We start from the raw sequence: 57671 nt of genomic DNA on the forward strand, positions 1-57671 counted from the left end.
CTATGCAATCGCCATGGGTATGATCAACCGGGCCAGCTATGAAGACCGCCAAGAAAAAGTAGGCGACACTGAATTTGAAAAAGTCCCAGTTAAGAAGATGCTCTCAGAGCCTCATATTAAAAGACTGGCCTCTGGTGTCACAGACGGAAAAGATCTCTCCAAACAGAGTCTTTCTAAACTGGATACAGATGCGGATCTAGAAGGCCATGAAAATACGACACACTTCGTTATAGTAGATAAACACGGCATGATGGTGTCTGTAACGAATACTTTAAGTGATGCCTTTGGCTCAGGGGAGTATGTCGGTGGATTTTTCCTAAACAATCAGCTGAAAAACTTCAGCAATCAGAAAAACTCACCGAACTGTCCGGAGCCCGGAAAACGTCCGTTCAGCTATACTACGCCGACAATCCTTGCGAAAGATGGCAGGCCTGTCATCGGCATTGGTGCCGCCGGTGGTCATAAGATTACATCAATGGTTTCCCAGCAGCTTGTAGATATTATAAAATTTAATAAACCTGTCCAAGACTCTGTCGAACAACCGAGGTTGTTCTTAGCCCTCAACGAAAACAAAATGTATGTTGAAGGAGGGTATACCTTCCTAGAAGACCCTCAAAAATACGGGATAGATGTTGAATATCTTGATAAGAAATCAGATTTTGGAAGTGTACAGGGGCTGGTAGTAGATTACAAGAATAGAAAAATTCATGGAGCCAGCGACCCAAGGCGTGATGGAAGCTGGGATACTAAATAAGAAAAGTGGAGCTGATAGAAAGCTCCACTTTTTTTGTCCTTTATTTTGTACCTGTGGCACCTTTAATTGCGTCGAACACTGCACGTACATACTTTTGAAATTCTTCCGTCTGTGTATGCTGGCGGCCAATTCGAGTGTTTTTCTCAAAAAATGCATTCCTTTGCACAGTACTGATTTCGAGCTGCACCCCCATGCCCCGTTTATTTTTGTTAACGATATTGTCTGGATGGATACCAGCGAGCGGGCTGCTGTCAGGCATAATCTCTGCTTGAAAGCCGGCAGAGATTAATGCCTCGTATACTTTTTCTCTAAGACTAAAATCCCTTCCGCCGACAAGTGTCATTTTTTTATAGTTTTCCTCATAGCCGTGATAGGAAAGGGTGTAAGAGTTTTGTTTACATATGTTGAGAGCGGAAGGTTCGTCGAATAAAGTGGAATCAATATGAAGATCGTAATTTCCTTTGGACTTAACACCCTCTAAACAATAAAGTGAGCAGGAGCCCAGTTCAGCTGTCTTATAAGCCAGCTCTGAACATCCCGGTTCAATCCCTCCGCCATGAATGGCAAGAATGAGAATATGTGAAGGTTGAACGATGCTGGAGATTTTGAAATCGTGCTCCTCCACATTATCTTTTTTCAATTCTGTAAAGCTGCCATATCCCATCTAATTCCTCCGCAATCTGGCAAAGCTGTCGTTATTTAAGAAAACTGCCCTGTTATTTAAGAATGCTTTCTTTTTATTTAAGAATACCGTCCTATTATTTGAGAATACCACACATTATTAATGAAACCTCTAACAAAACGCGAGAATTACCCCAGTTATTTTTATAAAAGACCATTACTCTGTGGCACGGTTAAATTCCATGTCCGTTTCACAGCACAGACTTTCCGATCAATTTTAAGGAAACTCACAGCAAATTTACAAAACTTTGAAAGTTTTTACCTGGAATTTACAAAAATATAAAGATACTTACAAAGTCATATGATAGATTTTCTTTGAAGATACATAGAGGAGAAAGGGGTTCATATTCAGGATGCTACTGATACCGATCGCACTCACCACGGCTTTATTGTTAGGCATCTTTGAGAAATGGAGGCACCAGCGGGCGGTCCATTCAATTCCCGTCCGGATTAATGTGAATGGTATTCGCGGGAAATCAACGGTGACCCGTTTAATTACCGGTGTCTTAAAAGAATCAGGTTTAAAAACGGTCGGTAAGACGACCGGGACATCAGCGAGAATGATTTATTGGAATACTTCAGAAGAAAAGCCGATCGAACGCAGGCTTGAAGGTCCGAATATCAGCGAGCAAAAAAAAGTAGTAAAAGAAGTAAGCAAGCTGAAGGCTGAGGCGCTTGTAAGTGAATGCATGGCTGTTAATCCAGATTATCAGATGACATTTCAGAAACATATGCTGCAGGCAAATGTCGGGGTTATCGTCAATGTACTCGAAGATCATCTTGATGTAATGGGGCCCACAACCGATGAAGTAGCTGAAGCTTTTACAGCCACCATTCCGTACTACGGTCATTTAATACTTACAGACTCGCCGTATACAACATTCTTTAAAAGAATTGCGAGAAAGCGTCATACAAAAGTCATTATGGCTGATAATTCAAAAGTTACCGATGAATACTTGCAAAAGTTTGATTATATGGTGTTTCCCGATAACGCATCTATTGCTCTTGCTGTCGCTGAAGCTCTGAATATCGATCAGGCGACCGCACTAAAAGGCATGCTGAAAGCTCAGCCTGACCCTGGAGCCATGCGTATCCTTCCTTTTATGGATAAACGAAATCCGTGTTTTTTTGTCAATGGCTTTGCGGCGAATGATGCTGCCTCTACATTAAATATTTGGAGACGGATCCAGACGACAAGCTACCCGCACCATGATCCCATTATCATTATGAACTGCCGAGAGGATCGAGTCGATCGAACAGAACAGTTTGCGCGAAATGTGCTGCCACATCTTGAGGCCGAGCGGCTTGTTTTAATTGGAGAGGTGACAGACCCGATCGTTTCTGCATATGAGGAAAACAAAATCCCTGCACAGTATCTGATGAATATGGAGGGCCGCTCCACCGAAGACATTTGGAAGGTACTTCAGCCATACCTGCAAGAGAAAGTTGTGTATGGAGTAGGCAACATTCATGGAGCTGCTGAACCGTTGATTGGAAAATTTCGTACTGAACAAACAACCAATAAAGAATTAGTCGTTAGTTAGGGAGGAGACCAACAATGTTCGGGTCTGATTTATATATTTCATTAGTTGTAGGGGTAATTTTAAGTTTGATTTATACAGAAAAAACGGGGATTTTGCCAGCAGGCTTGATTGTGCCCGGCTATCTAGCCCTCAGTTTTGATCAGCCAGTGTATATGCTTACCGTTTTTCTCATCAGCTTTCTGACATACTTTATCGTCCAGCACGGAATCGGGCGGATTTCAATTCTTTATGGACGACGGAAGTTTGCTGCAATGCTGACCGTAGGGATTGTAATTAAACTGCTGCTTGATCTCGTCTTCCCAATCATACCTTTTGAAATTCATGAACTGAGAGGAATAGGGGTTATTGTTCCTGGACTGATTGCAAACACGATTCAGAAGCAGGGGCTGTTTCCGACGGTAATCAGCACTTTTCTATTGAGCGGTCTGACATTTTTAATTATGTTTACGTATTTCTTATTTTAAGGTGGGCCATATGAAGAATAAATTAGACGCAAAGGAAAAGATCCTCAAACAAGTCAAATGGCATAAAAAGCGTGCATCAATCCATACTTTTTTGGCAATTCTTGTCGTAACAGCGATTATCTATCCATTAAATGAATGGCTGAAACCCGGAGCTGCAGCCGTTGAGGAAAAAGAATCCATGTTCACTGCATCCTTTGTCGGTGACATGATGTTCGGCCGCTATGTCACAGAGGTAACGAGTAAAAAATCCTACGATTACCTATTTGACAATGTGCGTCCACTGCTGGAGAACTCCGACTATGTTGCCGGTAACTTTGAGCATCCGGTTGTGACGGAGGAAAACGCGGCGCCGATTGATAAACCTTATAATTTTAAAACGGAGCCAGAGGCAGTGACCGCCTTAAAAAATGCCAACTTCACGGTCGCAAATCTGGCCAATAATAACACGCTCGACTACGGTGTTCAGGGGCTGACAGAAACAATCCAAACATTTAATGAGGCAGAAATAGGGTTTGTAGGAGCCGGCCAGTCGCTGGCGGAAGCTGAACAGATTCATTATGCCGAATACAACGGAATTACCGTAGCAACCCTTGGTTTTAATGACGTCTTAGATTCCAGTACACGGGCAAGAGAGTCAGGCGGCGGTGTGCTCGGTGCTGATCCTCAAACATTTCTGCCGCTAATCAAGGAAGCCGATGAGAATGCAGATCTCGTATTCGTCAACGTTCACTGGGGAAAAGAATATGAACATCAAGTGGAACCGAAGCAGCGCGACTATGCTCATGCCATGGCAGATGCCGGTGCGGATGCGATCTTCGGCACACATCCTCACGTCCTTTCGCCGATCGAAAAATATAACGATACGATGATTTTTTACAGTCTGGGCAACTTTATTTTCGACCAGGGCTGGACGCGAACAAAGGAATCAGCAATCGTCCAATATCATCTTCAGGAGGACGGGAGCGCTTCTTATGAAATTCACCCGGCTTTTATCGAAGAAACTCAGCCCGCTCTTTTGACAGAAAGCAACAAATATCGCAGCAAAGTGATTCAGCGAAAATTGACAAAAAACTTAAAGCCTTCCGATTGGTCGAAAGATGGCAGCCGTATCGTTATTGATGTCGATCATTCCGATGTCGTAAGTAAGGGGGAATATGCTCATGCAAAATAAAATTATCATGACCGTTCTTTCGATTATCGTCATCGGCGGCATGTTTATGTATTACCAGGTAGAAGGGGTGTCACCAGAAAACTCTATTTTCTCCCAGGATCCGGACTACGGTTTAGAGGAAGAAGGGGAAATCAATACATCAGAAGGCTATGGGGTGAGTGCCTCACATCCGCTTGCAGTTAAAGCTGGTATGGAAGTATTGGAAAAAGGAGGAACAGCTGCGGATGCTGCCGTCGCTGTTTCCTATGTTTTAGGCGTAGTTGAGCCCTATGGTTCCGGTATTGGTGGTGGTGGTGAAACACTCATATATCCGTCAGGAGGGGAGCCGATGACCTATGTTTATAATGAAAATGCTCCTCTTAGCGGTGAAGTGCCAGGCGATTACGTCGGTCTTCCCGGGTTCGTTAAAGGAATGGAAACAATCAATGAACATTACGGGAAGCTTGAAATGAGCGAGCTTATACAGCCGGCAATTGACATTGCCGAGCAGGGATTTCAAGTAGATAACAGTCTGCACAATCGGCTGACAGCTGCCCAATTTCGTATGCCTCTAGGAGAATTGCCGCACCTTTATCCTGAGGGAACAGCTGTTAACCCGGGAGTTGAGATTAAACAGGAACAGCTGGCTGAGACGATGAAAATCATACGTGATGAAGGAGCTGCAAGTTTTTATCAGAATCAGCTTGGCCAGCATTTCCTGGACGGCAACCCTGCCTATACGGAGCAGGACCTCGCCCAGTATCAGGTGAAGCAGGAGCAGCCTGTGACCGGGAGCTTTGCCGGATATGACGTTATATCAGCACCGCCTCCATTTGGCGGAATTACTCTGATTCAATCCCTGCAAATGATGGAAAATATTGAAATTGGAGCTGTTCAGAAGGATTCAGTGCAGTATATGCACCTCCTCGGTGAAGTAATAAAGCAAAGCTATGAAGACCGTTTAAGCACGATCGCTGATCCAGCATTTACACCTGTTGATCGAGCAGCTCTTACAAGCAAGCCTTATTCTGAGGAACTGGCAGCTAATATTTCCAGGGGAAATGTTACAGAAGATATGAAGATCAACGACAGTGTAGCGGATGAGGAGGACCATGACAACACTACCCATTTTGTCATTGTAGATCAAGAAGGGACAATGGTATCGACAACTAATACACTCAGTAACTTTTTCGGTTCTGGAAAATTTGTTGATGGATATTTTTTGAACAATCAGCTGTCAAACTTTAGTGAATCAGACTCATCAATCAACGCGCCGGCTCCAGGAAAAAGCCCTCGCAGTTATACTTCACCTACGATTCTTGCAAAAGACGGGCAGCCGGTAATGGGTATTGGATCGCCAGGCGGTAAGCGGATACCAATGATGTTAACAGATGTTTTAACCCGACACTTGTTATTTGGACAGCCGCTTGAGGAAGCCGTTGAGAAGCCAAGATTTTATATCGAAGAGGAAGAAATATTTATGGAACCAGCCTTCGCGGAAAGTTTATCCCCTGAGCTGAAACAGCAGCTTACGGATAAAGGCTACTTGCAGCAAGTATATGATTCTGATCAATTCTACGGATCGCTTCAGAGTCTGGTTATTGACCGCGAGAACAATAGAATGTATGGAGCTGCTGACAGCAGACGAAGCGGTGCCTGGCAAGTTAAATCATCACAATAACAATGAGGAGAGAGATATATGTTAAAGAAAATATTCACTGAGTCTCGTTCGATTCTACTGCTTATTCTCGTAATTGCTGGAATGATCACTTTCAAGCAAGTGGATACCCTGTCGGACGAAGAAAGAAGCTACATCGACAATTTCAACAGCAAACAGACAGAAACTGAAAATACACCAAATACAACAGCAGAGATTCAGCCATAAAAATGATCATCCCCGTTTCGACGGGGATTTTATTTTGTGCGAGAAATAGATTATTTCCTCGGAAATAATTTGTGGAAATTACCCGATGTCGAAAATCAGCTAATACTCCTTATCTAATCTGCATCAGATTTTCAAATTAATTGTTTAAACCTCCAAATTCATCTTTATCCTCATGAAAATTACCTGCCACGACAGCTTCCTTGAAAATCTTTCAAAAAAATTATAAAAATAGTGATCCAAAATAAAACTGCCCACGTTAGCTAGGCAAGAAACATAAAAATCTTAAGGAGAGTGAAGAAAAAATGAAAATTGCTAGAAAAGTAGTCTTAATCTTGATGGCCGTCCTATTGTTAACTCCGACGTTTGCTATGGCACAGGATCACAAAGATCCCACAGTTAATACTCCAGCCGCTGAACTGCGTGCCAGCCTTGACCAGCTGTTATCAGAGCATTTCCACTTGGCTGTAACAGCTATGATGAAAGATTATGAAGACAGTGAGGATGCGGAGCAGGCCTATACAGCACTTGACCAGAACGCCAAAGATATGACACCGGCGATTGCAAGCATTTATGGAGAAGAGGGTGCTGCTCAGTTTGAAGAAATTTTCGTAAATCATAACGATTATTCGCCAGATTTTGTAGAAGCTGAAAAAAATGATGATATGGAAATGCGTGAGCAGGCAGAAGCAGAAGTGGATGAATTCGTAGATGAGTTCAGTTCATTTTTAGAAACCGCAACTGAAGGAAATCTTCCTAAGGAAGCAGCTGCGGAAGTTCTTGAGGCACATGAAATGGACGTAATTAACACATTTGACCACTACGTAAATGAAGAATATGAAGAAGCATATGGGGCTTATCGTGAAGGTTTTCATCGCATGTTCGACATTAGTAAAGCTCTGTCTACAGCGATTACTACACAAATGCCGGACAAGTTTGAAAATACAAAAGCCGATACACCAGCAGTCGATCTTCGTTCAGATTTAAACAGCCTTGCTGCTGAACACTTTGCACTTGCAACTCTGGAAATGCAGAAAGGTTTTGACCAGGCAGCTGATTATGATTTTGTTACATGGGCAGAAGATATGAACACGAAGGATTTTAAAGCAGCGATTTCTTCCATTTATGGAGAGGAAGGCGCTGAGCAGTTTGAAAAGGTATGGCAGGAAGATCACATCTATGCACAGTCTGATCTTGTAACTGCTGTCCTTGAAGAAAATGAGGAAGCACGCAGCGATGCCGAACAGAGACTGCAAATGTTTGCTGAAGATTTCGGTGCATTCCTTGATTCTGCTACAGAAGGGAACCTTCCAGCTGACGCAGCAAAAGAAGCCATCTGGGAGCATGAATCCCAAGTAATTGATGCTTTTGATCAGTATGCAGCAGGAGATTATGACATGGCGTATGATACATTCCGCAGTGGATACGGATTTGTTTTTGGAATTGGTGAAACACTGAGCGGCGCCATTGTGACACAAATGCCGGATCAATTCGCACAAGAAGAAATGCCTGAAGAAATGCCGAAAACTGGGTTTGGAGGCACAGCTGATCAAGCCGGGACTACATGGCTTTGGGTTGCCTTTGCAGCAGCAGCTTTAGTGAGCGGCGGCCTTATGCTTAAAAAACGCGCGTAACGGAGGGAAGGGCAATGAAGTGGAAAATCTATTTTACCTTAGTAGGCTTGACTGCCCTTCTGCTTACAGCCTATAGTACCAACGTATTTGCTACATGGATGGTGGAAGACAGCGAGCAGGAAAACGAGAGGGGAGAGCTTTCTGCTAATTCAGATGAGCTGACCCCTCCATCCACTGAAAAACCATCTGACCAGCCGCTCGATAAAGAATTTACTGTATTAAATGATAAAGAAACTTTGAAGAAGTTTCAGCAGAAAAATAAGGAGGAGGGAGGACTAACTCCCTCTCAAGTGAAAATTCCCGCGATAGATGTCGATGCGCCTATTGAAAAGGTAGGCATATTAGAGAATGGACAAATGGGCGTTCCTGAGGGAACAGAAACGGTCGGCTGGTTTGAACCGGGCACGAAGCCTGGACAAACAGGAAATGCTGTCCTTGCTGGTCATGTTGACAGTAAAAAGGGTCCGGCGGTATTTTTCTATCTCGATCAGCTCGCACAAGGAGATGAAATCATCGTAACAGATGAAGAAGGGACAGAACTGATCTATACCGTTCAGAGACTGGAAAGCTATCCGGCAAACGATGCACCGATTGACGAGATTTTTGGCAGGACAGACAAGAAGAATCTTAATCTGATTACTTGCACAGGTACGTTTAACAGACAAAAAGGAACACATGAAGAAAGATTGGTCGTCTATACAGAACTTCAATCAGTGACAGAAGATGAAAACACCGAGAAAGAATTTGATATTCAGGCACCGAAAAATATAGAAGTGAGCGGCTCTTTTGTAAAATGGCATGCCGTGAGAGTAGAAGGTGTTGCAGGATATCGTGTCTATCAGTCAGGTGATGGGGAGAATTTTACTCATGTGGGCAGTATTTCTGCCCATGAACGTAAATCTTTTACAGCAGATGAAGCCAATGGCCAATCATACTATGTGACAACCGTTTACTTTGATGGGACGGAGTCTGAGCCTTCTAAAACCGTAAAATAAAAGAAAACCCCTGGAGAAAAAATTCTCCAGGGATTTTTTCTGTGCGAGCGCCGCCCGCTCACCTACAGCATCTGCTGATCCACGAGCTCACGATAGCGGTGATTCTCAGCGTAAAGTGTATGATGACTGCCTTTACCAGTAATCATTCCATCTTCAAGCATGAGCAGCTGATCGGCATCCGCTACGGTCGATAAGCGGTGGGCGATCACCAGTGTCGTTCTTCCTTCCATCAGCGTGCGCAGTGCTTCCTGTACCGCTGCTTCTGATTCAGAATCAAGGTTAGAGGTCGCTTCATCAAGCAGTAAAATCGCCGGATTTCTCAGCAGTGCACGAGCGATCGCTATCCGCTGCCGCTGACCGCCTGACAATTTGATACCGCGTTCACCGACCCATGTTTCCATACCATCTTCAAGTCTCATAACGAAGTCATAAGCATTCGCCTGCCTGAGCGCTGCTTGCACTTTGATATCGGATACTGCTTCGTTCAGTCCGTAGCAGATGTTATCTCGAATGGTTCCAGACATTACAGGGCTGTCCTGTGACACATAGCCGATCGCCCGCCGCCATCTTTCAAGTCCGATCGTCTTAAGATCAGCTTCCCCGATTGTAATCTCACCTGTTGTCGGAGGATAAAACCGCTCGATCAATGAGAAAACCGTCGTTTTTCCAGCACCGCTTGGACCGACAAGTGCTACCGTCTCGCCGGGCAGTACCGTAAAGCTGACACCCTTTAAGATGACCCGTTCAGAACCCTTATAGCTGAACGATACGTTTTGAAACCTCAGTCCATCGTTAGCGAAAGCATCCTCGCCTGACGACCGTTCAACAGGGATACGATGAATCCCCTGAATTCGCTCAGTAGCGCCCATCGCTTTTTGAAAAGCTGTAAAAAATGTCGCCATCTGGCTAAATGGCACAATAATTTGGAAAACGTAGATAATAACAGCCACAAGTGAGCCGGCACTGAGGGCTCCAGAAGCTACCCGCACACCGCCATATCCGATTAAGACGACTAAGACCACCATAATAATTGTCGTAACGAAAGGGGAAATGATCGCCTGTATTTTTGCTTCTTTCAAACCGTATGTAAACAGCCGTCCAATCCCTTGGGAGCCTTTTTCGGTCTCGGCTTCCTCGGCATTAGACGATTTTACTAAGCGGATCTCGCTAAGTACACGCCCCAGGTTTGCACTGAAAGCTGCCATCTCATCCTGAAGCCTTCTTGAAACACGATACATAATTCGTCCGAGCGGCATTAGGACGAAGAGCGCCACAGGAACAGAACTCAGCATAATCAGCGTCATCCGCCAGTCGATCGTTAAAAGAATGACGACGGCACCGATAATTGTAATGACTCCTGTTACAAACGACACGAGGTGGTTTGAGATTAAGTTCTTAACAGTGGTCGTATCCTGGGTGATCCGGCTCATCGTCTCTCCTGACTCATGCTCGTCAAAATATGAGACTGGCAGTCGAACGATATGTGACCATAGACTGCGACGAATGTATGCCACAATATGCTCACCCGTATATGCAAGAATATAGTAAGAAAAGCCGCCGGATACGGTTTGAATTAAAAAAGTAACCCCGAGGAAGATGATCAATCCGGTGCTTAATCCACCGCCTGCCAGCTGATCGACAAGATCTCTCGTAAAAAGAGGAACGATGAGGCTTGCTGCTGTCTCAAGCAGGCTGAGTATCAACGCTGCTGCAACGACCCACTTTGCCGGGAGACCAGCTTTTATATAAGAGAAAAAGTCCTTAACAGCACCCTTCTGATTATTCATCTATTGAGGCCGTCCCTTCATTCCCTTTAATTAAATCCCAGGCTGTAACAATCCCAATCGGTTCACTCTGCGGGCATCCATCTTTTGTCACGACGATCGCTTTCAGTTTCCGGCCTTCCTGATAGCTGCGCTCAAATAAGTTTTCTAAATCAAAAACCGTTGCAGTATTAGGTAAAAACTTAATCTCAGATACATTTTCGTCTTCAAGCACATCGCCAGCCATCACATTCTCTACCGATATTTGGCCCGTATCGTCCAGACGGCGAGTGAGGTAACGAAGCATCCCTGTATCTGTCAACAATCCGAGAAACTTTTCGTTCGTACGGTCATAAATGGGAAACTGTGAAACCTCCCAATCCCTGAACTTGTTGAGTACCTCACGAAGCTCTGAATCATAATAGAAGAAAATAACAGGAGATGTAGCAATATCAAGAGCTAACGGGGGTTGATCAAACGTTTGTTTAATCCTCTCAATTTCCTCTACAACTTCCTCATGGGGGTACGCAATATAATAATCCTCCCGCACTTTTTCATGAATAATCGCATTACGAAGTTTTGCGTACTGCTTCAGATGGTCGATATGCTCTTTGATCACACTGTGATCCTGTGAACGGTTCAATAACTCCACAAAATTATCGTTTTTTGGATAATTATTTAGTTCTTTTAAGTGCTGATGAATCTGATTAAAAGCCAGCTCAAAACGTTCCACCAACTCATTCATTTGTTCTGTTCACCGCCTTTATGATCTACTTCTTAGTATACCGGTTTCTGCCAAATTACACACACGATATTCACTCCTGCCAGACACTCTTTATGGTATGCTGTAAGGGCAATTTTTACATATTATGATTTGATTAAAAGGAGCTAGGTTAAACTTTACGAAAATTAAGGAATTAACCATTCTCTCTGCTCCTTATCAAATTTAGACACGTCGATGAATTTTTGTCAAAAAGTGTTGGATGCCGAGCTGCTGATAAAAGCAAAAACGACAGCTTATTTCGACATGAGGGGCGCATTGAATGAAGGAAAAGTAATCCCTCGACATGAAATCGCGGAATTACACTGCTTTCTCTATTGAGGAGAAAGATTTAGATAAAGAGAAGCTTGAAGCAGGTAGGCCACGGGACAAACGTGATAAAGGCTCGATTTAAATTACTGATCCAAGCCGCAAATTTGAGTTTCCTACAGAAACATTTGAGGACAGATTAAAGCCTGATCTACCGTTTTATATCTCGACCATAAAGGAGTGAAAGTTCCGAATGAAAAAGCTGGATCCATTAGAAGCTGCACGCCAGCTGATACATCAACGTTTTCCTCACTGTAAAGCAGCCGTTCTGGCAGGGAGTATCGTTAGAGGAGAAGCTACTCAAACTTCCGACCTTGATCTTGTCATATTTTCAGCAGATATCCCCTCATCTTACAGGGAATCTTTATTCTACGCCGGGTGGCCTGTAGAAACTTTTATTCATAATTTAACCTCCTACAAGATCTTTTTTAAACGCGACTGCGATCAGGCAACACCATCTATGCCGCGCATGATTTCGGAAGGCATCGTCCTTAAAGATTCAGGAATTATAAATTCTATCAAAAAAGAGGCGGAAGATTTAATAATGAGAGGCCCTGAAATGTGGACAGATGAGACAATAAAATTGAAACAATATTACCTTACAGATGTCCTGGATGATTTGATCGGAAGCAGGAATCGGACAGAAGAGATATTTATTGCCGGCAGGCTGGCAGAATTGGCCGCTGAATTTGTACTAAGAACTAACCGGCAGTGGACAGGGAAATCAAAATGGATGATTCGATCATTAAGTAGCTATGATCCTGGATTTACAGAACAATTTGCTGATGCTTTTGATTTATTCTTTAGAACAGGAGAGAAGGATAAGGTTATTGAAATTGTGGATCGTGTCCTGCAGCCTTATGGAGGCAGGTTGTTCGATGGTTTCTACTTAGGAAGCGATTAATTATTTGCATTAAAAAGGAACATTTTCCTTAGCGTTTTCTTACGATATTCTATCTGTTAAAAACGTTAGGGGGCAGGACTGTGAGAAGATTCTTCAGTTATTTAATTCTGACTTTGTTAATGATCGTCTTTTCGTACTACGGATTTAAGCTTACAGAGGAACAAAATTTTGGGGTTGCAGCTTCCACGAAGGCTGCAGCTATCTTTACAGTAATCTTTCCCATCGTAATAGGATTGTTGCTGCGGCTGCCAGAATTATTGTTAGAAATGAAGAAAAAGAAAGTCCGAACTTATGATTGGATAAAGTTCTCAGCCGTGGGAGTGCCGGCACTCTTAATTTCTCAAATGTACTACTTGAGCCGAGTCCTACCTTACGAAATGGCGGTGGCCAATGAATATACATCTCTTCCAGTAATTGCCGGAGTTGTATTTGGCTATGTTTTACTGGATAGTCTTACGTTAAGTCAGAAAAAGAAAACGGTCATTCGGTAAGCGACAATATTCATTGCGGGAATGAATTGTTATAATGGACGAATCATTAACTATCCAGTAAAGGAGATCCACCATGTTCAAGTCAAAGGCTTTTTACCATTTTATTTTCCTATTAGTGCTAGCTGGCTGCTCAACAGGAGGACAGGAAGGTGACTCTCCTACAGAATTAACCGTTTCAGCAGCAGCAAGTCTCCAGGACGCTTTGAAGGAGATCGGTGAAGATTTCGAAAAAGAACATCCTGATATATCCATTAAATATAACTTCGGGGGCTCGGGCTCATTACAGCAGCAGATTTCACAGGGAGCTCCCGCCGATATTTTTTTCTCAGCAGCTGAAGATAAGTATGAGCGGCTGGTGGAAGAAGAACGTATTGATGAGGCAGATGGCATCCATTTGCTTAAGAATGAAATCGTTCTCGTTCTGCCTAAAGATTCCGATCAAGATATTCAAACATTTACAGACCTGTCCAAAGCCGCACGCATTTCAATTGGAACCCCTGAATCCGTGCCTGCAGGACAATATGCAAAAGAAACCCTGAAACAGTTAAACATCTGGGATGAGGTCGAAGAGAAAATTATCTTCGCGAAGGATGTCCGCCAAGTACTTACATACGTAGAAACTGGTAATGTTGATGCCGGAATTGTTTATCAAACAGATGCCCAGTCCTCTTCTGAAGTTAAGGTTACGGCTGCAGCTGATAAAGACAGTCATGCCCCGATAATTTATCCAGTGGGATTGATTAAAGATAGTTCTCATAAAGAACAAGCCCAGATTTTTTATGAGTACCTTCAGAGCGAACAGACGATGGAAATTTTTGAAAACTACGGTTTTAAGAAGGCAGGATAAGAAAATGAGAGCTGAATTTTGGTCACCCGTACAACTCTCGCTAGAGGTCGCATCAGTATCCATTATTTTTGTCGTTATTACAGGGCTTTTATTTGGGAGACTTATGGCGAATAAAAAGTTCAGAGGAAAAGCCGTGCTTGAAACATTCTTCCTTTTACCCTTAGTACTGCCGCCGACAGTTGTCGGTTTTCTGCTCATCGTTATTTTTGGCAGGAACAGTCCGTTCGGCCGGTTCATCGAATGGCTCTTTAATCAGCCGGTCATGTTTACATGGTGGGCCGCCGTAATCGCTTCAACCGTAGTAGCCTTTCCGCTTATGTACCAATCGGCTAAAACAGGGTTTGAATCGATTGATCAGGATATAGAAAATGCGGCCCGGGTCGATGGAGCTGGAGGCATTAAATTATTTATGCTTGTCTCAGTTCCACTCGCCATTCAATCAATTATTGCCGGAGGAATTTTAAGCTTTGCGCGGGCACTCGGTGAATTTGGTGCCACCCTTATGTTTGCAGGCAATATTCCTGGGAGAACGCAAACAGCTCCCACCGCTATTTACTTAGCGATTGATTCAGGGAACATGCATATCGCATGGATTTTGGTTGCATGTATGATAGGGATTTCCTTTATCATGCTGCTGACCGTACATGTCATTCGGTCATAACTGTATAAGAGTAGGAGGGTGTCGTTTGTTTTTATTGGTGCTGACAACAAGCATTATGGTTTCTAACAGAAAGGATAGGATTAGATGGAGAATCTAATTATAGAAGCGATTCCCTCTATAAAAGGAGCAGCTACCATAAGGAAAATTAAGAAAGGGTTCTCAAGTGATGAGAAATACATTATTGATTATCGCTGTTTATTGAGAATTTTTCCTAAGAATAATATTTCTAAAAGGAAGGAAGAATTCGACACAATCCATCAGCTAAGCCAGTTTTCAGAGGCCGTTCCAAAAGCATTAGAATTTGGACTTTTAAAAGATAAAGCGTATATGCTCCTTACCTATCTTCCTGGAAAGGATGCAGAAGCGGAGTTAAAGCATCTTAATCTTAAGGATCAGTATCTCAGTGGATTTGAAGCTGGAATAGAACTGAAAAAAATGCATAAGCTTCCTGCACCATCAAAATATCCCGCATGGTCAACTGTTAAAAAGAAAAAAAGTGATCGATATCTATTTCAATTGGAAAACATAGATATTGATCGAAAACTGAAAGATAAACTTTTCACCTATATTCGTAAAAATGAACATCTAATGGAAGGAAGGCAAAATACATTTCAACATGATGATTTTCATCCTTCAAATATTTTAATAATAAATAAAAGGTTTAGAGGAATAATTGATTTTCAACGAATGGATTGGGGAGACCCTGTTCATGATCTTCAGAAGTTGGGCTTCTTTTCGAAGCAAATCAGTGAGGAATTTACGAAAGGAATTATTGATGGGTATCATAAAAATCGAAAACCAGACGAAGAATTTTGGTCATTATTTACTTTATATAGTGCCATGCACATTGTATCAGCTCTTGTTTGGGGACAGAAGGGAAGCCATGTACAAAAGGAATTATTTCGGGAACGGTCGCTCGAAGTAATGGCAGATCATGAAAACTTTAATAGTCTCATTCCTAATTGGTATCAATAAATTAATTCTGTTGACAGAAATCATCCATAGATATATAATTATTTCGAATTCGAAATATATTTAATAACATATGATTATAATTTCTCGCATATATTTTTTTGAACAATATCTCGAATTCGTGATAATTAATGAAGTCTTTTATTTTAGGAGAAGATGAAGAAGAGAGAAATGGTTTGGGAAGGGGGAGAAAAGTGAGTTTTTTTAGTAAATTATTTGGAAAACAAAAGGAGATGGATGATATGTCTAACGTAAAAACTGCTGTTATTTTTTATAGCATGGGTGGAACAAATCTTCAACTTGCTAAATGGGCGGAAGAAGCTGCCAAAGAAGCAGGGAGTGAAGTAAGGCTGTTAAAAGTAGAAGAGCTTGCCCCCCAATCTGTCATTGATGCAAATGCTGCTTGGAAGGCGACAGTAGAGGCAGCAAAAGAGATTCCGACCGCGGCTTCCGAGGATATTGAGTGGGCGGACGCCTTAATTTTCAGCATACCGACACGCTTCGGAAATCTGCCTTCACAAATGAAGCAGTTTCTCGATACACAAGGAGGACTGTGGGCAAGCGGCAAGACGGTTAACAAAGTAGTGAGTGGGATGACGTCTGCACAAAACCCGCATGGCGGCCAGGAAGCGACACTTCTTTCCCTCTATACCTCAATGATGCACTGGGGAGCGATTATAGCAGCACCCGGTTATACAGATCCCGTTTTATTTGGTGCCGGTGGTAATCCTTATGGAACGAGCGTTACCGTCGGTCAAGATGGGAAAATGATTGAAAATGTAGAAGAAGCGGTTAAACACCAGGTGAAGCGTACAGTAAGTATAGCTGAATGGGTAAAAAACGGTAATCAATAAAAAATAAAAGTCGTGAACTTCAATAGCAGAAGTTCACGACTTTTTTAACCCGTTGTAACGGTTCTTTTCTCTTCAGATGCGGAAGTCTTTGAGGAGTTTAGCAGCACGATTCCTCCAATGATCAGGGCGATCCCCGCGAATTTGAACAGATCTACCGCTTCTCCCCAAAAAATTATTCCAATTATAACACTAAGTGCAGCACCGGCACCTGACCAGATGGCATATGTCAGGCTCAACGGAATTACCCGGAGTGCCAGCGAAAGAAGATAAAACGAAAGGAGATATCCAATAACGACTCCAATCGACGGCAGTAGTACACTAAAGCCATTAGAAACCTTCAGCATGGCTGTTGCAAAAACTTCAGATATAATCGCTATACCTAATAGTACGTACCGATTCATAATAGAACACCTCTCTTTAATGACTGCCGGATGCATTTAGTAGAATAACTCCCAGAATGATCCCGGCAATACCAACTCCTTTTCGAACATTCAATTTCTCTTTAAAAAGGAGGACACCAATTACCGCAGTTAATGCTGTCCCAAGCCCGGCCCATATCGCGTAAACTGTTCCCAGTGCCAGAGTTTTTAAAGCCAAAGATAATAAATAAAATGCGATTCCGTAGCCGGCAACGACGCCAAGGCTTGCCGACAGCTTGCGAAAGCCATCTGACAGTTTTAACATTGTACTTCCGAAAACTTCCCCTATTACTGCAAACAAAAGAAATACAAAAGCCATATATATTCACCTCTTTTTGAAGACATAAAAAATGTACTTGGTGTATTCCCTGAACCTATTTCGTTTATTCAAGAAATCAAAGAAAAGGAAATCAGTTTATACGAAACTGATTTCCTTTAAGGACATGAGGACAATCGACTCCTATTTCTTTCATACCTCATTATTACGCAAGGTCAAATAGAACTTGTTTAGTTCCTCCCGATATGGCAGAACCTGATAAATTAAAATAGTAATTAGATTCCGGATCGATATAAAGGACCCTGTTAGCAGGAACAGGATCATTAAAAGTCCAGGTAATTGGACGATCAAACTGTGTATTAAAGACACCGATAGGAGGAATATCTCCAGGGTCTAATATATTCCCGGCATTTGCGGTTACATTTCCTCGAATCCAGCAATTTTCGATATTTGCATACCCAGAGATTGTCATTGTCCCATCTGAACGGCAATCTACCATGCGCTGAATTCTGATCCAGGGATTGTTCACGGTATTGACTCTGCTGTGGTACATATAGGTATTCGTTGTTCCTCTATGTGGATGAACTGGATCTGCTCTGACACTGCCTTGCACTCTAGCATTTAAAAGCTGGAATTCTATAAGTGTTGAGTCATCACCTGGAGAAGGATTTGTATTTTGAAAGGTAACGTTTCCGCTAATGATAGCTCCGTTAGTGTAATTAGTGTGAGTACTTATAGATGTTCCATTATCAAAGGTCCCAATAACGGTTACTGGTCTCGCGCTATTGGGGTAATAGGCTTCTTTAGCTGGGTTGGATTGGATAGTAATGTTTCGAGGAGTGGTAGAAGCAAAGAATTCTCCTGCACCATCTCCAAGTACGCAAGGCCCTAAACCCAGGAGTTGTAAGTGTCTTGCTGGAGGGATGATTATATTCTCGTCAAATCTAGAATCGGATGCAATAAGAATAATTAGACGAGCTTTCATACCGTTAGCCACGGCATAAGGACTTGTTGTTGCCGCATTAATGGCGTCCTGCAAAGAATTAAATGGTTTTACAGGTGTTCCATCAGCATACTTATCGTAAGGGGCATTTGAGTCTGCCCAATAAATCGTTTCTCTTCCCCAAATAAAATCGTTTAGCCCTGGTGGCCAAGTGGTTTCGGCGGGTGGTTCCACTTGGATGGATAAAAGTCATAACCTTGAGGAGACCGTACTCCATGATCGTTAGACTGGTTATTAGAATTTGATTGATAAGTTCTAACAGTCGCTGCTTTTTTACGCTGCTGGTTATTTGTTTTATGGTTCCTATTCAAATTTTCGCTTCCTTTCTTTTAATATCATTAAATAAAGGTTAAAATGCATCGTTTCATGTTATGTGGGTAAGTTGCTTTTATGTTTATGGATGATTAAAAAAAGAGCTGCCAATTTGGCAGCTCTTTATTGATTTGCTTTAGTCTACAGAGAAGGCTGACGTCATTTATTGCCCTGAGTCGATTTCTTCCTTAAGGGTATTCAAACTGTCAGAAGTAGATTGCACCCATTCCGTCATTTTCTCTACATCCGGCTCGTCTTTTTTAGCTTCATCAATCAGAGGATAGAGGCTTTCTTCTGTTTCCGCATACCGCTCAGGATATTGCTCTTCTACATCTTTTTCAATCTGGTCCCAATCTTCCTCAAGCATTTCTCCCTGTTCATTGATAGAATTGATGTCTGGTGAGTCTTGTTCTAAGTTAGTTCCTAATTCCTCAACAGATTGAATGACAGAGTCTACCCCAGCGCTTAAATCATTTTCTTCCTGCTCACCGGTATTATCCTCCGCATTCTCTTGTTCACTTGCTGGTTCTTCGGAAGAATTATCAGGACTCTCAGATGCACCGCAAGCACCTAACAAAAAGCTGAGTGCTAAAACGAAGGTTAGGGAATAAAAGTGTTTCATGAAATGCTGCCTCCTTTAAACTTGAATTCAAGGAGACAATTCCCAGTGAGCCTTCATTAAAAACGAGTCCATTGTCCCTATATGAAGCTAAAAGAAGAAGGGGAGCTATTATGGGAACTGAAAAAATGATAAACGTCCATGACAAAATGGATTCAGATATAATGAAGTAATTGATAGGCAATAATTTAAATAGAAGAAATAGCAGAATTTAACTAACTGCGGGAGAGTCCGTATCTCGATTGTAAATTTTATTTATTTATCTTTAGAACTGACATAAGATAGAGTAGAATAATATTTACTTTATAAAAAAAAGCAGGAGATAAGATGATGAAGCAGAGCTCATACAATCCTCCCCAGGTAATTATTTTTATATTTATTTCTTTAATCCTATTAGGAACCTTATTTTTGAAACTACCTTTAGCAACTGTGGAAGGGATAACTATCACTGATGCTTTATTTACAGCCACCTCAGCTATGACCGTAACAGGATTAGCGGTTGTGGATACAGGAACAGCCTTTACCCTATTTGGGCAGCTCGTCATACTGACTCTTATCCAGCTTGGCGGGATAGGAATTATGACTTTTGCCATAGTTATTTACATTGCAGTAGGCAAAAAAATCGGGCTGAGGCAGCGGCTTCTTTTAAAGCAAACATTAAACCAATCTTCTATTGGCGGAGTGGTAATTCTAGCTAAGCGGCTGCTGTTTTTCTCCATCATTATAGAGTTAATTGCTGCTGTATTTCTTGCATCCAGATGGATTCCGGAAATGGGGTGGGGACCTGGCATATATGCGAGCATATTCCATTCTATTTCAGCATTTAATAATGCTGGGTTTTCCATCTGGTCTGACAGTTTATCCACTTATGTGGTAGATCCATTTGTAAATATTATTATTTCTGTGCTATTTATATTTGGAGGAATTGGTTTTACAGTTGTTTTTGATTTGTGGAAGAGTAAAGAGTTTAAGCACATGGCGCTGCAAACTAAATTAATGGTAGTGGGAACACTCGCTTTGAATCTTTTTAGTTTTTTAACGATCTTTGTCCTGGAGTTCAATAATCCAGACACACTGGCCAGCTTAAGCAGTTTAGGTAAAGTCCAGGCCGCCTATTTTCAGGCCGTAACCCCAAGGACAGCTGGCTTTAACACATTAGATATCGGGCAGATGGAAGAGTCCAGCCTATTCTTTATGATTACGCTCATGTTTATAGGGGGAGGAAGTGCCTCAACAGCAGGGGGAATAAAATTAACGACGGCTTTAACTCTCTTATTGGCTACGTTTTCCTTTTTTAGAGGGAAGGAACATATTGTTATCTATAATAGAAGCTTAACTTACCACATTGTTTTAAAGGCGTTAGCTTTAACGATTGGAAGTGCTTGTGTAGTCATCGTTACTATTTTTATCTTGGAACTGACGGAAGATGCGCCGTTTCTCATGATCGTTTTTGAGAGTGTTTCGGCTTTTGGTACAGTTGGTCTCTCCATGGGACTGACAGGCAGCTTAACTTTAGTCGGGAAAATCACTTTAATTTTAACGATGTTGATTGGTAAATTAGGGCCATTAACTTTTGCCTTCGCTTTTGCTAAACAAAGTACAGATTCTATCAAGCATCCTAAGGAAGATATTCTTACTGGTTAAGATGGGGGAATAAAAAGCATGCCTTAACTTAAAGGTATGCTTTTTTATAAGTTCCGGCTAAATCTAAAAAGGCTTGCAAAGAAACATAGGTTTCTTTGCAAGCCGAATCTTAATTATTTGTCTGTGTTGTTACTACTTTTTTCCTCAATCATTTCTGTTTCGTCAAGATAGCGAAGAAGATCACCATATACGATGGAGTCGGATAAACCGAGTTCTTCTTCGGCTTCATCAAACCCAGGCGTACACAAGTCTGCTTCTACTTCTTCACCTGTTTCACGGTCATAGCAGGCTTCATTGACACCGACATAATCTTCATTTGCGAAGTTGCCATCGCGTGTAATGACCATTTCATCGCGTTCTTCGCTAAATAAGTCTTGTCCGAACTGTACAGGGTTTTCATCCTGTACACCGAGCATATTCATAATGGTCGGACGTAAATCAATTTGTCCTCCGAGCGTGTCATACTCTTTAGGCTCAATACCTTCTCCAATCATTAGGAGAGGGACACGCTGAAGCTGAAACTGCTCATAATCATTGATGTCTTTGTCTAAATATTCTCCCATCGCTTTTTGATGGTTTTCAGAAATTCCGAAGTGATCGCCATAAATAACAAGCACGGTATCATCGTAAAGATCAGAAGCTTTAAAGTCTTCAACGAATTGCTTTAACGCTTCGTCCTGATAACGGATCGTTTGGAAATAACGATTTAATGTACCGCTTGACGTATCTCCTTCTTCAATGAGTTTCTTTTCTTCAGGAAGTGTAAACGGGTGATGATTCGTTAATGTAATCATCTTGTTATAAAACGGCTGGTCCAATTCTTCCATCTTATCAAGAGAATCACTAAAGAAATACTCGTCTAAATAGCCCCAGCCGAAGGATTTATCCTCCGTCACATCATAATCTTCTTTATCAAAAAATTCGTCATAACCAAGGGAATCATACATAGTATTTCGGTTCCAGAATGTTCCATCATTGGCATGCATAACAGTTGAGGTATAACCATTCTCTCCAAGTACTTCAGGAGTAGCTTCATACTCATTTCCAGCATGGGTGAAAAAAGCTGCCCCACGGTTCAGCCCGTATAATGAGTTATCCAGCAAAAATTCTGAATCTGAAGTTCGTCCCTGTTTTACCTGGTGATAGAAATTTGAAAAATAGGCTCCTTCTTCTTTTAAGTCATTAAAATAAGGAGTAAGTTCTTCACCGTTTAATGTATTATCAACGACAAAGGTCTGCGTACTTTCAAGGGATAAAACAATCACATTTTTCCCTTCTGCTACTCCTGTCATTTCAGAATTCGGCTCTACCTTTTTCTCGTTAATATAGTTCAATGCCGGCACCAGTTCATTGCTGTCAGCAAAGGTCTTCTTCATTTTTGTCTGACCTTGTACCAACGTATCGTAAACATGATAATCCAGTACCCCAATATTCTTCACTAATAAATTCCGGTCAAAAGCACGAGTCAGAAGCTCTGGACGTTCAGTCTGAGCCCAAGCTAAGTTGACGATAAATAAAGGAATGGCAATCATAGCCATGATTAAGCCTTCTTTTCGTCTAGGCATAAAGCTTTGGAAACGTGACGGCTTTAAATAAAACAAGAGAAAAATCGCTGCAAAAACATCGACAAACAGCAGGAGATCAGATGCTGAGAGAATGTCTGATATGCTGCCGCCAAGTCCTGCGAGATTAGCTGCCTGACCGAGCATCGGAATCGTAATAAAATCATTATATTCCCGGTAGAATAGCACATTTGCATATAATAGGATAGAACCTATGATATAGGCGCCAAGCAGCCCTTTACGCCCGGCCAGCAAGATCCCCAGTCCAAATAAAAGGAAAATACTGCTGAGAGGATTAAAGGCAAGGATCGCCGATTGATTTATATTTTCCATATTTAAAGCAAATACTCCGCCTTGAATAAATGTCATCTTCAGCCAGAACATGGCAATAACTACTGTATAAGTTATATTCTTTTTAGAACTAAAAAAGCTTCTCAATTTATTAAACATGGCATAACCTCCAATGATATATATTTAAGTCTCTATAATGTGCCTTCAGGAGCAGCTAAAAACTATATATCGCCATATTTAACCGAAGAGATCATCATTTTATTCAATGTTAATAATTAACATATACCTTTTTAAAATAATTCTAATAGAGTAAGTTATAAAGCTGAAAATTGCAACAGATATCACATAATGTTCATAAATAGCGGTTTCAAAGGATGAGCTACTTTTTTAGGAAATGAACAGTGTGGAAATGGATTAACATTCACCTTATGACCAGCTGAACATTCAATAGTAAGTGAGCTTTTAGTAAAGGGGATTCTTTAAGTGAACACATCCATTGGATAACGACTTGTTGTCCTATTTTCAGTATTCATCAAAGCTATATTTTTAAACCTGCCTTGCGGTTGTAGATGGATATGTTCCGGAAGAGCTCAAGTTATATATGAAGAAGTGTTAGAAGGTAAAAGCATGAGGCGACCAGTTTAGTCTTTAAAGATTGAAAGGACTGCCATATCAGCAGTCCTTTCGATGTTATATGTTACTTCCAATCAACTTGAGATTCATGGCATTCAAACCAGCCGAGCCATTCGGAAAGAGCGCAGCCAGCCTGAAATCCAACTTCGCCATCCTTATAGGACCCCCCAAAAGAAGTAGAGCCCATCATTTCTTTAGATGACTGCTCTGCTGCGTTCACATAGTCTGTACCCGTAAAGCTTCCAAAGCTTAAGACAAGTACAGCGGCTAAAGCCATTGCAAATCGTACAGCTTTTTTCATATTATTCTCCCCTTTCCTCTTCAACATGTGAAAACACTTATGTAATTCTTAACGATGAACTTCCTTTCAAACCTTACCAATCTTGTTAAAAAATTTCAATCCCCAAAGCCAAAGACTTTGAGGAGGGAATTCTCAGCAGCAGGATGTACAGCAGACTGCTGGCTTGTTAACTTTTTTAGAGTTTAGCTTATATAGAGTGAACGGTTTTTTCAGTTTGGAGATTTCTATAATATCCTCTGGATTTTCCTTCAATTCCTCGATCCTTTTAGCCATGGCATAAACGTTAAACATAATTAATCCTCCTCAACTGCAGCAATGCCGTTCAGTTGTAACTTCTTCAGCATCCTGCTTCGTATAAAAAAATTCCCATTCATTGCCGTCTGGATCAGTAATCCAGAATTTATCCTGCAGGGCATAACAGCAGTTCGTATTTTTTTCTTCCCGCGTGAAAAATCCAAGCTTCTCAAGGCGATGCTTATGATGGTCTATGTCTTCCTGTTTTTCGACTTGAATTCCAAAGTGTCCCACCTGGTTTCCTGTTACATTCGGGCGCACATTCAATGTGAAATTGAGCTGTAAGTTCTTCGGTAAGTATTTCGCATAGTCGGCTTTTTGTTTTATTGGAGGTTCATCAAAGACCTTATTATAAAACTTTATTGATCGTTCAAGGTCTGCCACATTTAAGCCAATATGAATATTCATTACCATTTCTCCCTTTATCAATTTTTTTTGATTTATTAAATAAAAAAATTAATCACGACGGAACAAACAGCAAAGCTCTTCGGATAACAGATGGTTGATTTCTGAATGATTTAAGGTGTAGTAGCTCCATGTCCCTCTCGTCTCTTTCTCAATCAACTCGGCATCCATTAAAATCTTTAAATGGTAGGACAGTTTGGATTGAGGGAGTTCCAGTTTTTCAGAGAGATCACACACACATACCTCGCCATGTTCAGTAATTTCATGAAGAATATGAAGTCGTTTCTGATCAGCTAAAGCCTTAAATTTTTTTTCATATTTACTAAACGTACTTTCTAAAGATACATCAGTTAAAGGAAGTTCTTTATTCACATCATTCCCTCCTTACATCAATTTTTTTTGATGTATTAAGCATATTTCAGTCTATGCAGAAAGTCAATGTTAAATAATCAAAAAAAATTGATTAATGAATAAAAGAGATTTGTTGTTGCATATATAAGTATATGCTAATATAATGATGGTGATCGAAAGGTGAGGTGATGGAATGGAGAAAACAGTAATTGAGTTAGAAGATGCCGCTAAGTCATTAAAGCTGTTAGGAGATAAAACGCGTTTAACGATTTTAGGGCTTATCAAGGATAGTGAGTGTTGTGTTTGTGAATTTGTAGAAGTGCTGCAAATGAGCCAGCCTTCTGTGAGTCAGCACCTGAGAAAGCTTCGAGATGCAGGTCTTGTTAAGGAACAGCGGAGAGGACAGTGGATTTTTTATTCTATGAACCGTTCTCATGAAACATACCCGCTCATTCTGCACATTTTAGAACAGATACCTGATCAGCAGGAGAAATTAAGGGCATTGGAACAAGAGGGATTACGGATCCAATGTGACTAACAGGGAGTGTATTTGGATTTGGCGATTATTGCAAGTCTCATTTTTCTTTTAACATTAGTATTAGTGATCTGGCAGCCGAAAAATTTAGGAATCGGCTGGTCAGCTTGTGGGGGAGCTATACTCGCTTTACTATTTGGTGTCGTTAATTTTCAGGATGTTGCTGATGTGACGGGAATTGTCTGGAATGCCACGCTCGCTTTTATAGCGATTATTATCATCTCTTTAATTCTTGATGAAATTGGCTTTTTTGAATGGGCCGCTTTACATATGGCCCGTATTGCTAAGGGAAACGGGAAGAAAATGTTTGTGTATGTGATTCTTCTCGGAGCCGTTGTAGCAGCTTTGTTCGCAAATGATGGGGCAGCATTAATCCTGACACCGATTGTGCTTGCTATGGTAAGAAACCTCAATTTTAAAGAAACGATGATTCTGCCGTTTATAATGGCAAGCGGGTTTATTGCTGATACAGCTTCACTGCCGCTTATTGTCAGCAACTTAGTGAATATTGTATCTGCAGACTTCTTTGGGATTGGTTTTATTGAATACGCATCAAGGATGATCGTTCCGAATTTCTTCTCAATTGGAGCTAGTATTCTCGTGTTGTTCCTGTTCTTTAGGAAGAGCATTCCCGCGGACTACGATTTAAGTCAGCTTCAAGAACCGAAGAAGGCCATTCAGGATCATAAAATGTTTCGATTATCATGGGCGGTTCTTGCTGTACTGCTTATCGGCTATTTTGCAAGTGAGCCGCTTGAAATTCCAGTATCTATCATCGCTGGTATTGTGGCGATCTTCTTCTTAATAATGGCAAGAAGGAGTTCAGCTGTTGAAACTACCACAGTTGTAAAAGGTGCGCCTTGGGCCATTGTATTTTTCTCGATTGGGATGTACGTTGTTGTTTATGGTCTTCGTAATGTCGGGTTGACCGATGTGTTAGCTGGTATTATTCAATACACAGCGGATCAGGGATTATTCGCAGCCACCATTTCGATGGGCTTTATTGCGGCAATCCTGTCATCGGTCATGAATAACATGCCGACCGTTATGATTGATGCTTTAGCTATCGCTGAAACGAGTACTTCAGGCACGATACGTGAAGCTTTAATCTACGCAAATGTAATCGGATCAGATTTAGGACCAAAAATTACACCGATCGGTTCCTTAGCGACACTGCTTTGGCTGCACGTGCTTTCTACAAAAGGAGTGAAAATCTCCTGGGGTTATTACTTTAAAGTGGGAATTATTTTAACAGTGCCTACCCTATTTATTACGTTAGTCGGCCTTTACCTGTGGCTGCTGATCATCTAAATTTATTATCTACCATAAAGGAGAAATCAACATGACAAAAAAACCAGTTTTATACTTTTTATGCACAGGAAACTCTTGCCGCAGCCAAATGGCTGAAGGGTTTGGGAAGAAATATCTTGGAGATAAATATGAGGTTCGCTCTGCCGGCATTGAAGCTCACGGCTTAAACCCTAATGCGGTTAAAGCGATGAAAGAAGTGGATATTGATATTTCTGACCAGACTTCTGATATTATCGATCCGGACATTTTAAATAACGCGGCCTATGCGATCACACTTTGCGGCGATGCCAATGACAAATGTCCAATGACACCTCCGCACGTGACTCGTTTCCACTGGGGATTTGACGATCCGGCGAAAGCGGAAGGAACAGATGAAGAAAAATGGGCGGTTTTCCAGCGTGTCCGTGACCAGATTAGTGATCGAATCCAGAGCTTTGCTGAAACGGGTAAATAAAAGAGGATTCAGCCAAAACATAGGAAGTTTTGGCTGCTCTACTATTTTATATATAAGCATATAATTATTTAGTTGTGGAGGGGTAATAATGAATAAGCTTGAGATTTATGATCCGGCGATGTGCTGTTCTACAGGTGTGTGTGGACCAAGTGTTGATCCGGAATTAACACGAGTAGCCAGCGCTGTTTTTTCATTACAGAAAAAAGATTTTTCGATTGAACGATACAATCTAGCCGATGAACCTGGGAAATTCACGGAAAATCCAAAAGTAACCAACTTTCTTCGCGAAAAGGGAGCTGAAGCACTTCCTATTGTCCTGCTGGATGGGGAAATCGTGTTGGAATCTAAATATCCTTCAAATGCTCAGCTGTCCGAATGGTTTGAAATTGAAGCAGAAGAGTTAAAGAAAAAGCCTCAGCAGAACCCTGTAACTATAGATATAAGCCAGCTGAAATCATAGGATGTGAGAAATATGTATCAACCATTTAATCCAAATACCGTTGTGAAGACGAAGTTTTTATTTTTCACGGGTAAAGGAGGGGTCGGTAAGACATCAACAGCATGCGCGACCGCGATCCACTTAGCTGATCAAGGCAAAAAAGTTCTGATCGTAAGTACAGATCCAGCCTCCAACCTGCAGGATGTATTGGAAGTTGAGTTGACAAACACACCCGTATCAGTTCCAGGTGTAGAGAGTTTATTCGCTTCAAATATCGATCCGGAAGAATCAGCTGAAAAGCTTCGTGAAAAGGTAATTGGTCCTTACCGGGAACTATTGCCGGAGTCAGCTATTTTAAGTATGGAGGAGCAATTATCGGGAGCTTGTACGGTCGAGATGGCTGCGTTCGATGAATTTGCCAGCATCATTTCTGACAGTTCAATCAGCGGTCAGTATGATCATATTATTTTTGATACCGCCCCTACCGGCCATACATTAAGGCTTCTTCACCTTCCAACAGCCTGGAATGGGTTCCTGGAGGAGAGCACTCACGGGGCCTCCTGCCTTGGGCCTTTATCCGGCATGAAGGAAAAGAAGAAGCTATATGAACAGACGGTGGAAGAGCTGTCAGACTACAAGAAAACAACGTTGATTTTAGTGACTAGGCCGGAAGCCGCTTCGTTAGCAGAGGCCAACCGTTCAGCACAGGAGCTGGAAAACATCGGAGTAACCAACCAGCTTCTTATAGTGAATGGACTATTGAGATCTCATCTGCCGGAAGACGATATCTCAACCGCTTATTACAATCGTCAGCAAAAAGCACTTCGGAGTATGCCGGCTGAACTGAACCAGAAAGTCATCTATTCCCTCCCGCTCGTTTCTTATAACTTAACGGGATATGGGAGTCTTCGACATCTCTTTAAGCAATACGACTTACCCGCTCAAGCAGAAGAGAAGGTAGAGGTAAAAAGCAAGCTGCCTGAATTAGGGAATCTCGTTGAAAAGCTTTCTAACAACCCGGGCAAAGTCATTTTTACGATGGGCAAAGGCGGTGTTGGAAAAACAACGGTAGCTTCCTCGCTGGCTGTCGGCTTGGCAGAAAGAGGCCATAACGTACATTTAACGACAACAGACCCGGCTTCCCATTTAAAATATATCTTTTCTGGAGAAACGGAGAATGATCGGATAACGGTCAGCTCGATTAATCCCAAGGAAGAAGTCAACAAGTACAAAGAAGAAGTCTTGGGAAAAGCAGGCGATAGTCTCGATGAGGATGCTTTAGACTACTTGAGAGAAGATCTCGAATCCCCTTGTACAGAAGAAATCGCTGTCTTTCGTGCCTTTGCCGAACAAGTGGCCAAATGTAAGGATGAAATCGTAGTCATAGATACAGCTCCCACCGGACATACATTGCTTCTTTTGGAGTCAGCGGAGGATTATCATAAGGAACTTACGCGCTCCACCGGTGAGGTTCCGGACAGTGTGAAAGAATTGCTTCCTCGCCTGCGAAACCCTCAAGAAACCAGTGTTGTCATTGTGACATTAGCTGAAGCAACCCCAGTTCTTGAATCCTCTAGATTACAAAAGGATTTGGAAAGGGCGCGTATTAAGCCTGAGTGCTGGGTGATAAACCAAAGCCTGTATGAAGCAGGGACGAAAGATCCTGTACTGTCAGGCCGGGCAAGTACAGAAGGCAAATGGATTACGGAAGTTCAGAAGCTGACGAAAGAAGCTTATATTATTCCATGGAATATTGAAGAGAGTATTGGCTATTCAAAGCTGAAGCAGTTAACTACACATTAATTTTTGGAGGCATCATTATGGAAAAAGTAGTGATTTTAGGCACAGGACCGGCTGGTCTGACTGCTGCTGTTTATCTGGCAAGAGCGAACATGAATCCCCTGGTCATTGAAGGGCCGGAGCCTGGGGGGCAACTAACACTGACACCAGAAGTAGAAAACTTTCCCGGCTTTCCTGAAGGAATTATGGGACCTGAGCTTATGGATAATATGAGAAAGCAGGCGGAGCGGTTTGGTGCCCAGTTTAAACGAGGATGGGTAACGGATGTAAATGTGGCAAATCGGCCTTTCAAACTGTCTGTAGATGGATTGGGAGAGATCGTAACTGAATCGTTAGTCATCTCAACGGGAGCATCAGCTAAACTGCTTGAAATCCCAGGGGAGAAAGAGAACATCGGAAAAGGGGTCAGCACATGTGCGACGTGTGATGGTTTCTTTTTTAGAGGAAAAAAGGTCATCATTGTCGGTGGAGGAGACTCGGCAATGGAGGAAGCTAACTTCCTGACTAAATTTGCAAGCGAAGTGCAAGTCGTTCATCGTCGCAAGGAACTAAGAGCCTCCAAAATTATGCAGGATCGTGCTAAGAGTAATGAAAAAGTAACATGGGCTTTAAATAAAACCCCCGTTGAAATGGTATCAGACGACTTGAAAATTACCGGGCTTAAGGTAAGAGACAATGAAACAGGGGAGGAGGAGACAATTGAGACCAATGGTATATTTGTAGCCATCGGTCATAATCCCAATACAGCATTTCTTAAGGGGAAACTGGATATGGATGAAAAAGGCTATATTCTGGTAGAACCGGGAACGACGAATACAAATATTCCAGGTGTCTTTGCCTGCGGGGATGTACAGGATCAGAAATATCGACAGGCGATCACAGCGGCTGGTACCGGATGTATGGCTGCAATGGATACAGAAAGATTTCTCGAAGGTGAAGCTGTACACGACTGGAGTCAAACCCTATAACAGAGGAGGCCTCAATAAATGAAGATTACTGAGGAAGCGAAGGGAACGTTAATTAATCTATTAGGAGAACAGGGAGCAGAAAGTGTTCGACTTTTCTCAGCAGGCGGAGGCTGCTGCGGGCCGCAAATAGGTCTATCTCTAGAATCTGCTCAAGATACAGATAAAATCAAGGAAGTTAATGGCATCCAATTGGCTATCGATCCTCAAGTAGAGGATTTGGTGAAAGAGGTCACGTTAGATAAACAAGGAGAGCAGTTTGTATTATTAGGCTTAAGTAATTGCTGCTAGAGAAAAAGGAGGCTGTCTACACGGGCAGCCTCCTTTTTGCATTAATCGATTCCCACTGTTTCACTTCTTCTTTCAAGCAGCAGGACATCTCTCCACACTCCATTCATTTTCCCAAGTCGCTTACGCAAGCCGACGATCTCAAATTCAGCTTTTCTGTGCACGGCGACACTTGCCTTATTTTCGGGAAAGATGCCTGCCTGAAGCGTCCAGATATTTAACTTCTCACTTTCATCCACCAGCTTTTCGAGCAGAGCACTACCGACTCCTTGACCACTATAATCAGATGCCACGTAGACGGTGACTTCCGCTACTCCTGAATAAACACAGCGGCTCGAAGTTGAAGTTAAAGCCGCCCATCCAATGACTCTTCCTTTTCTTCGAGCCACAATGCGCCCGTCTACCATATGACTGGCGTCCCATTTACACCAAGATGGAGCTTCCTGCTCAAAGGTGGCATGGCCTGTTTGAATGCCTTCCAGGTAGATATTCCGGACTTGCGGCCAATCCTCATATTTCATTTGGTTTAAGATCATCTCGTTAACTTGAAATTTTTGTTCAAAAGCTGTCATTCTCATCGTCCCTTCATAGGCAAATTAAGACACAACTAATCTACGATTTCAATCTCAAACGCTTTGGTCATAGATCCAAGAAATTCATCTTCTTCATTCGTCCATTCTAAATAAATAACATAACTTTCCTTTCCATCTTCTTTATTTGTGCCATTGACCTCGATTTCTCTTCTTTCAAGTATATGGTCCTCTGAACTCCTTGCTCCTCCGCGTGTAAACATGTTGGAATAGGAAGCCTCCGATGGCTCTATGCCCTGAGTTTCAACTTTTATGGAATCTCCATTTTTAACTTCGGACGTATCAAGTCCACGTGTTAAATCATTACGGCTCAGATTGCCGGTCACAGCTCCCTCATCTGCACATTTATTTCTAAAACAGCTTTTTACATCTTTTGCATCAATTTCTTCACCTTCATAAGTAAAAGAAACGGCAGGTCGTGGATTAAGTTCATCGATGACCTCTTTGTCCGGGCTGTCGTCCCCAAATTGACATGCAGTTAATAGAAGAAACGAACAAAAGAAAACTATAACTTTTCCCAAGATAGAGAACCTCCAATAGTTAGCCGTAAGGAAATATTTGGTGATTTATTGTAACATGAAAACAAGAGATCAAAAACCAGTAGATGGATCTTTTCAAATAAGAAGGTGTCGGTATATCCATTGAAAATTACGCTTAATAAGAACGAACAAATTATTGTCGACAAGGAGAGAAAGATGACGTTGCATTTTTCAGAAGGGGAGTAAATACTTATTTTTTACATATTTTTTTCCTGCATCTATGATAAAATTTCCATATTATAGATATTGGGAAGAAGGCTTACGATGGAGTTTATAACTGAGAAAGTGATTTACATCGCGCTGTTTATTTTAATCATCCATACGATTGAAACATTAGCCTATGCTGTGCGGCTATCTGGAGCGAGAGTGGGGCTGATCGCCTCCGCTCTCTCTTTGTTTAACTTAATGGTAATTGTCTCAAGGATGGCCAATATGATGCAGCAGCCATTTACCGGGAGCCTTGTTGATACAGCGTCAAGTACAAATACACTAGGTTTTGTGGAAAGTCAGTATCGTCTCATAATTGGAGCATCAACTATCGGTACTCTGCTCGGAATGGTACTGCTCCCAACGTTTGTTGCCCTCTTCTCACGATCGATCATTCATTTATCAAAAAAGGGAGGTTCAGTTCCCTCCTTATTTAAAACTATTTTTTCAATGGAATATATTAAACGCGGGCTTCACCAGATGCATTGGCCTTCAAGTAAATATTTAAAAGGGATATCATTTAAGCAGATACCTAAACGTTTGTTTCTCGTCAATATGGTCGTTACTTCGATTTACACGATCGGGGTCCTGTCTGCGCTGTATGCTGCTCTTCTGGCGCCAGAGCGGGCATCGACTGCAATAATGGCCTCTGGATTAATTAATGGAATCGCCACGATATTACTAGTTATTTTTATAGACCCCAAAATCTCGGTTATGGCCGATGATGTCATTAATAAACGAGGAGATTATTTACAATTGAAAAATGTCTCCTTAATGATGGTAGCTTCACGTTTTCTTGGCACACTGCTCGCTCAGCTTTTGTTCATTCCAGGAGCGGAATACATTGCCTGGTTTACGAAATTTATCGTTTAGTAAGCAGAAAGGGAGATGTTTTCGATGAACGTCCACTATCAATGTCATACTTGCGGAACGACTTATAAAGTTAATCCGTACATTTGGAAATGTACGTGCGGGGGAGTTTTCGACCTTATAAAAGGTAATGTATCTTTTTCTGCCTCTATGGTCGATAAGAATACTCCTTCGATGTGGCGTTACAATGCAGCCATGCCAATTGATCGAACCTTTTGGAAAAACATAACGATGGGGGAAGGGAACACTCCCTTAATTCCTTTAGAAGAGAATGTTCAAGTAAAAGTAGATTACATGATGCCTACACTGTCATTTAAAGACCGCGGGGCTGCCGCACTAATTTCAAAAGCGAAAGAAATGGGGGTAGAGCATGTCATTGCCGACAGCAGCGGAAATGCCGGAACAGCGATTGCGGCTTATGCAAAGCGAGCGAATATTTCGTGTGACATTTTTCTAGGTGAAGGAACTTCTGATAAGAAAATGGCTCAAGTTAAAGCACATGGGGCCGATATTCGTGTCGTTAAAGGATCACGGGAAGATGTAGCCGAAGCAGCTAAGCGGGCCGTTGAGGAAGAAGGGAAATTCTATGCAAGTCATGTGTATAATCCCTTTTTCTATGAAGGGACAAAAACGTACGCCTATGAGATATGGGAGCAGCTGGATGAAATGCCGGATACGCTCATTATTCCAGTGGGTAATGGAACACTGCTGCTGGGCGTTTATTATGGATGCAAAGAGCTGCTGGAAAACGGGCTGATTGATAAATTGCCAAAAATTATAGCAATTCAAGCAGAGAATTGCGCACCGATTGCTAAAGCATTTACCAGTGGAGAGCAAGCGGCTCTACCAGTTGAAAATACGGGGACTCTTGCTGAAGGAATCGCCATTGCCAGACCGGCAAGAGCAGCCACTATTTTAGAAGCTGTACGTCAAACAGATGGACAATTCCTTACAGTAGATGAAGAAGAGATTGCCCATTCCCGGTCAGTATTAGCGGGAAAAGGTTTTTACGTGGAGCCGACAACAGCGGCCAATTATGCAGGATTTTTAAAGTATAATCGCAGTATGAATGAAAAAGTAATTATTCCTCTTTGCGGCGCGGGAATAAAAGTGTAAGGAGAGGCTGCTTTGAAAATTGAGCCTAAAGTGTATCAGGGAGAAAAAGTATGTTATACCCTTAGATCAGCCGTAGAATCTGATGCCAAAAGTCTCGCCAAAGTGAGGCTGGAAATCGATGGAGAAACCGAGTATCTCGATAGAGTACAAGGAGAAGGGTATATTGATGAGCAAGGTTTTAAAGACCTCATTACTAGAGACACAGAACTTGATCATCACTTGTTTTTAGTAGCGGATGTAAGTGGGAAAGTCGTCGGTTTTTCAAGATGTGAAAGCAGTAACTTAAAAAGAACGATACATAAAGTTGAATTTGGTATCGGAATTTTAAAAGAATATTGGGGAAATGGAATCGGAAAGAACATGATAAAAGAATCGATACGCTGGGTAGACTCTATCGATCTTAAGAAAATGACGCTTAGTGTACTGGAAACCAATAATAAAGCGATAGAGCTTTATAAAAATTTAGGATTTGAAATCGAAGGAAGATTGAAGAAAGACAAACGGCTTTCTGATGGTAAGTATTATGATACGATTCTAATGGCCAGGTTTGCTTCTCAGTCTATTATAAATGAAGGAAATAATAAGAAATAATGATGGTTTGCTTTTGTAATGTCATCAATCGTCCATTATTTTATAACTTACTGAAATTCTAATCTTTTTATATTTATCAAAAATGTTAGTGTGATGAATTGTTGCAAAAATGGGAAGGGGAAATCTTCCTGTTGGACAATTGAAAAACGTGAAAACTACTGATACTATTAGGAAAAAACGTCTTGATAAATGAGGGAATGATCATGCCGAGAGAATCGAAGCGGGAAAAGATTTTAGAAGCTGCCGCTAAAATTGTGAAGGAAAAAGGCAGTGATGCATTAACATTGGATGCCGTTGCCAAGTGCGCAGAAGTTAGTAAGGGTGGACTGTTATATCACTTTTCTACTAAGGAAGCGCTCGTTAAGGGGCTTGTGCAGCATATGGATGATATTTACCGGCATAATGTAGAATCTCTTGTAGAAGAGGAAGAAGATGACAACGGAAAGTGGGCCCGGTCTTTCATTAATGTAATGCATGCAAAGAGTGTGGAGAATGAAACGATCAGCGCTGGTATGCTGGCAGCTCAGGGCATTAATCCTAAGCTGCTCAAACCATTACAAGATACATATGCAGACTGGCAGAATCATATCGAGCATGATGGGATAGACCAGGTGGATGCCACCATTCTCAGGCTTGCTGTTGATGGTTTGTGGCTGTCCGAAATCTTTGGCCTCGGTCCGTTGAATCCGAGTTTAAGAAAAAAAGTGCTGGAACGACTCCAGGAGTTGACATATTCAAATGATTATTAAAAAAGTCATCGGCCGGTAAATGGCCGATGACTTTTTTATTCTCTCATTATTACGAGGCATCTCGTTTGTCTTCCTTTCCTTCGTTTGCTTCGCGATCCTGATTGACCATTTTGACAAAGGACCAGCCGAGCATCGGCAGAATAAATAATAAAGGAAAACCTCCGATAATGCTGATTGTCTGCAATGTCGTTAATCCTCCGAGGTACAGAAACGTAATCGGAAGGACAGATAGGGCTAATGCCCAGAACAAACGATTCCACCGGACGGGCTCTCCTTCGACATGTTTCTGTGTAACGGAAGCAATGACATAGGAACCAGAATCATAAGTGGTTGCAAGAAAAACAACGGCCAGCAAAGTAAAGATTGTAATAGCTGCTTTGGAGAACGGCAGCTGTGTTAAAGTGCCGACAATCGCTGCTGCGTCTCCCTGATTGTTCATGACTTCAATCACAGGATATTGTCCGGTCAATTCTAGATGCATGGAGAAATTACCGAGAATGCCAAAGAACAGAATGGTTCCCAGGCTTCCAAAAACAATCGTACCAAAAATGACCTGGCGGATCGTACGGCCTTTTGAAATACGTGCGATAAACATGCCGACAAACGGAGCATAAACAATCCACCATGCCCAGTAAAAGACAGTCCAGCCTTCAGGGAAACCTGTGCGCTCAAACGGGCCGAGATCATTAAAAGGTTCAGTCCAAAGGCTCATCGTAAAGAAGTTATCCATCATCCGTCCAAGCGCAGTTCCGGTCGCCTCCATCATAAAGGTTGTAGGACCGACAGAGAAAATAAAGATTAACAGAACAAAACCCATCCAAAGGTTTATATCACTGAGACGGCGAATGCCTTTTTGCAGACCTGAGTAAGCGCTAAACCCAAAGATCAGTGTACAAATAAATAACACCACGGTTTGTGTAGCAAGATTATCCGGAAGGCCAAACAAATTGTTTAAACCTGCAGAAATGATAGGTGCAGACAGAGCAAGTCCTGTTCCGCCTCCTCCTAAAAGTCCGAACATAAATAGTACATCTACAATTCTTCCTACCGGACCATCTGTATACTTTCCAAGCACGGGTCGACAGGCTTCACTCACTTTAAATACATCCACCTTTTTAACGAAAAACATATATCCGATCGGCAGAGCCGGGATCGCAAACATCGCCCATGCGATCGGGCCCCAATGGAAGAAGCCATAAGTGGACGCCCATTGGATTGCTTCCTTCGTGCCAGCCTCAAGTCCAAAAGGAGGGCTTTGATAATAATACGCCCACTCAATAGCGCCCCAGTAAAGTATTCCTGTTCCAATTCCGCTTGTAAACAGCATGGCGGCCCACGATGATGTTCTGAATTCAGGCTTCGTCTTCTTATCTCCCAGTTTAATATCTCCATAGCGGCTGACTCCTATAAATAGAAGAAAGAGCAGCATGATTAAACCTATAGATAAAAACAAGAACCCTACTCTTTGTGTCATGATATCGTTTACCGCTAATACAATCTCCTTACCTTCTACAGGAAAAAGAATTAATGGCACAGCCACAATCACGAGCAATGACAGTGCACCGAAAAAAGTTTTCCAGTCTATGAGATGTTTACTCAAAACACATTCCCCCTTATTAAATTCCGCTGCTTAGTAACAACATTTAAAAATGTACTATCCAGACGGTTTTTATTCAAAGTGAGGATTGGGTAGCTTAGAAGCGGATATGTAATCATATAAGAGATAAATAGATTTATAAGGCTTTTATACTAAATTTCAATAGTGATCATTTAATTTCATATATAATTGCTTGAATTTCTCTATATGTCTATCTTTATACAAGCTGGGCAGCAGCTGTTTTAAAAAGGCAGGGAGAATTTTAGAAGGAATGGTTGAATATAAACAGTCTGGTTGGTATACTTTCAATCATTGAACAAATATCTATTCAAAGGAGGATCTTTTGAATGAAACATAAAGTTTTGCTAACTTCTGCAGTTACAGGCGCAGGAGACACGATTCAAAAAAATCCAAACGTACCAGTGACACCAAAGGAAATTGCAGAATCTGCGATTGAATCTGCTAAGGCGGGAGCGACAGTTGCTCATGTGCATGCACGTGACCCTGAAACAGGAGGTATCAGCCATAATGTTGACCATTATCGTGAAATCGTTGACCGTATTCGCGAGTCTGAAACAGATGTGATCATTAATATTACTTCCGGTGGGGGAGGAGATTTTATCCCGAGCTTAAACACGCCTGCCGCCGGTGGAGATGGTACAGATATTCAAACCCCTTCAGAACGCCATGAGCCGGTAGGAGAGCTGCTCCCGGAAATGTGTACATTAGACTGCGGCAGCACAAATTTTGGAGATATGATTTACATGAGTCCGACCGACTGGCTTCGTGATCAGGCGAAAATGATTCAAGAGAGTGGTGTAAAGCCTGAGCTCGAATGTTTTGATACAGGTCATCTTCGTTTTGCTAATCAGCTTGTACAGGAAGGCTTAATTGATGGCGATCCAATGTTTCAGTTTTGTCTTGGTATTCCATGGGGAGCAGCAGCAGATGCAGAAACCATTCTTTATCTGAAGAACCGTCTGCCGGGGAATGCGCACTGGTCCGCATTTGGTATTGGTCGTATGCAGATGCCCATTGCGGCACAGACAGCGATGCTTGGTGGAAATATCCGTGTCGGCCTGGAGGACAACATTTACTTGTCTAAAGGAGTGCCGGCAACGAACGAACAGCTTGTCGACAAAGCCGTGACTATGCTTAAAGGTATGGACCTTGAGCCAATGACACCCGAGGAAGCACGCGAATTTTACAACTTAAGAAATCCACGGGGAGGAAAATAAGTATGAAAATAGCAGTAGTAGGAACAGGAGTTATCGGTAATGGCTGGATAGCCCGTATGCTTTCACAAGGCCATGATGTAATCGCGACAGATCCGGCAGAAGGTGCGGAAGGACGCATGCGTCAGGCGGTTGAACACGCGTGGCCATACGTGGAAAGCCTCGGCCTTGCAGAAGGAGCATCCAAAGACCGCTTAACCTTTACTGAAAATTTATCACTAGCGGTTAAAGAAGCAGACTTTATTCAGGAAAACGTTCCGGAAGTTGAAGAATTGAAGCAGAAAGTACTGAAGGACATCGACTATTATTCCAAACCAGATGCACTGATCGGCTCAAGTACTTCCGGCATCAAGCCGTCTGAACTGCAGGAAAACATGCAGCATCCAGAACGCTTTGTCGTTGCTCATCCATTCCATCCGGTTTATATCCTGCCGTTAGTGGAAATTGTACCAGGAAAGCAGACAAGCAGTAACAATATTGAGAAGGCAAAGACTTATTATGAAAGTATGAAGATGAGTGCTCTCCACGTACGTCATGAGATTGAAGGTCATATTGCTGATCGTCTGCTTGAGGCGATCTGGAGAGAATCTCTTCACATTGTGAACGAAGGAATTGCAACAACAGAGGAAGTGGATAAAGCATTTACTCACGGTGCAGGACTCCGTTATGCTCAATATGGGCCATTCTTAACTTTCCATCTTGCAGGGGGAGAAGGCGGGATGCGTCACATGCTGAAGCAGTTTGGTCCAGCCTTGAAAAAACCTTGGACAAAGCTTGAAGCTCCTGAGCTGACAGATGAACTTTATAATAAAGTGGTGACAGGATGCGAAGAACAGTCGAACGGAATGACAATGGCTGAGCTTGATCGAAACAGAAACGAGTTCCTCATCCGCCTTTATGATCTTGTCCAGGAATACTGGCCGCAGGAAACAGTAAAAACTCATAAGTAAGGAGGACGAAAGATGACTTATTCTTTTAATAGAACGGTCCCTTCTGAATGGGTCGATTATAACGGTCATATGAATGATGCGGAATATAATCATGCATTCAGTTTGGCAACGGACGCTTTTATTGATTACATCGGTTTGAGTGAAGAAGCACGAAAAAAGTGGAATTATACTATTTTTACTTTAGAAACCCATACATGTTATTTGCAGGAGATGAAAGAAGGAGAAGAATTTGAGGTTACTCCACAGCTTCTTGATTATGATTCTAAACGAATTCACCTTTTTTTAAAGATGAAAAATAAGCAGGGCGAAACTACGGCCACATTAGAGGAACTGCTAATGGGGATTGATCAAAAGCAAGGGCGCGGTGCACCGTTCCCTCAGGAAGTAGCTGACACCGTTACCGATTTTTATAAAACTCAGGCAAATTTAGAAATACCAAAGCAGGCAGGACGTACGATCGGAATTAGAAGGAAGTAAAAAAAGACAAACAGCTGTGGCTGTTTGTCTTTTTTAAAATATTTAAGGAGCCGCTTTACTCTGTGTCCTTTTTTGTTCTAATTGTTTCGTAAGCTTCTCTTTATATTTGGATTCAACCAATATATATAAAAAGTCACCTGCTTTAATCTCAGTTTCTCCATAAGGCGTAATGACGTGATTGTCCCTTATAATCGCATTGATGTTGGCACGGTTAGGCAGCGAAAGTTCACGAAGCTTCTGGCCGACAACAGCAGATTCTTCATTTGTTTGAAATTGAATCATCTCAGCAGCGACTTTTCCCATAGAAATTAACTCAATGGAATGGTGGGGTACATCTTTTTTCGGGCCAACAAGGTTTAACTTTTTAGCGATCCAGGAAATGCTGGAGCCTTGTACTAAGGCGGAAGTCAGAACAATAAAGAAAACGATGTTGAAAAGCGTTTGACTGTTCTCCAACCCTTCTACTATTGGGAAGGTCGCTAATACGATTGGTACTGCACCACGCAGGCCAGCCCAAGAAATAAATATCTTTTCTTTAAATGAGTATTTCATTTGAATCAATGAGATAAATACAGCGATTGGCCGTGCTAAGAGAATTAACACAAGAGATAATATAATCCCATTGATCATAATTTCTGCAGAGAAAAGCTGGTCAGGAAAGACGAGCAGCCCAAGGATAATAAACATAGCAATCTGGGCCATCCAGGCAAATCCTTCGTTAAATTGGAAAATAGAATAACGATAGGTCAGCTCCCGGTTCCCAACGACAAGAGCAGCGACATAAACGGCCAGGAAGCCGCTTCCGCCGATAAAAGCAGTGATTCCATAAGTTAGAAGAGCAAAAGCGACAGATAGGAGAGGATAGAGAGCGCTTGAGCTTAGTCTGATTCTATTAATAGAGAAAGAGGCCAGTCTTCCTAAAACAATACCTAAGATTAATCCAATTCCCATTTGCAGGAAAAAGGTAGGGATCAGCATCCAAATGGAACGGTCCGGTATTGTAATAAGCTCGATAAAGGATAAGGTCAAAAACACGGCCATAGGATCGTTTGTTCCTGATTCGGCTTCAAGGGTAGCCCCCATTTTTGCCTTAATGTTCCGTTCTTTAAGTGCTGCAAAAACTGCAGCTGCATCGGTTGAGCCGACAATAGCCCCGAGGAGCAGACCTTCAAGCAAAGTTAAATCAAAAATCAGGTATGCTGTGTATCCAATAATCCCTGAAGTAAATAAGACTCCAAGTGTAGCCAGCGATAATGAAGGGAGAGCAACTGAGCGTACCGTTGCCCATTTCGTATGAAGACCCCCTTCAAAAAGGATAATCACAAGGGCGAACACACCGATCAGCTGAGCCGTACCGGCATCATCAAAGTACACGATTCCGAGGCCATCGCTCCCAACTAGCATTCCTACAATGATAAACAGAATAAGAGCAGGGACACCCCACCGGTTCGAAAATTTTGCAGCCAGAATACCGCTAAAAAGCAAAAAAGCAGCGAGAAGTAAAAAAGCATCAGTTCCAAAAGCATTAAAAAACATAGTTGTAGTATGATTCTCCTTTGTGATTATTAATAGATTAAATTATTAAAACAGCTGCGGCGAACCGGAGAATATATTATGTGTAGCTGGATTGATAGTAAACCGCTAAGGTGAATTCTGAGTTTTCCTTAACCCGAGGGTTTTTAAAATTTTCTGATGAAAATACTTGAGTATACATAAAGGGATCAGGAAAGTGGAATAGAGGCTTGGGATCTTTCGGGAGTGGAAGAGAAACCTTTTGATTCACAAGGACAGAGTGATCAGCCAGCGTACGCACAGCTGAAAGGGTTTCATCTGTTTGTGAGCTGGACGTTAACCATTTTATTTTTTCATTAGGATAAGTGATCGAGGAAAAACAGATCAACAGCATCCCAATCATAATCACAAGTGTTCGGATATTTCTTCCCTCCCTTACATAGTCTCCATTTTCTATTATATCAATTCGAGAAGAATGAAGAAATTAAAGAGTCTTCTCTATCTGCAAATAATTTAAGCGGAAGCAACAGAAAAAGGCGTCCCCCGACGCCTTTTTTGGTGCACTTTTTCAGTGTAAGGAGGTAAATCGCGGGTAAATTTAAAGAGTCACGGGTAAGCTTTTAAAATCGCGGCTAAATCCCTAGATAGCGGCCAATTCACCAAAATCGCGGCTAAATCCCTAAAGTCGCGGCAAACAACACTTCCTCAAGCCCCCACTATCTTAGCTTTGTTCTTGCTCAATGTCTTCTGCCTCTGAAGTCTGCACAATCCGCCAGGGATGGGAATAGACGTTAAACGATTCGCCGCGGATAAACCCTACAGTCGTAATATTTAAGTCTTCTGCAAGCTCAATGGCTAAATTAGTGGGGGCCGATTTTGAGAGCACGATACCGATACCGATTTTAGCAGCCTTAAGCAGTACCTCAGATGATATTCGACCACTGAACACCAGCACTTTATTTCGTACAGGAATTTCGTTCATCAAACTGTAACCAAACAGCTTATCCAGAGCATTATGCCTTCCGATATCAGCTCGGTCTACAATCAATTCCTTCTCGTCACATAAGGCGGCATTATGGACGCCCCCGGTGTTTTTAAAGAGCTGGCTGTTGGACTGCATTTTTCTCATCAGCTGAATGCACTCTTCTGCTTCCAAAGTTGTCTTAGACATGGAAGTTTTCGCTGTCCGGGCATCATTTTGAAAATAAAACTGCCGGCTTTTCCCGCAGCACGATCCAATAAAGCGCTTGGAAAACTGCTGCTGGTCCGTTTTTATTTTGGAATGAAGCTTCACGTAAGCAGTGCCCTGCTCTTGATCAATTTCAAGGCCCGCGATCTCTTTTTTAAAAAGGATCACTCCTTCTGAGGCAAGAAAACCGATGATCAACTCATCTAGATGAGTGGGAGAGCAGACCATCGTGGCAAATTCTTCACCGTTGATATATATGGTAATGGGATATTCAATTGCGATTTCATCTTCGACTTGCTGCCATTCTCCCTTTACATATTTCGTAATGGATCGGCTTACACTCATATTTTGATCCATGGTTACACACCTAATTTCTAATCATTTTGTATCAATTGTAAGCCTGATTTTCACTAAAAAACAAGTGCCATGCATTGACAATTTCCTATTGCCAGGTTAAACGATTTCATGCTATTCTTTATTAGAATTCATAAAGTTGTAACAAGTTTGATGCGAGTCAGCGACCCTGACGCCGGTTAAACGACAAACACATGATACGGCTGTTGGGCCAATAGTAGCGAATCCTGCTATGTACTAACCGCTCATCTTTCTAGTGAAGAGAAACCCTATTTGGCATTCTCTTTTTTAGGAAGCTGTGCGGTTTTTTTATGTGTGGAGTCATGTCTCACCCTTCAAAGAGAAGCTGCCAGACTTCTATAGGAAAAGCAAAACTTGCTGTCTTCTTAAAAACTGCTTCTTTTTATGTATAAGGGTGTTAAAGGCTTCCAACAGCCAGAAAAAAAGGAAGTGGACAATGTGCAAAAAGTGAAAAACAGGTGGCTGATTGCTGCTTCAGCCGTAGGTATCCACCTGTCGATTGGCTCTGTTTATGCGTGGAGTAACTTCACGACACCATTAGTCGAGCAGTACGGCTGGTCATCAAGTCAGGTACAGTTTACGTTTAGTTTGGCCATTTTATTTCTAGGCTTATCTGCTGCGTTTCTCGGGCATTTTGTGGAAAAATACGGTCCCAGAAAAGCAGGGCTGCTTGCGGCTGCCTTTTTCGGTGTTGGTATGTTTGGAGCAGGAATCGGGGTTGATCTTAGTTCACTGCCGCTTTTGTATATATTCTACGGCGTACTTGGCGGGATCGGGCTGGGTGTTGGTTACATTGCTCCTGTTTCTACACTCGTCAAATGGTTTCCTGACCGCCGCGGCCTTGCGACAGGTCTTGCCATTATGGGCTTTGGATTTGCGGCAACGATCAGCAGTCCGATTATGAATTCACTCATTGGAACTGTCGGGATCGCGAACACTTTTTACATACTTGGAGTTTCTTATTTCGTGATCATGATAGCTTCCTCTTTGTATTTAGAAAAGCCGCCAGAAGGCTGGATGCCAAAGGGAATGAAAGAAAAGCAGGCAGCCGGAACGCAGAGTGTTAAAGAAGATTTAGCACAGCTGACCGCCAATCAGGCTGTGAAAACACCTCGTTTTTACTATTTGTGGCTCATGCTTTTTATTAATGTTACTTGCGGAATCGCTATTCTTTCGGCAGCGAAGCCGCTGGCTGAAGAAAGTATCGGGCTTTCCTCTATAGAAGCTGCCGCTCTCGTCGGAGTTTTAGGGATTTTTAACGGTCTCGGAAGAATCGGCTGGGCATCGATTTCTGATTACATGGGCAGAACGAACACGTACACGACGTTTTTTGCAATTCAAATTGTATTATTTGCTGTTCTGCCTTTAACGTCACATGTTATATTGTTTCAAGTAATGCTTGCGATCGTGTACACTTGTTATGGTGGAGGTTTTGCCTCTATACCGGCTTACATCGGCGACCTTTTCGGCACGAAACAGCTGGGAGCGATCCATGGCTACATTTTAACAGCGTGGGCTGCAGCAGGCCTCGTCGGTCCAATGTTTGCAGCCTGGATTAAAGATACAACAGGAAGTTATGGAGGAAGCTTAACGTTCTTCTCCGGCTTGTTCGCCGTTGCGTTAGTCATTACCTTCCTGATGAGAAAAGACATTAAGAAGATCCAGTCACAGAATATCGAAAAGAAAGCTACGGCATAGTTTCCAATAAGCAGGAGGAATTGCATCGTGAATAAATACGAAGCAGAATTCAGTAATCTTGTCCGTGCTTTTCGCAAGAAGCATATGGGAAAAGGACCAAGACAAATCACTACGACTTTTTGCAAAAACTGGGCGATCTGCGAGATGGAAGGAAACTTATCTCCTGTAGAAAAATTCATCGCAGAAGCCGACCAGGGAAAGCAGATGCTGAGGGCGGCACGGACGGAAATGGTTAAGGAAATGTACCGTAAACACCGTCCCGTGGAAATGGAAGAGCTCTTAGGCAGCCCGCTTGTTGATTTGTTTGTTGATATTGATATAGAAAAAGACTTCGGCATGTCGATCTTTATTTTCGATAAGAACCTCGAAGAAGAACTTAAGAAATAAGGTTAGGCACTTGGCAGCGAACCTGCTAAAGACTCAACCACCGCAAAATGAGTTCCTTAATTTGGGACAACCATTTGCGGTGGTTTTTTATATAATAGAATCAAGGAGATGAACGAAAATGGGGAAAACCAAACACCAAGGACCGATTAAAATATCAAAGAAACCGGCGCCTGAGCATTGGGTCAGTCCCGTACCATTCGGCTTAGGAAAAGTAAAGCCGAAGCATATTAGAGACACGATGAAAATCATGTGGGAAAACAAAGATAACATCAATTATGCAAAAAACATTCTGACAAAAGGTGTTTGTGACGGCTGCGCTCTTGGTGTATCAGGCCTTCAGGATCAGACACTGAAAGGACCGCACATTTGCACGACCCGCCTGAACGTCTTAAGGCTGAGTACGATGCCTGCTATGCAGGAAGACATTCTTCATGCCGATATTAATGAATTGAAAAAATACTCAAGCAAAGAGCTGCGCCAGCTGGGCAGGATTCCATACCCATTGATCCGCCGCAAAGGAGAAAATAAATTTTCCCGAATCAGCTGGGATGACGCGATGGACATGATCGCTGATAAAATAAGAAAGCTGAATCCAAAGCAGTACGGTTTTTACTTAACATCCCGCGGGATTACTAATGAATCGTACTATACAGCCGCCAAGGTATCACGTTTTCTTGGCACAAATCATGTGGACAATGCTTCACGTATCTGTCACTCGCCCTCTAAGACAGCCTTAAAACGTTCGGTTGGTATCGGAGCGAGCAGTGCCAACTATCAGGACTGGATTGGAACAGATGTCCTCGTGTTCTGGGGTTCTGTTGCCTCCAACAGTTCACCGGTATCTACGAAATATATGCTGGCTGCCAAGAAAAAAGGGACGAAGATCATCGTCATCAATCCATACAAAGAGCCGGCAATGGATAAATACTGGGTCCCGTCCAACGCCGAGTCCGCGCTGTTTGGTACAAAAATCGCTGATGACTTTTATCAGGTGAATATCGGTGGAGACATCGCGCTTATGCACGGTATTATGAAGCACTGGTTTGAGATGGAGGAAAGCAAACACGGTTCTGCGATCAATCATTCATTTGTGAAAGAGCATGTTAACAACTACGAGATCTTAAAAGCGAAAATCGACGAGCAGACGTGGGAAGAAATCGTTACATCATCCGGAGTAGAAAAAGAAAGAATCATCGAGCTGGCTGAGCTGTTAGCCAACAGTAAAAATGCCGTCTACGCATGGGCACTTGGCTTAACGATGCACTCGTTTGCAACAGATAACATATCACAGGTTGCCAATCTGGCTTTGCTTCGTGGACATTTAGGCAGAAAGCATGCAGGGCTCATGCCTTTTCGCGGCCACTCAAGCGTGCAGGGCTCCGGTGAAATGGGAGCAGATCCATTCGTACTGCCTGGCGGCGGCTGGGATCCAAAAAATATGGAGCGGATTCAGGATCTTTGGAAATTTGAACTTCCTAAATGGCAGGGCGATATTGTCGGTGTGTCATTAGAAAATGCCGCATTGCCCGATGATCATGAACGTAAAATGAAGCTCTATTATATGAGCGGCGGGAATTTCCTTGAAACAATGCCGAACCCGGATTTTATTGAACAGGCACTGTCTCAACTGGACATCCGTGTACATCAGGACATTATCTTTAACACGTCTACACTTGTGGAAGCTAAGGAAGCCGTTATCGTACTGCCGGCCAAAACCCGCTTCGAGCAGGAAGGCGGAGGAACATCTACTTCAACGGAGCGTATGGTTTACTATTCACCAGAAATCGAAGGAAACAGACAGGAAGTCGAAGAAGCCCGTGCCGAGTGGAAAATTTACATCGATCTAGCGAAGCGCGTGAAACCAGAAACCGCTCATCTTGTAGACTTCAAGAGCGGTCAGGAAATCCGCGATGAGATTGCTTTAGCCAATCCGGATTATGATGGCATTCAGCATTTGAAAAAACAAGGTGATGTCTTTCAATGGGGAGGAGCATGGCTTTGTGAAGGGGGAGTCTGTCCGACACCAGACGGCCGCGGGAACTTAATTCCAATTGATATCCCGAACCTCAACAAGCCGGAAGGAACCTTCTACATTACAACACGCCGGGGCAAACAGTTTAACTCGATGGTCTATAAGGAAACAGACCCGTTCAACGCGTTCGGCCGTTATGACGTATTAATGAATGAAGAAGACGGAATAGAACATAACATTACTGATGGTGAACATGTTGTCGTATATAATCAGCACGGTACCTTCCAGGGAAAAGCGCGGTTTGCTGATATTGCAAGAGGAAATATCGGTCTTTACTTTCCTGAAGGTAACTTCCTTATACCTAAGGGAGTCTACGACGTGCCGTCCGGGATTCCGGAATATAATGTAGCGGCAAAAGTAGAAAAAGCTGAAAGGTATAATGCGAGAAAAGATGTGAAGTATGTAGAGAAGGAAATAGAGGATTTACAGACTGTAGCAGATTAAAAAAGTATAGGAAATATTAAAAAGTCACCCATCAGCTAAAGAGTTGATGGGTGACTTTTTCTAAAACCAATAGCAGCCAAATGCTATGAATAAAATCGTGAGACTAATAATCTTCATCCAAATAGGAATATTATCATTTTCCGATTGATTCACTTCATTTTCCTTCTGCTCTACCTGTGTCTGATAGTTTGGACTGCAGCATCCCATCAGGCCGTCGGCTTCAGCTCTTCCTCAAGAGGAATATTCTGACTTAATCCCCTGCGTGCAGCAATGAAGAAGGCTGTTACGATACCTGCTGTAATAATGGCGGCAGCAATATACGATACGTTTATCGGTAAGTTTAATCCGATCGGTGCATTAAGAATATAAGTGAAAGTCGCCATCGTCATAAATGTTGCTGGAATCGCAGCGATCCAGTAATTTTTTCTTGATAGGAATAAGTACATGGCTCCTACCCATAAGGCAATAACAGCGGTTGACTGGTTTGCCCAGGAGAAATATCTCCACAGTAATGTGAAATCAACACGTGTCAGCACGAAGGAAATGACAAACAGCGGCAGGGCAATCCAAATCCGGCTGGCAATTTTCTTCTGAGAAACCTTAATATAATCAGCAATAATCATACGGGCGCTTCGGAACGCTGTGTCTCCGGAAGTAATCGGAAGGACAATAACACCAAGCACAGCAAGTGTTCCACCTACAGCACCAAGCATGGCAATAGATACTTCGCTTACAACAGCAGCAGGGCCACCATTAGCAAGTATTTCATTAAGACCTGCAGATCCGTTAAATACGCTCATAGCTGCGGCTGCCCAGATCATCGCGATAATTCCTTCTGCAATCATCATGCCGTAGAAAATGCGGCGGCCTTGTTTTTCTTTCTGAGTCGTTCTTGAGATAATGGGTGTTTGTGTTGCATGGAAACCAGATAAAGCTCCACAGGAAATCGTTAAAAACAACAGCGGGAATATTGGTGCATTATCCGGGTGCATGTTCGTTAGGCTGAGCTCTGGAATAGGAGCGCCTGTAATAACTAGAGAAGCTCCGACACCAATCGCACTGATTAAAAGCAGGGCTCCAAAAATCGGGTAGAAGCGGCCGATGATTTTATCAATGGGAAGCATAGTAGCCAGCAGGTAATAAATGAAAATCGCTGCGATAATAATCGGCAGGGACAGCCAGCTGCTCGTCATATTGTGCAGCAGATCAGCAGGTGCAGTAACAAAGACAGTCCCTACTAGTACTAGCAATAAAATTGCAAATGCGTTCACGACGTGCTTCATTACTTTTCCTAAGAACTTACCGGCAAGCTCAGGAAGGTGAGCACCACGGTTACGAATAGAAATCATACCCGTCAAATAATCATGAACGGCCCCGGCGAAGATACAGCCAAACACAATCCACAAAAAGGCGACAGGCCCATAAAGAGCTCCTAAAATTGGACCAAAAATAGGTCCGACTCCGGCGATGTTCAATAACTGAATCAATGAATTCTTCTTTTCTCCCATCGGCAGATAATCCACACCGTCACCGTGCGTATAAGCCGGTGTCTGGCGGTCTGTATTTATACCAAACGTTTTTTCAACATATTTACCGTACGTAAAATAACCTGCAATTAAAAGGGCAATACTCGCTAGAAACGTAATCACAACAGCTTCCTCCTTATAATGTCTGTAATCGCTTACAGTGATCGTAACAAAAGAGCGCTTACATTTGACGGATTATGTTTAACATGTCGAATTTTCAGACTGACATGTAAAAAAACCGCCCTCAAATTAGGAGCGGTTTTACAATTCAAGCTGTTTTCTTAATCCTTTTACATAATTGCGGCTTACTGAAAGCTTATCTTTCAAACCACGAAGCTCAAGTTGATAGGCTCCGTTAAACCAAGGAGTTAAACGATCAACATAATCGAGATTAACGAGATAGCTTTTGTGAATGCGAAAAAAGGAAAAAGCCTTCAGACGTTCTTCCACTTCTTTTAAAGTCGACTTTGTTCCATACACATGATCCTTCTCAACGATTTTCGTAAGTCTTTCTTCGCGGTAAACGTAAAGGATATCCGCCGGGTTGAGGTAATGAATCTCATCATCTCCCTCAATAGCCAGTCTGGAAGGCCGGGAAGCTGTTTCTTCGGCCGGCTGCAGTTTTTTCTCTAAGCGGGTGATCGCATCACCCAGCTGTTCTTCATCAAACGGTTTGAGTAAATAATCAACGGCTTCATGCCGAAAAGCTTCCACTGCAAAATCCGGATAGGCAGTCGCAAAGACAATTGCCGGCACTTTTTTTAATTCCTGCAAAGATTTTGCAACTTCCATGCCATTCATTTTTGGCATTTCCACATCTAAAAAAATGACATCCGGCTGGAGCTGAATGGCTTTCATAATAGCTGTTTCTCCAGAATCAGCTTCTCCAGCAATATCTATGGAATCATAAGCTTTGAGCAAAAAGATTAGCTCTTCCCGGCTAAAGCGTTCATCATCGACGATCAGTGCTTTTATCGAACCCATTTTAAGCGGATACCTCCTTTCCTTTATGAGGAATAACAAATGAAATCGTTGTGCCGTTTCCAAGCCGACTCTCAATGTGGAGCTTCGATTTTTCCCCATGCATATGCTCTAACCGTTTATTTACATTTACAAGGCCGAGTCCTGTTCCTTTTTCAGACGGGACTTCTTTATCACCAAGTGAAGCCAGGCGCTCAGAGGTAATCCCGCTGCCATTATCCTGTACAGTAATTCTTACATTCTCTCCTATATCCCGGATTTGAATTGTGATTTCACAGTTCTCATCCTGATCTTTGATTCCATGCTTAATGCAGTTCTCAACGAGAGGCTGCAGCGTGAGAGGCGCAATTTTTACAGTTAGAGCAGATTCATCCACATCGTAATGAACCTTCAGTTTATCGACAAACCTTGTTTCTTCAATCATCAAGTAGGATTTCACATGCTTTAGTTCTTCTCGAAGGGATGTCCACGTTTTTGTAGTGGCTCCCAGGTTCTGACGGAAGAAATTTGATAAGGCGATCAACAGCGAACGAGCCCGATCCGGCTCTGTGCGAGTTAACGACACGATGACATTTAACGAATTAAATAAAAAGTGGGGGTTCACTTGAGCCTGCAGTGCTTTCACTTCAGCTTCTCTTGCCAGCTCCTGCGCTTTTTCGGCTTCTGCAATTTCAAGCTGCTGTCCAAGCAGAGCGCTCAGTCCCTGGATCAGCTCTAGAAGGACGTTGGAAATTTCTTTTTCAGAGTGTACGTAAAACTTCAGAGTTCCTACAACTTCCTGTCTTTTCTTAAGCGGTGCAATGACGGCGGCACCGAGTGGACAGTCAGGATGGCTGCAATTAATGTCCTCATGCTTAGCGACGATCATTATTCCCTGCTGAATTACTTCTCTTGTAGCATGTGTCTGAATCTCTTCCCCAGCTTTATGATGATCATCAGCCTGTCCGACATGGGCAAGAATCCGTTCCTGATTCGTCATCGAAATGGCGCTTACCTGAACTTCGTTATAGATGATCTGGCACGCTTTTTGAGCTGAATCTTTCGTCAATCCTTTTCTTAAATAAGCGACCGTTGACTCAGCCAGCTTCAGCGCTTTTTGTGCCTGCAGTGCACCCGCTTTTTCTTCTTCATTTAAAACATTTCTAATAATCAGCAGAAAAAGGGCAGATCCTACACCATTGGCAATAATCATCGGCAGCCCGATATCCTGGACAAGGGCCCATGCCCGTGCAAAGGGCTGAGAGACGGCTAATATAATGCCCATCTGTACCGTTTCAGCCAAACCGCCGACGAGTAAAGCGGTCTTCAGCTTCAAAGGTTTATCTTTTTTATGGAAAAAGCCCGCAATTACACCGGCAACGACAGCGGAAAGGCCGCATGCAAATCCTGTGAAGCCTCCGAGCGAGAAGCGGTGAATGCCGGCAATAAGACCGGCACCGATACCGATTCGATAGCCGCCGAATAAGCCTGCTGTTACAATCCCAATTACTCTCGAGTTTGCGATCGCTTCACTTTCCACTAAGTCTGTCGCCCATCGTCCGAATTCCAGGGAGCTTGTATCATAAGTAATGCCTGTATATGTGCCGATAATGCCAAACAGCCCAAAAAATCCAATCGCCATCAGCTGCTGGTCACGATTCAGCGACTTACGGTCGATCAGCTCACGGAAGAAACGGAATCTCGTAATGATAAAAGCCACCGTTACGATAATACCAAGCCGCTCAAGCATCGGAAGAAATAATTCAAACATCTGTCTCGTCCTTTCAAAAAGCCTGATTATTCTTATTGTAGCATGGTTGAAAACGTTTCATACAAACGGAAGAATTCCCCCTGTTTATTACTTAAAACAGGCATGCTATATTGTCACTAAGTGTTAATTTGGAAATTAAAGGAGAAGGAGGAGGAGATTGCGTTATTTTATATTAGGAATTCTTATCGTATTGGTTATTTCCGGTTGTGACTCACAACCGGAAGCGGTAAGAGCGGGAGACCCGGTTATTGAAGAAACAGAAGAAAACGGGGAATACACAATTGAGGGTCATGAAATTTATAAAGAAATAGTAACCCAGGAAGAAATAAAACAGGTAAAAATCCTAATTGATCAATTTGAAAGTATGAATAAATCACCAGAAAAGGTTTCAGCACCGCCTGATTTATTCTTTGAATTATATGAGCCGGAAAATAGTGTATCTATCCATCAATTCTATGTATGGACTAATACTAAAGGCAGAGCGACAGTCAGAAATAGTGACGGAGATTATTACCGGGTAAATGAAGAAGATACAGAAACGTTACTTGAACTACTAAGAAAATGACCAGTCAACTTGTAAACAAGGAGGAATAACATGATGCAAAACCCAGAGGTTCTGATCATCGGGGCAGGTCCAACAGGTCTTATGATGGCAAATCAAATGGAACGGTATGGCATAAGCTATCGGATCATTGATAGAAAGAGTGGGCGTTCAAAGTATTCTAAAGCCTTAGTGATACATTCCAGAACATTGGAAATGATGGGTCTGCTGGGGATGTCCGAAAGTTTTGTTAAGAAAAGCTTTATAACTCCTTCTCTGCACTTTTACTATGAACGGAAAAAGTTATTTGAAATAAGTCTCTCCCATCTTCGTCATCAAACGAAGTTTCCTTTTCTGAGTATAATGCCACAGAGTGAAACTGAAAAACTGTTAGAAGAAGAGTTGGCTAAGGGGCTTGTAGAATGGAAGACCGAACTGATCGATTTCACCCAAACCGTGGACAGGGTAGAGGCTGTAATCAAGAGCGGAGATACAGAGGAAAAGGTGGCCGCCAAATATGTAATCGGTTGTGACGGCGCGCGCAGTACGGTTCGTCATTTTCTCGGTATGCCCTTTGAAGGGAAATCTGAGAATGTTCATGTCATGCTGGGTGATGTAGAAATAGATGATCAAGAATTATCAGGAAATCCGCACTTATTTACAACAGAGAGAGGGCTGCAATTTTTCGCCCCCTTTCAGGATAAATATACTCGCGTCATTGCAATTGATTTTAAGAAACAGGGAGATCACTTTCCAAAAGAAGTCACAATGGAAGAACTGCGGGATACGGTGGACAAAATATATCCAGGCACGCTGAATTTAGAAAACCCGTATTGGCTGTCGGCCTTTTCTGCTTCCCACCGTCACGTTCCTGCCTATCAGGATAATCGGGTCTTTCTAGCTGGAGATGCGGCGCATATTCATAATCCGCTGGGAGGCCAGGGCATGAACGTAGGACTGCAGGATGCTGCCAATTTAGCCTGGAAGATTGCGTATGTGCTGAAATATAATCTTCCTTCTGCACTTTTACATTCCTATCATGAGGAACGCTGGCCTGTAGCTGAAGAAGTAATTCAAAGAACGAACCTATTGCTCAAAGGCATGAGCTTACAAAATAGAAAACTCATTTCTTTAAGAAATAAGGCACTAAAGTTACTGTTTCGTTCGGCTGCTGTTCAAAAAAAGATCGTCGAGAATTTATCACAGCTAAACGTAAACTATCCCCCTGCTTTTGCAAAGAAAAAAGGCAACATCTCAGGGATGCGGGTTCCTGACGTTTCCCTATACAATCTGACAAAAAAAGAAACAAACCTCTACAGCTATCTTCAAAGCGGGGAATGCCTGCTTCTTATTTATACAGAGGAGACTGCTCTGCCTAAGATGATGGAACAGGTGAACAGGTCGATCCACTCCTTTCGTGAGAAAGCAGGTCCTTTTCTCATGCCGCTTTTCGTTGTCCCTAACGATCTGTCAGGAAATCGAGAAGATTCAGGCCGAGTGTTAATCGACGGGAAAGGGGAAATGAAACAAACCTTTGGCCTTCAAACAGGAGATCTTATCGTAATAAGGCCAGATGCCTATACACTGATCCATACTAATAAAGGACATACAGCCATGAAAAGCCTAATAGATTATTTAAGGAACTAATGGTAGCTTCATCTTTTTTACCTTAATACTTTTGATTCATTCATTGATTTAGAGATTTAGTTTTTACAGGGTGTGGTAAAAGTACTTATGTACGTACATTTATCCAAAAGGAGGCGGTGAAAGTGGAAGAAACAAAAGTCGAAGAGCAAAAGAGCACAATGCCACGTATCGGCGACCAAGCGCCGGACTTTGAAGCAGCCACTAGTCAAGGGAATATCAGGCTGCGAGACTACCAGGGGAAATGGTTAGTATTATTCTCGCATCCATCAGACTTTACACCTGTTTGTACGACAGAGTTTGTCGGGTTTCAAGAGATTTATCCTGAACTGAAAAAGCTAAACACAGAACTTCTCGGATTGAGTGTCGACAGCGTACCTTCTCACATTGCCTGGATCCGCAGTATTGAAGAGAACTTTCATACGAACATTGAATTTCCTGTCATTGCAGACCTGGATAAAGCAGTCGCTACAAAATATGGAATGATTATGCCGGGAGAAAGCCAGGTAGAAACAAGCCGGGCAGTTTTCGTAATCGATGATAAGAAAAAAATCCGATCCATTATCTATTATCCACTGACAACTGGAAGAAATATGAACGAAATTTTAAGACTTGTTAAAGCCCTGCAAACAACAGATGAACATGGTGTTGCCACTCCTGCAAACTGGCAGGAAGGGGATCAAGCTGTTCTTTCACCACCAAAGTCACAGGAAGAAGCAGCTCAAAGAGCCCAGGAAGAGGGCATCGACTATATAGACTGGTATATATCTAAAAAGAATATTTAAATATTTTAAAAGGCTATCTTACATTAGATAGTCTTTTTTTATTGCAAATACAACAAAAATCAATTAACATTACATTATGTTGCATTTACAACAAAATAAGGAGTTCAATTATGAAAGAGATACTTCGTGAAATCGGCATGATCGCAAGAGCATTAGACACTATAAGTAATATAGAATTTAAAGAATACCACCTTACAAAAGGCCAATATTTGTACCTTGTCCGCATATATGAAAATCCAGGAATCATTCAAGAAAAATTAGCTGAAATGATCAAAGTTGATCGAACTACAGCTGCCCGTGCTATAAAAAAGCTGGAAATGAACGGCTTTATTGAAAAGAAAGAAGATGATCATAACAAAAAGATAAAAAAACTTTTTCCAACAGAGAAAGGGGAAAATATCTATCCCTTTATAAAAAGAGAAAACGATTACTCCAATACAGTGGCCTTAAAAGGGTTTTCCGAACATGAAGCAGATACTCTTTCCAGTCTGCTTGTAAGAGTACGAAAGAATGTAGAAAAAGACTGGGAATCTGTGAAAAAAGGAAATAAAAGAAATTATTAGATAAGGAGAGGTATAGTGGAAATGACGATAACTCTGCAAAAATGTACGCTGGAGGATTCACAAACACTTCAAGAAATCAGTTCCCAGACATTTTATGAAACCTTTAAAGATCAGAATTCGCCTGAACACATGAAAGCGTACTTGGATAAGGCTTTTAGTTTAACTCAAGTTGAAAAAGAACTAACGAACAAGTCTTCTCAATTCTTTTTAGTATATTATGAACAAGAAGCCGCCGGGTATTTAAAAGTCAATACCAATGACGCTCAGTCGGAAGATATGGGAGAAGACTCACTTGAAATACAGAGGATTTACATCATAGAGAAATTTCAAAAAAACGGAATTGGCAAATATCTGTTTAATAAAGCGATGGAAATGGCTCGGGAAGATAATAAAAAGAAAATCTGGCTTGGTGTTTGGGAGAAAAATGAAAAGGCTATCGCCTTTTATAAGAAATTAGGGTTTGAGCAAGCAGGAGCTCATTCTTTTTATATGGGAGATGATAAGCAAACAGATCTCATAATGATCAAAAGTCTCTAGATACTTTTTAAGGGGGATGTTTATGTACATACCAAGACATTTTAAAATGGAGAATGAAGAAGAAATAGACGATTTTATCGAAAATAACGGATTTGCCATATTATTTTCACAACATGAAGGAGACCCCTGTGCTACTCATCTTCCTCTGAAGTTAAATAAGTCGGAGAATGCTTTGTACGGTCACTTTGCACGTGCCAACAAACAATGGAAGGATGCTGAAAACCAGCAGGTCCTTGCCGTATTTCAAGGCCCTCACTGCTATATCTCACCAACGTGGTACGAGACAACTAAGGCCGTCCCTACGTGGAACTATGTGACTGTTCACGTATATGGAAAACTAGAGCTTATCGAAGATAGTAAGGTAATCTATGAATCACTGAATGACCTGGTAACACAATATGAAGCTTCAGGTAGTACATATCATTTAAGTGATCTGGAGCCTGGCTTTATTGAAGGAATGAGCAAAGGAATTGCAGCGTTCAAAATAAAAATAGATAAGATAGAAGGAAAAGCTAAATTAAGTCAAAATCATTCTGATGAACGGCAGAAATTAGTTGTTGAGAACCTGGAGAAGACTTCTAACCAAGATAATTTGCAAATAGCGCAGCTTATGAAGAGAAATTTGAAGTAATATAATAAGGGTAAATATTTAAATAAAGGGCGGGCACGCTTACGTGGTCGGCCTCTTTCTTATTATCCAGATGAGAAATACTAGAATTATATTATTTTTTTGATGTTATCCTACTGTTGCAGTAGTGAAATTATAAATACATAATTTAGGTGATTTCCATTGGAACTTAAACAAATATTAAGTGGAACAGCAACGATTCTTACATTTATCGGATTTCTTCCTTATATCTTGGGGACACTTCGCGGTTCAATTAAACCGCATTACTTCTCATGGGTCATCTGGTCGATTGTTACAATTATCGTCTTCTTTGCTCAAATTCAGGGTGGTGGAGGCCTGGGGGCATGGCCCATTGGTATATCTGGGATTATTACTGTAGTCGTCGCGATATTAGCATACAGTAGGAATACTGAAATAGAGATTACTCTGTATGATTGGATGTTTCTCCTGCTAACTTTGTCCGCTCTGCCTTTCTGGTATTTCACCTCGAACCCTTTTTGGGCTGTTCTCCTGTTAACGACTGTGGAATTGCTTGGTTTCGGCCCCACTTTAACTAAAGCCTATCAACGACCATGGGAAGAAAACGTCACATTTTTTGTCCTCTTTATGATTAGGAATGCTTTGGCCATAACAGCACTTGAACGTTTTACTTGGACAACCGTTATGTTTCCTGCTTTTGGAGCTGCCTCCTGTCTCATTCTTATTTCAACCATCCTGATTCGAAGAGCCAGTTTGACCTCAAGCTAAGTGTGAAATTTCGGTTAAGAAACTAAGCTGAATAAATGATATGGGTTTGATTTATTACAAATGGGAGCGTAACTAATACCTTGTAATCCCATTGTTACGGTGTAATCCCACATAGTACCGAAAAATGTCATAATTAGAACTCCTGCTGCAAATTCCACATGCTAGGGTTTCTTTTACTTTCTTTGAAAGCACATAAAAGTTAAATCGTATTAAGCAGAGAGTCAGAAGATACCATAGGAGAGGTAACAGCATATACTTAGGATCTATAGGAGAGGATTCCATATGAATCTATTATTATCAGCTACTAGTAAATTTAATATCGGGGATATGATCGCTCAATTGTTTTTCTTCTTTATCCTGGTTTCTATAGTAGTTCTAATTGTTTCATTTATCGTAAGGGCTGGATTTGTTTTCAATGACCAGAGGTTTTTTATATGGATTCTTAATGGTCGGATTATTTGTTTTGGTGGGTGGTTCTTTATTATACGGTGTTTTATTTCTTAAGAATTTATTGTTTTAAAAGGAGTTTTTTTCGCGGAAGCTTCAACATCTCTGGAAGCGTTGAAAATATCAGTGAAAAGATAAATAAATTGGATGTCTTTATAAGCCGTGTATAACGTTTAGACATGTAAGTTTAAACAAGGGAATCCCACTAGGAAGGAGTCAAATATGTTAGTGAGACTATCGTTTATTTTGGGAGCTTTATCTATTCCTGTTTCTATACTGTTAAATAAAGAAGCATCCGGAATAATAGCTGCACTGTTTTTTATGTTTTTAGGTGCTTATTTCACTAAACCCCGATTTAAAGGAAAACGCCAATAA

At 42.0% G+C, this 57671-nt stretch carries 60 protein-coding genes; 39 read left to right on the plus strand and 21 right to left on the minus strand.

The annotated features are described in order from the left end of the window. Positions 1-754 (plus strand): gamma-glutamyltransferase (locus tag B7E06_RS03585; protein WP_179133936.1); only part of this gene is annotated, 754 nt, incomplete at its 5' end. A gap of 40 nt (positions 755-794) precedes the next feature. Here B7E06_RS03585 and B7E06_RS03590 read toward each other — a convergent pair. Further along, complete coding sequence (locus tag B7E06_RS03590; protein ID WP_082232701.1) at positions 795-1418, minus strand: poly-gamma-glutamate hydrolase family protein; 624 nt, start codon at positions 1416-1418, stop codon at positions 795-797. 370 nt (positions 1419-1788) lie between these two features. Here B7E06_RS03590 and pgsB point away from each other — a divergent pair, with 370 nt between their 5' ends. From pgsB to B7E06_RS03625, 7 genes are all read left to right on the plus strand, one after another. After that, the gene (gene pgsB, locus B7E06_RS03595; protein ID WP_082232702.1) at positions 1789-2979 is read left to right on the plus strand and encodes a poly-gamma-glutamate synthase PgsB; all 1191 of its coding nucleotides are present in this window, start codon (positions 1789-1791) and stop codon (positions 2977-2979) included. Between the two features lie 14 nt (positions 2980-2993). Further along, entirely contained in the window at positions 2994-3443 is a 450-nt protein-coding gene (pgsC, locus tag B7E06_RS03600) for a poly-gamma-glutamate biosynthesis protein PgsC (protein ID WP_082232703.1), read from the plus strand. A gap of 10 nt (positions 3444-3453) precedes the next feature. Beyond that, complete coding sequence (locus tag B7E06_RS03605; protein ID WP_082232704.1) at positions 3454-4614, plus strand: CapA family protein; 1161 nt, start codon at positions 3454-3456, stop codon at positions 4612-4614. Beyond that, complete coding sequence (locus B7E06_RS03610; protein ID WP_082232705.1) at positions 4604-6274, plus strand: gamma-glutamyltransferase family protein; 1671 nt, start codon at positions 4604-4606, stop codon at positions 6272-6274. Before B7E06_RS03605 ends, B7E06_RS03610 begins: the two co-directional genes overlap by 11 nt. 18 nt (positions 6275-6292) lie before the next feature. After that, positions 6293-6478, plus strand: coding sequence for a hypothetical protein (locus B7E06_RS03615; RefSeq protein WP_082232706.1), 186 nt, complete (start codon positions 6293-6295; stop codon positions 6476-6478). A gap of 302 nt (positions 6479-6780) precedes the next feature. Further along, positions 6781-8109, plus strand: a complete 1329-nt coding sequence (locus B7E06_RS03620; protein WP_082232707.1) for a copper amine oxidase — start codon at positions 6781-6783, stop codon at positions 8107-8109. A gap of 14 nt (positions 8110-8123) precedes the next feature. Next, entirely contained in the window at positions 8124-9104 is a 981-nt protein-coding gene (locus tag B7E06_RS03625; RefSeq protein WP_082232708.1) for a class F sortase, read from the plus strand. Positions 9105-9166: 62 nt separating this feature from the next. On the opposite strand, the gene B7E06_RS03630 is transcribed toward B7E06_RS03625, so the two are convergent. Next, positions 9167-10891: an ABC transporter ATP-binding protein gene (locus B7E06_RS03630; protein WP_082232709.1), complete on the minus strand. Its 1725-nt coding sequence runs from the start codon at positions 10889-10891 to the stop codon at positions 9167-9169. Beyond that, on the minus strand, positions 10884-11612 hold the full coding sequence (locus B7E06_RS03635) for a CBS domain-containing protein (protein ID WP_082232710.1): 729 nt from the start codon (positions 11610-11612) through the stop codon (positions 10884-10886). The genes B7E06_RS03630 and B7E06_RS03635 overlap by 8 nt, the downstream gene beginning before the upstream one ends. A 538-nt stretch (positions 11613-12150) precedes the next feature. Here B7E06_RS03635 and B7E06_RS03640 point away from each other — a divergent pair. The 6 genes from B7E06_RS03640 (at position 12151) to wrbA (ending at position 16686) form a co-directional block, all read left to right on the plus strand. Next, the gene (locus B7E06_RS03640) at positions 12151-12861 is read left to right on the plus strand and encodes a nucleotidyltransferase domain-containing protein (RefSeq protein WP_143414446.1); all 711 of its coding nucleotides are present in this window, start codon (positions 12151-12153) and stop codon (positions 12859-12861) included. An 80-nt stretch (positions 12862-12941) separates the two neighbouring features. Next, entirely contained in the window at positions 12942-13352 is a 411-nt protein-coding gene (locus B7E06_RS03645) for a hypothetical protein (protein ID WP_082232711.1), read from the plus strand. A 73-nt stretch (positions 13353-13425) separates the two neighbouring features. After that, positions 13426-14199 carry a molybdate ABC transporter substrate-binding protein gene (gene modA, locus B7E06_RS03650; protein WP_082232712.1) on the plus strand — a complete coding sequence of 258 codons (774 nt, stop codon included), beginning with the start codon at positions 13426-13428 and terminating at the stop codon, positions 14197-14199. A 4-nt stretch (positions 14200-14203) separates the two neighbouring features. Further along, positions 14204-14860 (plus strand): molybdate ABC transporter permease subunit, encoded by a 657-nt coding sequence (gene modB / locus B7E06_RS03655; protein ID WP_082232713.1) that lies wholly within the window; start codon positions 14204-14206, stop codon positions 14858-14860. 84 nt (positions 14861-14944) lie between these two features. Beyond that, positions 14945-15835: an aminoglycoside phosphotransferase family protein gene (locus B7E06_RS03660; RefSeq protein WP_082232714.1), complete on the plus strand. Its 891-nt coding sequence runs from the start codon at positions 14945-14947 to the stop codon at positions 15833-15835. A 239-nt stretch (positions 15836-16074) separates the two neighbouring features. Continuing rightward, a complete protein-coding gene (gene wrbA / locus B7E06_RS03665; protein ID WP_082235892.1) occupies positions 16075-16686 on the plus strand; it encodes an NAD(P)H:quinone oxidoreductase in 612 nt (203 codons plus the stop codon). A gap of 44 nt (positions 16687-16730) precedes the next feature. Here wrbA and B7E06_RS03670 read toward each other — a convergent pair whose 3' ends face one another. The 5 genes from B7E06_RS03670 to B7E06_RS03685 all read right to left on the minus strand — a co-directional run bounded on the left by B7E06_RS03670 (position 16731) and on the right by B7E06_RS03685 (position 19319). After that, positions 16731-17087 carry a DMT family transporter gene (locus B7E06_RS03670; RefSeq protein ID WP_082232715.1) on the minus strand — a complete coding sequence of 119 codons (357 nt, stop codon included), beginning with the start codon at positions 17085-17087 and terminating at the stop codon, positions 16731-16733. 16 nt (positions 17088-17103) lie between these two features. Then, positions 17104-17424 carry a DMT family transporter gene (locus tag B7E06_RS03675; protein WP_082232716.1) on the minus strand — a complete coding sequence of 107 codons (321 nt, stop codon included), beginning with the start codon at positions 17422-17424 and terminating at the stop codon, positions 17104-17106. Between the two features lie 163 nt (positions 17425-17587). Continuing rightward, positions 17588-18559, minus strand: a complete 972-nt coding sequence (locus B7E06_RS03680; RefSeq protein WP_082232717.1) for a hypothetical protein — start codon at positions 18557-18559, stop codon at positions 17588-17590. Next, positions 18520-18696: a hypothetical protein gene (locus tag B7E06_RS21705; RefSeq protein WP_179133937.1), complete on the minus strand. Its 177-nt coding sequence runs from the start codon at positions 18694-18696 to the stop codon at positions 18520-18522. The genes B7E06_RS03680 and B7E06_RS21705 overlap by 40 nt, the downstream gene beginning before the upstream one ends. A gap of 164 nt (positions 18697-18860) precedes the next feature. Beyond that, on the minus strand, positions 18861-19319 hold the full coding sequence (locus B7E06_RS03685) for a hypothetical protein (RefSeq protein WP_082232718.1): 459 nt from the start codon (positions 19317-19319) through the stop codon (positions 18861-18863). A gap of 324 nt (positions 19320-19643) precedes the next feature. On the opposite strand from B7E06_RS03685, the gene B7E06_RS03690 reads away from it, so the two are divergent. Next, a complete protein-coding gene (locus B7E06_RS03690) occupies positions 19644-20960 on the plus strand; it encodes a TrkH family potassium uptake protein (protein WP_179133938.1) in 1317 nt (438 codons plus the stop codon). A 113-nt stretch (positions 20961-21073) separates the two neighbouring features. Here B7E06_RS03690 and B7E06_RS03695 read toward each other — a convergent pair whose 3' ends face one another. The 5 genes from B7E06_RS03695 to B7E06_RS03710 all read right to left on the minus strand — a co-directional run bounded on the left by B7E06_RS03695 (position 21074) and on the right by B7E06_RS03710 (position 24818). Continuing rightward, entirely contained in the window at positions 21074-22972 is a 1899-nt protein-coding gene (locus B7E06_RS03695) for an LTA synthase family protein (protein ID WP_082232720.1), read from the minus strand. 538 nt (positions 22973-23510) lie between these two features. Continuing rightward, positions 23511-23747, minus strand: a complete 237-nt coding sequence (locus B7E06_RS03700; RefSeq protein ID WP_082232721.1) for a hypothetical protein — start codon at positions 23745-23747, stop codon at positions 23511-23513. A gap of 132 nt (positions 23748-23879) precedes the next feature. Then, positions 23880-24038: a hypothetical protein gene (locus B7E06_RS21710; RefSeq protein ID WP_179133939.1), complete on the minus strand. Its 159-nt coding sequence runs from the start codon at positions 24036-24038 to the stop codon at positions 23880-23882. A gap of 12 nt (positions 24039-24050) precedes the next feature. Then, the gene (locus B7E06_RS03705; protein WP_082232722.1) at positions 24051-24449 is read right to left on the minus strand and encodes an ArsI/CadI family heavy metal resistance metalloenzyme; all 399 of its coding nucleotides are present in this window, start codon (positions 24447-24449) and stop codon (positions 24051-24053) included. 48 nt (positions 24450-24497) lie between these two features. Then, positions 24498-24818 carry an ArsR/SmtB family transcription factor gene (locus tag B7E06_RS03710; protein ID WP_082232723.1) on the minus strand — a complete coding sequence of 107 codons (321 nt, stop codon included), beginning with the start codon at positions 24816-24818 and terminating at the stop codon, positions 24498-24500. Between the two features lie 172 nt (positions 24819-24990). On the opposite strand from B7E06_RS03710, the gene B7E06_RS03715 reads away from it, so the two are divergent. The 7 genes from B7E06_RS03715 to B7E06_RS03745 all read left to right on the plus strand — a co-directional run bounded on the left by B7E06_RS03715 (position 24991) and on the right by B7E06_RS03745 (position 30592). Continuing rightward, the gene (locus tag B7E06_RS03715; RefSeq protein ID WP_082232724.1) at positions 24991-25335 is read left to right on the plus strand and encodes an ArsR/SmtB family transcription factor; all 345 of its coding nucleotides are present in this window, start codon (positions 24991-24993) and stop codon (positions 25333-25335) included. A gap of 12 nt (positions 25336-25347) precedes the next feature. Then, positions 25348-26643 (plus strand): arsenic transporter, encoded by a 1296-nt coding sequence (locus B7E06_RS03720; protein ID WP_082232725.1) that lies wholly within the window; start codon positions 25348-25350, stop codon positions 26641-26643. 31 nt (positions 26644-26674) lie between these two features. Continuing rightward, the gene (arsC, locus tag B7E06_RS03725) at positions 26675-27097 is read left to right on the plus strand and encodes an arsenate reductase (thioredoxin) (RefSeq protein ID WP_082232726.1); all 423 of its coding nucleotides are present in this window, start codon (positions 26675-26677) and stop codon (positions 27095-27097) included. A gap of 88 nt (positions 27098-27185) precedes the next feature. Further along, positions 27186-27557 (plus strand): arsenite efflux transporter metallochaperone ArsD, encoded by a 372-nt coding sequence (gene arsD / locus B7E06_RS03730; protein WP_082232727.1) that lies wholly within the window; start codon positions 27186-27188, stop codon positions 27555-27557. Between the two features lie 12 nt (positions 27558-27569). Next, on the plus strand, positions 27570-29339 hold the full coding sequence (arsA, locus tag B7E06_RS03735; protein ID WP_082232728.1) for an arsenical pump-driving ATPase: 1770 nt from the start codon (positions 27570-27572) through the stop codon (positions 29337-29339). Positions 29340-29356: 17 nt separating this feature from the next. Next, entirely contained in the window at positions 29357-30304 is a 948-nt protein-coding gene (gene trxB, locus B7E06_RS03740) for a thioredoxin-disulfide reductase (protein ID WP_082232729.1), read from the plus strand. An 18-nt stretch (positions 30305-30322) separates the two neighbouring features. Further along, positions 30323-30592, plus strand: coding sequence for an adhesin (locus tag B7E06_RS03745; protein ID WP_082232730.1), 270 nt, complete (start codon positions 30323-30325; stop codon positions 30590-30592). Between the two features lie 41 nt (positions 30593-30633). Here B7E06_RS03745 and B7E06_RS03750 read toward each other — a convergent pair whose 3' ends face one another. Further along, the gene (locus B7E06_RS03750) at positions 30634-31161 is read right to left on the minus strand and encodes a GNAT family N-acetyltransferase (RefSeq protein ID WP_245807664.1); all 528 of its coding nucleotides are present in this window, start codon (positions 31159-31161) and stop codon (positions 30634-30636) included. 35 nt (positions 31162-31196) lie between these two features. After that, on the minus strand, positions 31197-31700 hold the full coding sequence (locus B7E06_RS03755) for a hypothetical protein (protein ID WP_082232731.1): 504 nt from the start codon (positions 31698-31700) through the stop codon (positions 31197-31199). Between the two features lie 282 nt (positions 31701-31982). On the opposite strand from B7E06_RS03755, the gene B7E06_RS03760 reads away from it, so the two are divergent. The 4 genes from B7E06_RS03760 to B7E06_RS03775 all read left to right on the plus strand — a co-directional run bounded on the left by B7E06_RS03760 (position 31983) and on the right by B7E06_RS03775 (position 35251). Then, positions 31983-32798: a lipid II flippase Amj family protein gene (locus tag B7E06_RS03760; protein WP_082232732.1), complete on the plus strand. Its 816-nt coding sequence runs from the start codon at positions 31983-31985 to the stop codon at positions 32796-32798. 24 nt (positions 32799-32822) lie between these two features. Continuing rightward, complete coding sequence (gene thrC / locus B7E06_RS03765; protein ID WP_082232733.1) at positions 32823-33911, plus strand: threonine synthase; 1089 nt, start codon at positions 32823-32825, stop codon at positions 33909-33911. 12 nt (positions 33912-33923) lie between these two features. Continuing rightward, positions 33924-34502 (plus strand): GNAT family N-acetyltransferase, encoded by a 579-nt coding sequence (locus tag B7E06_RS03770; protein WP_082232734.1) that lies wholly within the window; start codon positions 33924-33926, stop codon positions 34500-34502. A 203-nt stretch (positions 34503-34705) separates the two neighbouring features. Beyond that, complete coding sequence (locus B7E06_RS03775) at positions 34706-35251, plus strand: TetR/AcrR family transcriptional regulator (RefSeq protein ID WP_082232735.1); 546 nt, start codon at positions 34706-34708, stop codon at positions 35249-35251. A gap of 49 nt (positions 35252-35300) precedes the next feature. Here B7E06_RS03775 and B7E06_RS03780 read toward each other — a convergent pair whose 3' ends face one another. Then, positions 35301-36851, minus strand: coding sequence for a BCCT family transporter (locus tag B7E06_RS03780; RefSeq protein WP_082232736.1), 1551 nt, complete (start codon positions 36849-36851; stop codon positions 35301-35303). A 344-nt stretch (positions 36852-37195) separates the two neighbouring features. Here B7E06_RS03780 and B7E06_RS03785 point away from each other — a divergent pair, with 344 nt between their 5' ends. From B7E06_RS03785 to B7E06_RS03795, 3 genes are read left to right on the plus strand one after another with little or no spacing between them, the layout of a single operon-like run. After that, entirely contained in the window at positions 37196-38086 is an 891-nt protein-coding gene (locus tag B7E06_RS03785) for a beta-keto acid cleavage family enzyme (protein WP_082232737.1), read from the plus strand. Between the two features lie 2 nt (positions 38087-38088). Further along, positions 38089-39033, plus strand: coding sequence for a 3-hydroxyacyl-CoA dehydrogenase NAD-binding domain-containing protein (locus tag B7E06_RS03790; RefSeq protein WP_082232738.1), 945 nt, complete (start codon positions 38089-38091; stop codon positions 39031-39033). 12 nt (positions 39034-39045) lie between these two features. After that, positions 39046-39510, plus strand: coding sequence for a thioesterase family protein (locus B7E06_RS03795; protein ID WP_082232739.1), 465 nt, complete (start codon positions 39046-39048; stop codon positions 39508-39510). A gap of 42 nt (positions 39511-39552) precedes the next feature. On the opposite strand, the gene B7E06_RS03800 is transcribed toward B7E06_RS03795, so the two are convergent. Both B7E06_RS03800 and fdhD read right to left on the minus strand, forming a co-directional pair. Continuing rightward, positions 39553-41046 (minus strand): potassium/proton antiporter, encoded by a 1494-nt coding sequence (locus B7E06_RS03800; protein ID WP_082232740.1) that lies wholly within the window; start codon positions 41044-41046, stop codon positions 39553-39555. A gap of 697 nt (positions 41047-41743) precedes the next feature. Next, the gene (gene fdhD / locus B7E06_RS03810) at positions 41744-42568 is read right to left on the minus strand and encodes a formate dehydrogenase accessory sulfurtransferase FdhD (protein ID WP_082232742.1); all 825 of its coding nucleotides are present in this window, start codon (positions 42566-42568) and stop codon (positions 41744-41746) included. 465 nt (positions 42569-43033) lie between these two features. Between fdhD and B7E06_RS03815 the strand changes: the two genes are divergently transcribed. The 3 genes from B7E06_RS03815 (at position 43034) to B7E06_RS03825 (ending at position 47147) form a co-directional block, all read left to right on the plus strand. After that, positions 43034-44284, plus strand: coding sequence for an L-lactate MFS transporter (locus B7E06_RS03815; protein WP_245807795.1), 1251 nt, complete (start codon positions 43034-43036; stop codon positions 44282-44284). A 27-nt stretch (positions 44285-44311) separates the two neighbouring features. Continuing rightward, the gene (locus B7E06_RS03820; protein WP_082232744.1) at positions 44312-44671 is read left to right on the plus strand and encodes a Na-translocating system protein MpsC family protein; all 360 of its coding nucleotides are present in this window, start codon (positions 44312-44314) and stop codon (positions 44669-44671) included. A 118-nt stretch (positions 44672-44789) separates the two neighbouring features. After that, positions 44790-47147, plus strand: a complete 2358-nt coding sequence (locus B7E06_RS03825) for an FdhF/YdeP family oxidoreductase (RefSeq protein WP_082232745.1) — start codon at positions 44790-44792, stop codon at positions 47145-47147. A 206-nt stretch (positions 47148-47353) separates the two neighbouring features. Here B7E06_RS03825 and B7E06_RS03830 read toward each other — a convergent pair whose 3' ends face one another. From B7E06_RS03830 to B7E06_RS03840, 3 genes are all read right to left on the minus strand, one after another. Continuing rightward, complete coding sequence (locus tag B7E06_RS03830; RefSeq protein WP_082232746.1) at positions 47354-48796, minus strand: carbon starvation CstA family protein; 1443 nt, start codon at positions 48794-48796, stop codon at positions 47354-47356. A gap of 138 nt (positions 48797-48934) precedes the next feature. Then, on the minus strand, positions 48935-49657 hold the full coding sequence (locus B7E06_RS03835; RefSeq protein ID WP_082232747.1) for a LytR/AlgR family response regulator transcription factor: 723 nt from the start codon (positions 49655-49657) through the stop codon (positions 48935-48937). Between the two features lies 1 nt (position 49658). Beyond that, positions 49659-51404 (minus strand): sensor histidine kinase, encoded by a 1746-nt coding sequence (locus B7E06_RS03840; protein ID WP_082232748.1) that lies wholly within the window; start codon positions 51402-51404, stop codon positions 49659-49661. Between the two features lie 157 nt (positions 51405-51561). Here B7E06_RS03840 and B7E06_RS03845 point away from each other — a divergent pair, with 157 nt between their 5' ends. From B7E06_RS03845 to B7E06_RS03875, 7 genes are all read left to right on the plus strand, one after another. After that, positions 51562-51969: a YhfM domain-containing protein gene (locus B7E06_RS03845; protein WP_082232749.1), complete on the plus strand. Its 408-nt coding sequence runs from the start codon at positions 51562-51564 to the stop codon at positions 51967-51969. A 30-nt stretch (positions 51970-51999) separates the two neighbouring features. Next, the gene (locus tag B7E06_RS03850; RefSeq protein ID WP_082232750.1) at positions 52000-53592 is read left to right on the plus strand and encodes an FAD-dependent monooxygenase; all 1593 of its coding nucleotides are present in this window, start codon (positions 52000-52002) and stop codon (positions 53590-53592) included. A 122-nt stretch (positions 53593-53714) separates the two neighbouring features. Continuing rightward, on the plus strand, positions 53715-54374 hold the full coding sequence (locus B7E06_RS03855) for a peroxiredoxin (protein WP_082232751.1): 660 nt from the start codon (positions 53715-53717) through the stop codon (positions 54372-54374). 110 nt (positions 54375-54484) lie between these two features. Then, on the plus strand, positions 54485-54937 hold the full coding sequence (locus B7E06_RS03860) for a MarR family winged helix-turn-helix transcriptional regulator (RefSeq protein ID WP_082232752.1): 453 nt from the start codon (positions 54485-54487) through the stop codon (positions 54935-54937). Between the two features lie 21 nt (positions 54938-54958). Beyond that, positions 54959-55474 (plus strand): spermidine/spermine N(1)-acetyltransferase, encoded by a 516-nt coding sequence (gene paiA / locus B7E06_RS03865; RefSeq protein ID WP_082235894.1) that lies wholly within the window; start codon positions 54959-54961, stop codon positions 55472-55474. Positions 55475-55496: 22 nt separating this feature from the next. Further along, the gene (locus B7E06_RS03870) at positions 55497-56105 is read left to right on the plus strand and encodes an FMN-binding negative transcriptional regulator (RefSeq protein WP_082232753.1); all 609 of its coding nucleotides are present in this window, start codon (positions 55497-55499) and stop codon (positions 56103-56105) included. 159 nt (positions 56106-56264) lie between these two features. Next, complete coding sequence (locus B7E06_RS03875; RefSeq protein ID WP_082232754.1) at positions 56265-56849, plus strand: hypothetical protein; 585 nt, start codon at positions 56265-56267, stop codon at positions 56847-56849. Positions 56850-57671 lie beyond the last annotated feature (822 nt).

The sequence above is a fragment of the Halobacillus massiliensis genome (assembly GCF_900166625.1).
GTDB classification, from domain to species: domain Bacteria; phylum Bacillota; class Bacilli; order Bacillales; family Halobacillaceae; genus Halobacillus_A; species Halobacillus_A massiliensis.

Coding starts and splice junctions, on each gene's coding strand:
- modB (WP_082232713.1), top strand. CDS start 14,204: ATGAGAGCTGAATTTTGGTCACCCGTACAACTCTCGCTAGAGGTCGCA.
- wrbA (WP_082235892.1), top strand. CDS start 16,075: ATGTCTAACGTAAAAACTGCTGTTATTTTTTATAGCATGGGTGGAACA.
- pgsB (WP_082232702.1), top strand. CDS start 1,789: ATGCTACTGATACCGATCGCACTCACCACGGCTTTATTGTTAGGCATC.
- B7E06_RS03800 (WP_082232740.1), bottom strand. CDS start 41,046: ATGTTTTTTAATGCTTTTGGAACTGATGCTTTTTTACTTCTCGCTGCT.
- B7E06_RS03860 (WP_082232752.1), top strand. CDS start 54,485: ATGAAAGAGATACTTCGTGAAATCGGCATGATCGCAAGAGCATTAGAC.
- B7E06_RS03640 (WP_143414446.1), top strand. CDS start 12,151: ATGAAAAAGCTGGATCCATTAGAAGCTGCACGCCAGCTGATACATCAA.
- B7E06_RS03750 (WP_245807664.1), bottom strand. CDS start 31,161: ATGACAGCTTTTGAACAAAAATTTCAAGTTAACGAGATGATCTTAAAC.
- arsA (WP_082232728.1), top strand. CDS start 27,570: ATGTATCAACCATTTAATCCAAATACCGTTGTGAAGACGAAGTTTTTA.
- B7E06_RS03850 (WP_082232750.1), top strand. CDS start 52,000: ATGATGCAAAACCCAGAGGTTCTGATCATCGGGGCAGGTCCAACAGGT.
- B7E06_RS03835 (WP_082232747.1), bottom strand. CDS start 49,657: ATGGGTTCGATAAAAGCACTGATCGTCGATGATGAACGCTTTAGCCGG.
- B7E06_RS03625 (WP_082232708.1), top strand. CDS start 8,124: ATGAAGTGGAAAATCTATTTTACCTTAGTAGGCTTGACTGCCCTTCTG.
- B7E06_RS03760 (WP_082232732.1), top strand. CDS start 31,983: ATGGAGTTTATAACTGAGAAAGTGATTTACATCGCGCTGTTTATTTTA.
- B7E06_RS03615 (WP_082232706.1), top strand. CDS start 6,293: ATGTTAAAGAAAATATTCACTGAGTCTCGTTCGATTCTACTGCTTATT.
- pgsC (WP_082232703.1), top strand. CDS start 2,994: ATGTTCGGGTCTGATTTATATATTTCATTAGTTGTAGGGGTAATTTTA.
- paiA (WP_082235894.1), top strand. CDS start 54,959: ATGACGATAACTCTGCAAAAATGTACGCTGGAGGATTCACAAACACTT.
- B7E06_RS03715 (WP_082232724.1), top strand. CDS start 24,991: ATGGAGAAAACAGTAATTGAGTTAGAAGATGCCGCTAAGTCATTAAAG.
- B7E06_RS03840 (WP_082232748.1), bottom strand. CDS start 51,404: ATGTTTGAATTATTTCTTCCGATGCTTGAGCGGCTTGGTATTATCGTA.
- B7E06_RS21710 (WP_179133939.1), bottom strand. CDS start 24,038: ATGTTTAACGTTTATGCCATGGCTAAAAGGATCGAGGAATTGAAGGAA.
- B7E06_RS03635 (WP_082232710.1), bottom strand. CDS start 11,612: ATGAATGAGTTGGTGGAACGTTTTGAGCTGGCTTTTAATCAGATTCAT.
- B7E06_RS03790 (WP_082232738.1), top strand. CDS start 38,089: ATGAAAATAGCAGTAGTAGGAACAGGAGTTATCGGTAATGGCTGGATA.
- B7E06_RS03590 (WP_082232701.1), bottom strand. CDS start 1,418: ATGGGATATGGCAGCTTTACAGAATTGAAAAAAGATAATGTGGAGGAG.
- B7E06_RS03825 (WP_082232745.1), top strand. CDS start 44,790: ATGGGGAAAACCAAACACCAAGGACCGATTAAAATATCAAAGAAACCG.
- B7E06_RS03690 (WP_179133938.1), top strand. CDS start 19,644: ATGATGAAGCAGAGCTCATACAATCCTCCCCAGGTAATTATTTTTATA.
- B7E06_RS03670 (WP_082232715.1), bottom strand. CDS start 17,087: ATGAATCGGTACGTACTATTAGGTATAGCGATTATATCTGAAGTTTTT.
- B7E06_RS03610 (WP_082232705.1), top strand. CDS start 4,604: ATGCAAAATAAAATTATCATGACCGTTCTTTCGATTATCGTCATCGGC.
- B7E06_RS03695 (WP_082232720.1), bottom strand. CDS start 22,972: ATGTTTAATAAATTGAGAAGCTTTTTTAGTTCTAAAAAGAATATAACT.
- B7E06_RS03870 (WP_082232753.1), top strand. CDS start 55,497: ATGTACATACCAAGACATTTTAAAATGGAGAATGAAGAAGAAATAGAC.
- B7E06_RS03700 (WP_082232721.1), bottom strand. CDS start 23,747: ATGAAAAAAGCTGTACGATTTGCAATGGCTTTAGCCGCTGTACTTGTC.
- B7E06_RS03775 (WP_082232735.1), top strand. CDS start 34,706: ATGCCGAGAGAATCGAAGCGGGAAAAGATTTTAGAAGCTGCCGCTAAA.
- trxB (WP_082232729.1), top strand. CDS start 29,357: ATGGAAAAAGTAGTGATTTTAGGCACAGGACCGGCTGGTCTGACTGCT.
- modA (WP_082232712.1), top strand. CDS start 13,426: ATGTTCAAGTCAAAGGCTTTTTACCATTTTATTTTCCTATTAGTGCTA.
- B7E06_RS03675 (WP_082232716.1), bottom strand. CDS start 17,424: ATGGCTTTTGTATTTCTTTTGTTTGCAGTAATAGGGGAAGTTTTCGGA.
- fdhD (WP_082232742.1), bottom strand. CDS start 42,568: ATGGATCAAAATATGAGTGTAAGCCGATCCATTACGAAATATGTAAAG.
- B7E06_RS03605 (WP_082232704.1), top strand. CDS start 3,454: ATGAAGAATAAATTAGACGCAAAGGAAAAGATCCTCAAACAAGTCAAA.
- B7E06_RS03705 (WP_082232722.1), bottom strand. CDS start 24,449: ATGAATATTCATATTGGCTTAAATGTGGCAGACCTTGAACGATCAATA.
- arsD (WP_082232727.1), top strand. CDS start 27,186: ATGAATAAGCTTGAGATTTATGATCCGGCGATGTGCTGTTCTACAGGT.
- arsC (WP_082232726.1), top strand. CDS start 26,675: ATGACAAAAAAACCAGTTTTATACTTTTTATGCACAGGAAACTCTTGC.
- thrC (WP_082232733.1), top strand. CDS start 32,823: ATGAACGTCCACTATCAATGTCATACTTGCGGAACGACTTATAAAGTT.
- B7E06_RS03745 (WP_082232730.1), top strand. CDS start 30,323: ATGAAGATTACTGAGGAAGCGAAGGGAACGTTAATTAATCTATTAGGA.
- B7E06_RS03795 (WP_082232739.1), top strand. CDS start 39,046: ATGACTTATTCTTTTAATAGAACGGTCCCTTCTGAATGGGTCGATTAT.
- B7E06_RS03785 (WP_082232737.1), top strand. CDS start 37,196: ATGAAACATAAAGTTTTGCTAACTTCTGCAGTTACAGGCGCAGGAGAC.
- B7E06_RS03620 (WP_082232707.1), top strand. CDS start 6,781: ATGAAAATTGCTAGAAAAGTAGTCTTAATCTTGATGGCCGTCCTATTG.
- B7E06_RS03660 (WP_082232714.1), top strand. CDS start 14,945: ATGGAGAATCTAATTATAGAAGCGATTCCCTCTATAAAAGGAGCAGCT.
- B7E06_RS03685 (WP_082232718.1), bottom strand. CDS start 19,319: ATGAAACACTTTTATTCCCTAACCTTCGTTTTAGCACTCAGCTTTTTG.
- B7E06_RS03630 (WP_082232709.1), bottom strand. CDS start 10,891: ATGAATAATCAGAAGGGTGCTGTTAAGGACTTTTTCTCTTATATAAAA.